Annotated in this window: 59 protein-coding genes and 2 pseudogenes (2 of these 61 only partly in view); 36 read left to right on the forward strand and 25 right to left on the reverse strand. The window is 57.7% G+C overall.

Annotated elements, in window-relative coordinates; translation table 11 throughout:
- A protein-coding gene (locus QOL81_RS10695) for a trans-sulfuration enzyme family protein (RefSeq protein ID WP_197766512.1) crosses the window boundary here: on the reverse strand, positions 1 to 461 show its beginning. The gene continues 685 nt to the left of window position 1, outside the view; the window shows 461 of its 1146 coding nt (coding positions 1-461); the start codon lies at positions 459 to 461; its stop codon lies beyond the left edge, outside the window.
- Between the two features lie 12 nt (positions 462 to 473).
- Entirely contained in the window at positions 474 to 1841 is a 1368-nt protein-coding gene (locus QOL81_RS10700) for a pyridoxal-phosphate dependent enzyme (RefSeq protein WP_060421572.1), read from the reverse strand.
- A gap of 466 nt (positions 1842 to 2307) precedes the next feature.
- Here QOL81_RS10700 and QOL81_RS10705 point away from each other — a divergent pair, with 466 nt between their 5' ends.
- The gene (locus QOL81_RS10705) at positions 2308 to 3513 is read left to right on the forward strand and encodes a serine hydrolase (RefSeq protein WP_038881127.1); all 1206 of its coding nucleotides are present in this window, start codon (positions 2308 to 2310) and stop codon (positions 3511 to 3513) included.
- Positions 3514 to 3614: 101 nt separating this feature from the next.
- Here QOL81_RS10705 and QOL81_RS10710 read toward each other — a convergent pair whose 3' ends face one another.
- From QOL81_RS10710 to QOL81_RS10720, 3 genes are all read right to left on the reverse strand, one after another.
- Positions 3615 to 4106: a fimbrial protein gene (locus QOL81_RS10710; protein WP_225528983.1), complete on the reverse strand. Its 492-nt coding sequence runs from the start codon at positions 4104 to 4106 to the stop codon at positions 3615 to 3617.
- Between the two features lie 19 nt (positions 4107 to 4125).
- The gene (locus tag QOL81_RS10715) at positions 4126 to 5043 is read right to left on the reverse strand and encodes a fimbrial protein (protein ID WP_072265445.1); all 918 of its coding nucleotides are present in this window, start codon (positions 5041 to 5043) and stop codon (positions 4126 to 4128) included.
- A gap of 141 nt (positions 5044 to 5184) precedes the next feature.
- A complete protein-coding gene (locus tag QOL81_RS10720; RefSeq protein WP_047728024.1) occupies positions 5185 to 5505 on the reverse strand; it encodes a hypothetical protein in 321 nt (106 codons plus the stop codon).
- 665 nt (positions 5506 to 6170) lie between these two features.
- Here QOL81_RS10720 and QOL81_RS10725 point away from each other — a divergent pair.
- The 9 genes from QOL81_RS10725 to QOL81_RS10765 all read left to right on the forward strand — a co-directional run bounded on the left by QOL81_RS10725 (position 6171) and on the right by QOL81_RS10765 (position 14543).
- Complete coding sequence (locus QOL81_RS10725) at positions 6171 to 6692, forward strand: fimbrial protein (RefSeq protein ID WP_025302212.1); 522 nt, start codon at positions 6171 to 6173, stop codon at positions 6690 to 6692.
- Between the two features lie 78 nt (positions 6693 to 6770).
- A complete protein-coding gene (locus tag QOL81_RS10730; RefSeq protein WP_060421578.1) occupies positions 6771 to 7307 on the forward strand; it encodes a fimbrial protein in 537 nt (178 codons plus the stop codon).
- Positions 7308 to 7353: 46 nt separating this feature from the next.
- Positions 7354 to 9888 carry an outer membrane usher protein gene (locus QOL81_RS10735; protein ID WP_072265443.1) on the forward strand — a complete coding sequence of 845 codons (2535 nt, stop codon included), beginning with the start codon at positions 7354 to 7356 and terminating at the stop codon, positions 9886 to 9888.
- An 81-nt stretch (positions 9889 to 9969) separates the two neighbouring features.
- Entirely contained in the window at positions 9970 to 10734 is a 765-nt protein-coding gene (locus QOL81_RS10740; RefSeq protein WP_048321394.1) for a fimbria/pilus periplasmic chaperone, read from the forward strand.
- A gap of 71 nt (positions 10735 to 10805) precedes the next feature.
- The gene (locus tag QOL81_RS10745; RefSeq protein WP_063989367.1) at positions 10806 to 11444 is read left to right on the forward strand and encodes a fimbrial protein; all 639 of its coding nucleotides are present in this window, start codon (positions 10806 to 10808) and stop codon (positions 11442 to 11444) included.
- A gap of 50 nt (positions 11445 to 11494) precedes the next feature.
- A complete protein-coding gene (locus tag QOL81_RS10750) occupies positions 11495 to 12049 on the forward strand; it encodes a fimbrial protein (RefSeq protein WP_060421587.1) in 555 nt (184 codons plus the stop codon).
- A 24-nt stretch (positions 12050 to 12073) separates the two neighbouring features.
- Positions 12074 to 12496, forward strand: a complete 423-nt coding sequence (locus QOL81_RS10755; RefSeq protein ID WP_060421591.1) for a YuaE family lipoprotein — start codon at positions 12074 to 12076, stop codon at positions 12494 to 12496.
- Complete coding sequence (locus QOL81_RS10760; protein ID WP_060421594.1) at positions 12493 to 13881, forward strand: FKBP-type peptidyl-prolyl cis-trans isomerase N-terminal domain-containing protein; 1389 nt, start codon at positions 12493 to 12495, stop codon at positions 13879 to 13881. Before QOL81_RS10755 ends, QOL81_RS10760 begins: the two co-directional genes overlap by 4 nt.
- Complete coding sequence (locus tag QOL81_RS10765; RefSeq protein WP_060421597.1) at positions 13878 to 14543, forward strand: response regulator transcription factor; 666 nt, start codon at positions 13878 to 13880, stop codon at positions 14541 to 14543. Before QOL81_RS10760 ends, QOL81_RS10765 begins: the two co-directional genes overlap by 4 nt.
- Positions 14544 to 14597: 54 nt before the next feature.
- Here QOL81_RS10765 and QOL81_RS10770 read toward each other — a convergent pair whose 3' ends face one another.
- From QOL81_RS10770 to deoC, 4 genes are all read right to left on the reverse strand, one after another.
- Positions 14598 to 15965, reverse strand: coding sequence for an L-serine ammonia-lyase (locus tag QOL81_RS10770; protein ID WP_025302221.1), 1368 nt, complete (start codon positions 15963 to 15965; stop codon positions 14598 to 14600).
- 92 nt (positions 15966 to 16057) lie between these two features.
- Positions 16058 to 17356, reverse strand: a complete 1299-nt coding sequence (locus QOL81_RS10775; RefSeq protein ID WP_038881129.1) for an HAAAP family serine/threonine permease — start codon at positions 17354 to 17356, stop codon at positions 16058 to 16060.
- 979 nt (positions 17357 to 18335) lie between these two features.
- Positions 18336 to 19100 carry a DNA-binding transcriptional repressor DeoR gene (deoR, locus tag QOL81_RS10780; RefSeq protein WP_060421601.1) on the reverse strand — a complete coding sequence of 255 codons (765 nt, stop codon included), beginning with the start codon at positions 19098 to 19100 and terminating at the stop codon, positions 18336 to 18338.
- A 153-nt stretch (positions 19101 to 19253) separates the two neighbouring features.
- A complete protein-coding gene (deoC, locus tag QOL81_RS10785; RefSeq protein ID WP_038881133.1) occupies positions 19254 to 19934 on the reverse strand; it encodes a deoxyribose-phosphate aldolase in 681 nt (226 codons plus the stop codon).
- 213 nt (positions 19935 to 20147) lie between these two features.
- Between deoC and QOL81_RS10790 the strand changes: the two genes are divergently transcribed.
- The gene (locus QOL81_RS10790) at positions 20148 to 20984 is read left to right on the forward strand and encodes an aldose epimerase family protein (RefSeq protein ID WP_283439816.1); all 837 of its coding nucleotides are present in this window, start codon (positions 20148 to 20150) and stop codon (positions 20982 to 20984) included.
- 37 nt (positions 20985 to 21021) lie between these two features.
- On the opposite strand, the gene ybjG is transcribed toward QOL81_RS10790, so the two are convergent.
- Positions 21022 to 21627: an undecaprenyl-diphosphate phosphatase gene (gene ybjG / locus QOL81_RS10795; protein ID WP_060421609.1), complete on the reverse strand. Its 606-nt coding sequence runs from the start codon at positions 21625 to 21627 to the stop codon at positions 21022 to 21024.
- Between the two features lie 5 nt (positions 21628 to 21632).
- Positions 21633 to 22367, reverse strand: a complete 735-nt coding sequence (locus QOL81_RS10800) for a phosphatase PAP2 family protein (protein WP_060421613.1) — start codon at positions 22365 to 22367, stop codon at positions 21633 to 21635.
- 147 nt (positions 22368 to 22514) lie between these two features.
- On the opposite strand from QOL81_RS10800, the gene QOL81_RS10805 reads away from it, so the two are divergent.
- Complete coding sequence (locus QOL81_RS10805) at positions 22515 to 23360, forward strand: 5'-methylthioadenosine/S-adenosylhomocysteine nucleosidase (RefSeq protein ID WP_283439833.1); 846 nt, start codon at positions 22515 to 22517, stop codon at positions 23358 to 23360.
- 140 nt (positions 23361 to 23500) lie between these two features.
- Entirely contained in the window at positions 23501 to 24013 is a 513-nt protein-coding gene (eco, locus tag QOL81_RS10810; RefSeq protein WP_049202226.1) for a serine protease inhibitor ecotin, read from the forward strand.
- Between the two features lie 55 nt (positions 24014 to 24068).
- Here the strand turns inward: eco and QOL81_RS10815 are convergent, their stop codons facing one another.
- On the reverse strand, positions 24069 to 24974 hold the full coding sequence (locus tag QOL81_RS10815) for a LysR family transcriptional regulator (RefSeq protein WP_060421622.1): 906 nt from the start codon (positions 24972 to 24974) through the stop codon (positions 24069 to 24071).
- Positions 24975 to 25032: 58 nt separating this feature from the next.
- Between QOL81_RS10815 and QOL81_RS10820 the strand changes: the two genes are divergently transcribed.
- The 10 genes and pseudogenes from QOL81_RS10820 to QOL81_RS10865 all read left to right on the forward strand — a co-directional run bounded on the left by QOL81_RS10820 (position 25033) and on the right by QOL81_RS10865 (position 33577).
- A complete protein-coding gene (locus QOL81_RS10820) occupies positions 25033 to 26202 on the forward strand; it encodes a four-carbon acid sugar kinase family protein (RefSeq protein WP_139159302.1) in 1170 nt (389 codons plus the stop codon).
- Positions 26199 to 27200 (forward strand): 4-hydroxythreonine-4-phosphate dehydrogenase PdxA, encoded by a 1002-nt coding sequence (gene pdxA / locus QOL81_RS10825; RefSeq protein WP_060421630.1) that lies wholly within the window; start codon positions 26199 to 26201, stop codon positions 27198 to 27200. The genes QOL81_RS10820 and pdxA overlap by 4 nt, the downstream gene beginning before the upstream one ends.
- A gap of 32 nt (positions 27201 to 27232) precedes the next feature.
- A complete protein-coding gene (locus QOL81_RS10830; RefSeq protein ID WP_063989382.1) occupies positions 27233 to 27925 on the forward strand; it encodes a beta/alpha barrel domain-containing protein in 693 nt (230 codons plus the stop codon).
- A 183-nt stretch (positions 27926 to 28108) separates the two neighbouring features.
- Entirely contained in the window at positions 28109 to 28459 is a 351-nt protein-coding gene (locus tag QOL81_RS10835; protein ID WP_197757539.1) for a hypothetical protein, read from the forward strand.
- A gap of 381 nt (positions 28460 to 28840) precedes the next feature.
- Positions 28841 to 30322 carry a Tle-like phospholipase domain-containing protein gene (locus QOL81_RS10840; protein WP_149572169.1) on the forward strand — a complete coding sequence of 494 codons (1482 nt, stop codon included), beginning with the start codon at positions 28841 to 28843 and terminating at the stop codon, positions 30320 to 30322.
- A complete protein-coding gene (locus QOL81_RS10845) occupies positions 30319 to 31092 on the forward strand; it encodes an ankyrin repeat domain-containing protein (RefSeq protein ID WP_197757537.1) in 774 nt (257 codons plus the stop codon). The genes QOL81_RS10840 and QOL81_RS10845 overlap by 4 nt, the downstream gene beginning before the upstream one ends.
- A gap of 89 nt (positions 31093 to 31181) precedes the next feature.
- A complete protein-coding gene (locus QOL81_RS10850) occupies positions 31182 to 31925 on the forward strand; it encodes an ankyrin repeat domain-containing protein (RefSeq protein ID WP_283439817.1) in 744 nt (247 codons plus the stop codon).
- Between the two features lie 169 nt (positions 31926 to 32094).
- Positions 32095 to 33069 (forward strand): annotated as a pseudogene (locus QOL81_RS10855) (replication endonuclease); the annotation flags it as partial.
- An 80-nt stretch (positions 33070 to 33149) separates the two neighbouring features.
- Positions 33150 to 33332, forward strand: a complete 183-nt coding sequence (locus QOL81_RS10860; RefSeq protein WP_283439818.1) for a hypothetical protein — start codon at positions 33150 to 33152, stop codon at positions 33330 to 33332.
- A 47-nt stretch (positions 33333 to 33379) separates the two neighbouring features.
- Positions 33380 to 33577, forward strand: a complete 198-nt coding sequence (locus tag QOL81_RS10865; RefSeq protein ID WP_283439819.1) for a hypothetical protein — start codon at positions 33380 to 33382, stop codon at positions 33575 to 33577.
- Between the two features lie 167 nt (positions 33578 to 33744).
- Here QOL81_RS10865 and QOL81_RS10870 read toward each other — a convergent pair whose 3' ends face one another.
- A complete protein-coding gene (locus QOL81_RS10870) occupies positions 33745 to 34299 on the reverse strand; it encodes an FMN-dependent NADH-azoreductase (protein WP_283439820.1) in 555 nt (184 codons plus the stop codon).
- Positions 34300 to 34440: 141 nt separating this feature from the next.
- Positions 34441 to 35349, reverse strand: coding sequence for a LysR family transcriptional regulator (locus QOL81_RS10875; RefSeq protein WP_283439821.1), 909 nt, complete (start codon positions 35347 to 35349; stop codon positions 34441 to 34443).
- Positions 35350 to 35485: 136 nt separating this feature from the next.
- Between QOL81_RS10875 and gstA the strand changes: the two genes are divergently transcribed.
- Positions 35486 to 36091: a glutathione transferase GstA gene (gene gstA, locus QOL81_RS10880; protein WP_283439822.1), complete on the forward strand. Its 606-nt coding sequence runs from the start codon at positions 35486 to 35488 to the stop codon at positions 36089 to 36091.
- A gap of 42 nt (positions 36092 to 36133) precedes the next feature.
- On the opposite strand, the gene QOL81_RS10885 is transcribed toward gstA, so the two are convergent.
- Positions 36134 to 37168 (reverse strand): phage portal protein, encoded by a 1035-nt coding sequence (locus QOL81_RS10885; RefSeq protein WP_283439823.1) that lies wholly within the window; start codon positions 37166 to 37168, stop codon positions 36134 to 36136.
- Positions 37168 to 38277: pseudogene (locus tag QOL81_RS10890) on the reverse strand (phage terminase large subunit family protein); the annotation flags it as partial. The gene QOL81_RS10885 and the pseudogene QOL81_RS10890, both read right to left, overlap by 1 nt.
- On the opposite strand from QOL81_RS10890, the gene QOL81_RS10895 reads away from it, so the two are divergent.
- Entirely contained in the window at positions 38228 to 38443 is a 216-nt protein-coding gene (locus tag QOL81_RS10895; protein WP_089187588.1) for an ogr/Delta-like zinc finger family protein, read from the forward strand. The pseudogene QOL81_RS10890 and the gene QOL81_RS10895 overlap by 50 nt on opposite strands.
- A 293-nt stretch (positions 38444 to 38736) precedes the next feature.
- Here QOL81_RS10895 and QOL81_RS10900 read toward each other — a convergent pair whose 3' ends face one another.
- The gene (locus QOL81_RS10900) at positions 38737 to 40425 is read right to left on the reverse strand and encodes an aspartate:alanine antiporter (protein ID WP_047728000.1); all 1689 of its coding nucleotides are present in this window, start codon (positions 40423 to 40425) and stop codon (positions 38737 to 38739) included.
- A 293-nt stretch (positions 40426 to 40718) separates the two neighbouring features.
- On the opposite strand from QOL81_RS10900, the gene QOL81_RS10905 reads away from it, so the two are divergent.
- Positions 40719 to 41108, forward strand: a complete 390-nt coding sequence (locus tag QOL81_RS10905) for an inner membrane protein YbjM (RefSeq protein ID WP_033637808.1) — start codon at positions 40719 to 40721, stop codon at positions 41106 to 41108.
- 45 nt (positions 41109 to 41153) lie between these two features.
- Here QOL81_RS10905 and QOL81_RS10910 read toward each other — a convergent pair whose 3' ends face one another.
- The gene (locus QOL81_RS10910; protein WP_004938676.1) at positions 41154 to 41417 is read right to left on the reverse strand and encodes a GrxA family glutaredoxin; all 264 of its coding nucleotides are present in this window, start codon (positions 41415 to 41417) and stop codon (positions 41154 to 41156) included.
- Positions 41418 to 41647: 230 nt separating this feature from the next.
- On the opposite strand from QOL81_RS10910, the gene QOL81_RS10915 reads away from it, so the two are divergent.
- The 9 genes from QOL81_RS10915 (at position 41648) to rlmC (ending at position 49910) form a co-directional block, all read left to right on the forward strand.
- Positions 41648 to 41950 carry a YbjC family protein gene (locus QOL81_RS10915; protein ID WP_033646672.1) on the forward strand — a complete coding sequence of 101 codons (303 nt, stop codon included), beginning with the start codon at positions 41648 to 41650 and terminating at the stop codon, positions 41948 to 41950.
- 56 nt (positions 41951 to 42006) lie between these two features.
- Complete coding sequence (gene rimK, locus QOL81_RS10920; RefSeq protein WP_038880682.1) at positions 42007 to 42909, forward strand: 30S ribosomal protein S6--L-glutamate ligase; 903 nt, start codon at positions 42007 to 42009, stop codon at positions 42907 to 42909.
- Between the two features lie 136 nt (positions 42910 to 43045).
- Positions 43046 to 43525: a type III secretion system chaperone family protein gene (locus QOL81_RS10925; protein ID WP_060421651.1), complete on the forward strand. Its 480-nt coding sequence runs from the start codon at positions 43046 to 43048 to the stop codon at positions 43523 to 43525.
- A 406-nt stretch (positions 43526 to 43931) separates the two neighbouring features.
- Positions 43932 to 45041 (forward strand): spermidine/putrescine ABC transporter substrate-binding protein PotF, encoded by a 1110-nt coding sequence (potF, locus tag QOL81_RS10930; protein ID WP_049202215.1) that lies wholly within the window; start codon positions 43932 to 43934, stop codon positions 45039 to 45041.
- 122 nt (positions 45042 to 45163) lie between these two features.
- A complete protein-coding gene (gene potG, locus QOL81_RS10935; RefSeq protein WP_049202214.1) occupies positions 45164 to 46297 on the forward strand; it encodes a putrescine ABC transporter ATP-binding subunit PotG in 1134 nt (377 codons plus the stop codon).
- A gap of 24 nt (positions 46298 to 46321) precedes the next feature.
- The gene (potH, locus tag QOL81_RS10940) at positions 46322 to 47284 is read left to right on the forward strand and encodes a putrescine ABC transporter permease PotH (RefSeq protein WP_049202213.1); all 963 of its coding nucleotides are present in this window, start codon (positions 46322 to 46324) and stop codon (positions 47282 to 47284) included.
- Positions 47281 to 48126, forward strand: a complete 846-nt coding sequence (potI, locus tag QOL81_RS10945) for a putrescine ABC transporter permease PotI (protein WP_025302238.1) — start codon at positions 47281 to 47283, stop codon at positions 48124 to 48126. The genes potH and potI overlap by 4 nt, the downstream gene beginning before the upstream one ends.
- Before the next feature lie 104 nt (positions 48127 to 48230).
- Positions 48231 to 48710, forward strand: coding sequence for a YbjO family protein (locus QOL81_RS10950; protein ID WP_197757535.1), 480 nt, complete (start codon positions 48231 to 48233; stop codon positions 48708 to 48710).
- Positions 48711 to 48779: 69 nt separating this feature from the next.
- Complete coding sequence (gene rlmC, locus QOL81_RS10955; RefSeq protein WP_060440304.1) at positions 48780 to 49910, forward strand: 23S rRNA (uracil(747)-C(5))-methyltransferase RlmC; 1131 nt, start codon at positions 48780 to 48782, stop codon at positions 49908 to 49910.
- A gap of 32 nt (positions 49911 to 49942) precedes the next feature.
- Here the strand turns inward: rlmC and artJ (QOL81_RS10960) are convergent, their stop codons facing one another.
- The 6 genes from artJ (QOL81_RS10960) to QOL81_RS10985 all read right to left on the reverse strand — a co-directional run bounded on the left by artJ (QOL81_RS10960) (position 49943) and on the right by QOL81_RS10985 (position 54570).
- Positions 49943 to 50677: an arginine ABC transporter substrate-binding protein gene (artJ, locus tag QOL81_RS10960; RefSeq protein WP_033637816.1), complete on the reverse strand. Its 735-nt coding sequence runs from the start codon at positions 50675 to 50677 to the stop codon at positions 49943 to 49945.
- 199 nt (positions 50678 to 50876) lie between these two features.
- Entirely contained in the window at positions 50877 to 51545 is a 669-nt protein-coding gene (gene artM, locus QOL81_RS10965) for an arginine ABC transporter permease ArtM (protein WP_197816472.1), read from the reverse strand.
- Positions 51545 to 52261: an arginine ABC transporter permease ArtQ gene (gene artQ / locus QOL81_RS10970; RefSeq protein ID WP_025159684.1), complete on the reverse strand. Its 717-nt coding sequence runs from the start codon at positions 52259 to 52261 to the stop codon at positions 51545 to 51547. Before artQ ends, artM begins: the two co-directional genes overlap by 1 nt.
- 9 nt (positions 52262 to 52270) lie before the next feature.
- A complete protein-coding gene (gene artJ / locus QOL81_RS10975) occupies positions 52271 to 53002 on the reverse strand; it encodes an arginine ABC transporter substrate-binding protein (protein WP_004928409.1) in 732 nt (243 codons plus the stop codon).
- Between the two features lie 32 nt (positions 53003 to 53034).
- On the reverse strand, positions 53035 to 53763 hold the full coding sequence (gene artP / locus QOL81_RS10980) for an arginine ABC transporter ATP-binding protein ArtP (RefSeq protein ID WP_038884338.1): 729 nt from the start codon (positions 53761 to 53763) through the stop codon (positions 53035 to 53037).
- 264 nt (positions 53764 to 54027) lie between these two features.
- On the reverse strand, positions 54028 to 54570 hold the full coding sequence (locus QOL81_RS10985; RefSeq protein ID WP_049202208.1) for a lipoprotein: 543 nt from the start codon (positions 54568 to 54570) through the stop codon (positions 54028 to 54030).
- 159 nt (positions 54571 to 54729) lie between these two features.
- Between QOL81_RS10985 and QOL81_RS10990 the strand changes: the two genes are divergently transcribed.
- On the forward strand, positions 54730 to 55053 hold the full coding sequence (locus tag QOL81_RS10990; protein ID WP_004928400.1) for a heavy metal-binding domain-containing protein: 324 nt from the start codon (positions 54730 to 54732) through the stop codon (positions 55051 to 55053).
- A 49-nt stretch (positions 55054 to 55102) separates the two neighbouring features.
- On the opposite strand, the gene QOL81_RS10995 is transcribed toward QOL81_RS10990, so the two are convergent.
- A protein-coding gene (locus QOL81_RS10995; protein WP_283439824.1) for a DUF3300 domain-containing protein crosses the window boundary here: on the reverse strand, positions 55103 to 55828 show its 3' end. The gene runs 801 nt beyond the window's last position; the window shows 726 of its 1527 coding nt (coding positions 802-1527); its start codon lies off the right edge, out of view; the stop codon is at positions 55103 to 55105.

The raw sequence follows: 55828 nt of genomic DNA on the forward strand, positions 1-55828 counted from the left end.
AGATCCGCCAGCTTCAGCAAGGGGTTGGTCGGGGTTTCCACCCAGATCATTTTGGTATCCGGCTCGATAGCCTGTTCCAGCCCGGCGAGATCCGCCGGTGACACGTAGGTGACGCGCAGGCCGGCGGTGCGGCTGCGCACCTTTTCCAGCAGGCGATAGGTGCCGCCGTACAGATCGTCTACCGCTACCAGGTGGCTGTCCTTATCGAGCAGCTCCAGCACCGTGGAGCAGGCCGCCAGGCCGGAGGCGAAGGCGTAGCCGCGGCTACCGCCTTCCAGTTCGGCGATGGCACTTTCCAGCGCGGTGCGCGTCGGGTTGGCGCTGCGGGAGTATTCGTAGCCGGTATGCTCGCCCGGCGCCGGTTGGGCGTAGGTGGAGGTGGCGTAAATCGCCGGCATCACGGCGCCGGTGGCGTCCGGGGTGTAACCGGCGTGAACGGTCAACGTATCAAACTTGGCCATAATGGGTCCTTATTAACGTAATTTTTGGCGCCAGGCGTTAAGCACGTCTGTGCGGGTAATCAGGCCGAGGAAGCGCTCGCCGTCGAGCACCACCGCGACGTGGCCATGGTTGAAGGTGGCCTGCAATTCTTCGTAGCCGGCTTCTTTTTGCAGCGTATGGACCCGCTTGGTCATTGCGCTACTGGCCGGCAGGCTGAAGTGGGCGGCGTCGGCCTGGACGGCGTTCAGCAGATCCCACTCATCGATCAGGCCGACCACCCGATCGCCTTCCAGCACCGGCAGCTGCGAGATGTCGTACAGCCGCATGCGGGCGTGCACAATCGCCAACGTGTCGTCCGGCGCGGCAGAAACGGCCGCGCCTTCGTCGTGGCGGTAGGCGATCAGATCGCGCAGATCGCCGTGCTGCGGTTTGCTCAGCAGGCCCTGTTCCAGCATCCAGTGGTCGTTATACATTTTAGACAGGTATTTGTTGCCGCTGTCGCAGACAAAGGTCACTACCCGCTTGGGTTCGGTCTGTGCGCGGCAGTAACGCAGCGCGGCGGCCAGCAGGGTGCCGGTGGACGATCCCGCCAGCACGCCTTCCTTGCGCAGCAGATCGCGCGCGGTGGTGAAGGCTTCGGCGTCGCCGATGCGGTAAGCGTGGCGGACCTGGTCAAAGTCGCTGAGCGGCGGGACGAAGTCTTCACCGATGCCTTCCACCAGCCAACTGCCCGCTTCGCCGATGCGGCCGTTGTCGAGATAGTCCGCCAGTATTGAACCCGCAGGGTCGGCCAGCACGAATTCCGTCTGCGGCGAAACGTCGGCGAAATAGCGGCTCAGCCCGCCCAGCGTGCCGCCGGAGCCGACGCCAACCACGATAGCGTCCACGTCATGCTCCATTTGCCGCCACAGTTCGGGGGCGGTGGTGGTGGTATGGGCCGCCGGGTTGGCCGGGTTGTTGAACTGATCGATATAAAAGGCGCCGGGGATCTCCCCGGCCAGGCGTTTGGCGTAATCCTGATAGTAGGCCGGATGCCCCTTGCCGACGTCCGAGCGGGTCAGCTGCACTTCCACGCCCAGCGCGCGTAGGTGGAAGATCTTCTCGCGGCTCATCTTGTCCGGCACCACCAGCAGCAGCTTATAGCCTTTCAGCGCCGCCACCAGCGCCAGTCCCAGGCCGGTATTGCCGGCGGTGGCTTCGATGATGGTGCCGCCCGGCTGCAGCTTGCCGTCGCGCTCGGCCTGCTCGATCATCGACAGCGCCACGCGGTCTTTGATCGAACCGCCGGGGTTTTGATTCTCCAGTTTGACGAACAGCCGGCACGGGCCGGTATCGAACTGGGTCAGTTCCAGCATCGGGGTATTGCCAATCATCTCGATGACGGAATGGGGGATCGCCATGACTCATCTCCAGGATTATTCGGTATAAAAGTCGTTATATGGATGATAGCGCTGAGGATAAGCGCTTTAAAAAGAACAAATAACGGTTCTATATGCCATTATGGAATATATTAATCTTTTTTAGACGTATAGAAGCGCAGATGTTTAGCGGTGCAGATGCTTGGCCGTGTAGCCGTGGATGGATGCAAAAATGCGCGCCGCGATGTTTTTTTGAACGATAAGCGGGGGCCTGCGTACAGTTATGTAAAAATGCTGAAAATTCACGCTAAACCCTGCAAAAATAAGATAAATCACATAAACTCACAGCAAGGGCATTTTCGGTGCGTTGCGTTACCCGCTATGGGCGCCGCAGGGGGTTGCGGCCGGCACGCGCGCACCGGGCCACTCTCGCTGGTTGGCTTAAAACGTGAACATGTTTGAAAGTTAACGCTATTTCAATGGTTTGAATGGACACTCTGGCGACGTCATGATGAAAAAAAACTTATCCACTTCCCTGAAAAAACTGACCTTCAGCGTAGGCATCCTGTTGCTGGCCGCCCCGGCCGTGCACGCGGCCGAGCCGCCGGCGCCGCCGCAGGTAGACGCCAAGGCCTACATTCTGATGGATTACAACAGCGGCAAGGTGCTGACCGAAGGCAATGCCGACACCCGTCTCGATCCCGCCAGCCTAACCAAGATCATGTCCAGCTACGTGATCGGCCAGGCGATCAAGGCCGGCAAGATCAAGCCGGAAGACCTGGTCACCGTCGGCAAAGACGCCTGGGCTCCCGGTAACCCGGCGCTGCGCGGTTCTTCGCTGATGTTCATCAAGCCGGGCGATCAGGTGCCGGTACTGGAGCTGAATAAGGGCATCGTGATCCAGTCGGGCAACGACGCCAGCATCGCGCTGGCGGACTACGTGGCGGGCAGCCAGGATTCGTTCGTCGGCCTGATGAACAACTACGCCAAATCCCTGGGGCTGCAGAATACCCACTTCCTGACGGTGCACGGTCTGGATGCGGAAGGGCAGTACAGCACGGCGCGCGACATGGCGCTGCTGAGCCAGGCGCTGATCCGCGACGTGCCGGACGAATACGCGCTGCATAAAGAAAAAGAGTTCACCTTTAACAAGATCCGCCAGATTAACCGCAACCGCCTGCTGTGGAGCAGCAACCTGAACGTCGACGGCATCAAAACCGGTTACACCAGCGGCGCCGGCCATAACCTGGTGGCGTCGGCCACCGACGGCCCGATGCGTCTGATCTCGGTGGTGCTGGGCGCGCCGAGCGATCGCGTGCGCTTTAGCGAAAGCGAAAAGCTGCTGACCTGGGGATTCCGCTTCTATGAAACCGCGACGCCGATCAAGGCCGATAAGCCGTTCGTCACCCAGAAAGTGTGGTTCGGCGACGTCAGCGAAGTGCCGCTCGGCGTAGCGAAAGACGCCTCGGTCACCATTCCGAAAGGGCAGATGAAAAACCTGAAGGCCAGCTACAAGCTGACCCAGCCGACGCTGGAAGCACCGCTGGCGAAAAACCAGGTGGTCGGCACCATCGATTTCCAGCTGGACGGCAAGACCATCGAACAGCATCCGCTGGTGGTGATGCAAGAGGTGAAAGAGGGCAACTTCTTCAGCCGCATCTGGGATATGGTGATGATGAAGCTGAGCCAGTGGTTCGGCGGGATCTTCGGCTAAATACCCTGATGTGGGGCGCGCGCCCCGGGCGCAAGATTCTCGACCAAGCCGCAACGGAGACGTTGCGGCTTTTTTTTTCGCGAGTTCCTGGGTCGCGGTGATTAAAAGTAGTCCACCAGCATGGTGGCGCCGCTGGTGAAATCGCCTTCCGCCAGGGTGACGGCGCTGTTTTTCACCGGCACTGCATCAAGCGTCGGCGGATTGGCGTAATCGATGTTCAGCGGCGTATTGATGGCGAAGGCCTTACCGTTGGCCAACAGCTTGATGCCCAATCCATTGACGCTGCTGGTTAACACGCTGCCGTCGAAGGCCGCCGCGCCGCCCATGATCTTCATTTTCAGCTGGCGGCTGTTATCCAGAAACTCGCATTTGATGCTGTAATCGATGCGTTGCATATAGCGATTGCCGTCGATGCGCTTGATGCCGACCTTGCCGAAGTCGATATCGATGGTGCGCCCGTCATTGATCACGCAAGGCGGAGGCGCCACCACGGTGGCGGTGATGTTGACCTTGGTGCCCTGGTCGGCGGCCTGGGTGGTGGCGCTGATCAGGCTCAGCGACCACAGCAGAGCGCAGCGCGTTTTTTTCGTCATGTTCATTCTGGCTCCCGTTTCAAGGTGCGCTGAAGATCAGCGTGGCCGAGCCTGACAGCGGGCCGGTGGCGATGCTGGTGTAAGGCACATTGTTCTTCACCGGCACAAAGGTTACGGTGTCGTTGCCCAGCCCGTTGACGATGCGCGTTCTGAAGGCATTGTTGGGCTTTACCACCGCGCCGTTGTACACCATGGCCACGCCGACGTTAGGGTTGCTGGTTTTGATAAAATCGCTGGAGAAGCCACTGGCGTCGCTGACCATGCGGATCAGAATATCCTGCGTCGCGCTCTGGTCGTCACACTGGTAGCTGAGCGCCTTGTCCTGTTTGATTTGGGCGTCGCTGGCGCTTTGAGTCAGAAAGTCCTGGCGGATCTGGCCAAAGTCGACATTGATTTGCTGGCCGTTGTTGATGGTGCAACTGGTGGTGACGAAGTAGGCGTCGTTGTCGGCGATCAGGCGCCAGCGATAAACGCCGCACTGCGGGCAACCCGGCTGATCGTTGGTCTGAATAAAGTTTATTTGGCCGATGACGTCGCCCTTGTTCACCTTGATGTCCGGCGTTGGGAAACGGTTCAACACGATATAGACCCGGATGGCGACCGACTGGGTCTGTAACCCGGTAAGGCTGAGTACGCTGATACCTGATGGCACCGGAGAGTTGTAATCGCTGCCGTTGATGGTGGTACCGCTGCCGATGGTGCCAAAAATCGCACTGTTCATCGACAGCGCCGGGCTGTCGGTTTTGAGATAGTCATACCAGCTCGCGACGTCGTTTTTACAGGTGACCTGGCTGACGTTGACGATTTCGTTTTTGCCATAAGAAAGCTGTGGCCCGATGCGTACCCGGACGTCAACCGGCGTGGTCGAGCCCCCGGGTGGAATCAGTCCGCCATCGGACGTGCGGCAGGTAAATGCGTTGGCATTGCCAAGCAGCATGAAGAAAGATAATGCCAGGCAGCAACGTAAAAATAGCAGGGCTGTTTTTCTCACGATAATATCCCAATATATATAAATAGTGTGCGGCATTACTCCGCAATGAAATATCGCCAATCAGGCCGGTTGGCCATATTTATTCCGTTAAAGGGGAGTGAGGGCATCTCTGTTGGGGATGCCGTCGTTATCACCGTTCAGCAACGCGGTGGGATACCACCTCAACGAGTTGTTGATAGAGCCGTCCGTCACAATCACTTTTTGCCGGGCGACAAGATCCAACAACAGCCGCCGAGCCCGGTAAACACCGACGTTGACGGCATTGGCCAGTTGCCGCGTCGATAGCCATTGCTGCGGCGGCGGCAGACCGGCGACGGGGCACTTGCGGGGTGACTGCGCAAATAATGTTTGCAGCAGATCGTGCTGCAATTGCCGTATTTCCTTTTGTTTCGGAGATAACGCTTCCATAGCACTTCCTCTGTATTCCGATTGCCGTATTCCTAAGAAAAAACAAACTTTCGCTGCCTACCAACAACGAGGTAAAACGCGAACAAAGAAAAATCCTATCTATTTATCAGGATTGAAAAAAAAGGCGTTGCCCGCCCCGTTTTTACCTATACCAAGGCAGGGGTGGCGTCACGCTGAAACCTAAAATTTTGGTTTATTATATTCACAAAGTGCCACTTTGCGATCTGATTACTTGGGAATCACAGAAAAACAGGATATTGCTCTATAAAAGCATCTTTTACGATCTATGAGCCTAAAAATAACAGTAAATTAACTTCAATTAGGAAATAAATTGCGAATGTTCGCCTTGATCAAAAAAAGCCTTTTTTTGCTTGGAGGCATTTGCCAGAATATTCATCGCCGAACAAGAAGGGCGGATTAGAAAGTATTGGTCTCTGCTTGTTGTGATTTTGTTTATTTTTATATGACGAATTCATTAATGGGTGGGCCGCTGCGAACTTGCCGTAATCGACATGTTTATTGTCGGTGCCTTTGGGTTTTGGCAGTTAACCAACCAGCAAGATGCTAAAGAATCAGGGCTGCGCATATATAAGCGCGAGCGGGTTTCCTGTTGCTCTTTTTCTTGATTGGAATATGCATTTTTTCTTATAAGGAATATAGGTTCTATGAAACTTAACAAAATCATGATGGCTGCAGTGATTGCATTTGGCGCAAGTTCTTTTGCACAGGCAGCCGATCAGGGACACGGTAAGGTCACCTTCACGGGCTCTATTATTGATGCGCCATGCTCTATTGCACCCGAGTCGATCGATCAGACCGTAGATCTGGGCCAGGTTTCCAACGTGGCGTTGAAAAACGGCGGCAAATCCAACCCGCGTCCGTTTGAAATCAAACTGGAGCAGTGTGATATCACCACGCTGAAAACCGTTAAAACCACCTTCAGCGGCGTAGCGTCGTCCACCGACAAGGATCTGTTGGGTATCGCGGGTACCGCCAGCGGCGCCGGCGTAGCCATCTCTTACAATGGTCAGCCGATCAAACTGGGTGAAGCGACTACCGCGCAGACCCTGAACACCGGCAACAACACTCTGCATTTCGCCGCCTACCTGCAGGGTGAAGGCGCTTCCGCCGCCATCGTTCCGGGCGATTTCACTGCCGTAGCCGATTTCACCCTGGCTTATCAGTAAGTGAGTCCGAAGGCTTAATCAACCAGGCATGGGGTTCGCCGCATGCCTGGTGAATCTCCCTGTCAAAGGAATGTCGCGATGTTTTTACCAAGGAATCGAGCGGGTGCCGTTCTTTTGGCGTCGTTGGCGTTTGCGCCCGGCTATGCAATTTCCGCCGCGCAGGGGTGGGGCAAAGTCAACATGCACGGCGCCATTATCGACACCGCCTGCGCCATTGCTGCCGGCAGCCGCGATCAGACGATCGATATGGACACTATTCCTCTCGGACAGATCATTCGTGACGGCCAGGGGATGACCAAACCTTTCAGTATCGAATTGGTCAATTGCATTTTGGAACGGCCGGAAAACAAGCCTGACTGGAAATTCTTTCAGGTCACGTTTGATGGTTATGCGGAAGGTGCTCTGTTTGGCGTACAGGGCGATGCGCGCGGCGTTGCCTTGGAGATAAAAGACAGCAGCGGCACGGCGGTTATTCCAGGGAAACCTTTGCCGATGGAGGGAATAATACCGGGAAACCGAGTGCTGAATTATTCCATGACGTTGATGCCGAATCACCAGCCGTTGAAGGTGGGAGCGTATTTTTCCACAGTGCGTTTTAAGCTGGATTATTTTTGATTTTTTCTCGTACTGACGGTTAATTCGTTATTGAAAGGACTTTATTATGCTTTCACCGGCAGGGAAGTTATTTCGTCTTCAGGCCTTGGGGCTTTGCGTTGCCCTTTCTCTGGGAAATCCAATCGCGTTGGTCTATGCCGCCGACGTGATTCAATTCAATACCGACGTATTGGACATCAACGATCGTAAAAATATCGATCTGAGCCAATTTACGCGCAGCGGCTACATCATGCCGGGCGTTTATACCATGGTGGTGCACGTCAATAAGAACGATCTGCCGGAACAGCCGGTAACGTTTATGGCGCCCGAGAACGATCCAAAAGGCAGCGAAGCCTGTCTTTCGCCGGAATTGGTCAACCAACTGGGGCTGAAAGAAAAACTGTTAAGCACGCTGAATTGGACGCACGGCGGCCGTTGCCTTGACGCTTCCAGTCTGGCGGGGATGGAAGCCCGCGGCGATCTTGCCAGCTCCTCACTGTATCTGAACATTCCTCAGGCCTATCTGGAATACAGCTCGGAAAACTGGGACCCGCCTTCGCGCTGGGATGACGGTATTCCCGGGCTGCTGTTTGACTATAACGTCAACGCCCAAACGCAAAAGCATCAGAAAGGCGGCAGCAGTTACAGCCTGAGCGGCAACGGTACCGGTGGCGCCAACCTGGGCGCCTGGCGTCTGCGCGCCGACTGGCAGGCCAACCTCAACCATCAGACCGGTTCTTCTCAGTCGACCGATAAACAGTTCGACTGGAGCCGCTATTACGCCTACCGGGCGATCCCGGCGCTGCGTTCGCGGCTGACGATGGGTGAGGATTACCTGAACTCCGACATTTTCGACAGCCTGCGCTTTACCGGCGTCAGTCTGCGATCCGACGACAGCATGTTGCCGCCCAACCTGCGCGGCTATGCGCCGGAAGTGACCGGCGTGGCGAAAACCAACGCCAAGGTGGTGGTCAGCCAGCAGGGGCGCGTGCTGTATGAAACGCAGGTAGCGGCGGGGCCGTTCCGCATTCAGGACATCAACGATGCGGTTTCCGGCGAGCTGGACGTGCGCGTCGAAGAGCAAGACGGCAGCGTGCAGGAGTTCAAGATGAACACCGCCAACATTCCTTATCTGACGCGGCCGGGTACGGTGCGTTACAAGCTGGCGACGGGCAAACCGTCAGAGTGGGGGCACCATCTGCGCGGGCCGATGTTCGGCACCGGCGAGTTCTCCTGGGGGATCAGCAACGGCTGGTCGCTGTACGGCGGGGGCATCGCCGGCGGCGATTACAACGCGCTGTCGCTGGGGATCGGGCGCGATCTGATGGCGCTGGGGGCGCTGTCGTTCGATGCCACGCAGTCGCGTGCGCGTTTGCCGCAGGATGGCACGCTGACCGGCGGTTCGTACCGGCTGAGCTATTCGAAGAACTTCGATGAATACGACAGCCAGGTCACCTTTGCCGGTTACCGCTTCTCCCAGGAAGATTTCATGAGCATGGGGGACTACCTGGATGCGCGTTACGAAGGGGGGCGCAGCGGCAAGAGCAAGGAGATGTACACCATCACCTTCAACAAGCAGTTCCGCGAACTGGGGCTGAGCACCTATCTCAACTACAGCCACCAAACCTACTGGGATCGGGCGCCGAACGATCGTTACAACCTGATGGTATCGCGCTACTTCGACATCGGCGATTTCAAGAACGTCAGCGTGTCGCTGTCGGCCTATCGCAACCGTTATAACGAGCGCAACGACGACGGGATGTATCTGTCGCTGTCGCTGCCCTGGGGCAGTGCAGGCACGCTCAGTTACAACATGACGCTCGATCGCGAAGAGAACGCTCACCGGGTCGGGTACTACAACCGGGTCGATGAACACAACAACTATCAGATCAGCGCCGGCGCCGCACGCAGCGGAGCGACGGCCAGCGGTTATTACAGCCATCAGGGCGACATGGCGCAGATCAACGCCAACGCCAGCTACCAGGCCGGCCGCTACAGCGCCGTCGGCATCGGTGCGCAGGGCGGCCTGACGATGGCGGCGGAAGGGGCGGTGCTGCACCGCGTCAACACGCCGGGCGGGACGCGCTTGCTGCTCGATACCGAAGGCGTCGCCGGTGTGCCGGTGCGCGGCTACGGCAGTACGGTGCTGACCAACCGTTACGGCAAGGCGGTGGTGGCGGATGTAAACAGCTACTACCGCAACAAGGCCAGCATCGATCTCAACAGCCTGAGCGACAACGTCGAGGCGACGCGTTCCGTGGTGCAGGCCACGTTGACCGAGGGGGCCATCGGCTACCGCAAGTTTGAAGTGATTGCCGGTGAGAAGGCGATGGCGATCGTCAAGCTGGCGGACGGCAGCGAGCCGCCGTTTGGCGCCACGGTGCTGAATGCCCGCAAACAGGAGACCGGCATCATCAATGACGGCGGCAGCGTTTACCTGTCCGGCCTTAACCCCGGCGAGCGCATGAGCGTGCACTGGAACGGCGCGGCGCAGTGTGAAATCCAGCTGCCGTCGCCGCTGCCGGCCGAAATGTTGATGAATACGTTGCTGCTGCCTTGCCGTCCTCTTGCCGGCAACAAGCCGGCGGCTGACGCCAACTGACATACACCCGGCGGAGCCCGCTCCGCCGCTAAACCGCCGGGGCGGGCTCGTCCGCTTCCGGCCGACTGGAACCGTGAAGACATGATGAATCTGACTATGACCAGAAAGACCGTTTTCCTTGTGGGCCCGCTCGCCGCCGCGTTGACGATCGGCGCGGTCAGCCTGCCCGCTCATGCGGCCATCGCGCTGGATCGCACGCGCGTGATTTTCGACGGCGACCTGAAAACGGTCAGTCTTAACATCAGTAACCAGAACAAACAGTTGCCGTATCTGGCACAGGGATGGATCGAAGACGATCGCGGCAACAAGATCCAAAGCCCTTTCACCGTGCTGCCGCCGGTGCAGCGGGTGGAACCGGGCAAACCGAGCCAGGTGAAGATCCAGTCGCTGCCGGCGGCGCGTCAGCTGCCGCAGGATCGGGAGACGCTGTATTACTTCAACCTGCGCGAGATCCCGCCGCGCAGCAATAAGCCGAACACGCTGCAGATAGCGCTGCAGACGCGCATCAAAATGTTTTATCGCCCGGCGGCGCTCGCCCCGAAGAAGAACGCGGCGCCGTGGCAGGAGCAGCTGACGCTGACCCGGCAGGGCGACAAGTACGTGGTGAACAACCCGACCCCGTATTACGTGACGATCGTTGAGGCGAGCGCCGGTAAGGGCGGGAAAGGGGCGGCGGGCTTCGAACCGTTGATGGTGGCGCCGAAGGCCAGCGCCCCGCTGAACGTCTCCGCCGCGAGCCTCGGCAACGGTCCGTCGCTGGCATACATCAACGATTACGGTGGGCGGCCGCAGTTGAACTTCCGCTGCGCCGGCAATGCCTGCCAGGTCGTGCCGGTCGCCAAATGACGAGCCGCGCGCAGGCAGGGAAGACAGAGTGAACACAGCGGAGTGAACGAATCATGCAACGAAAGATCCCCATGCTGTTGGGAAAGGCCTATGAACGTCATCAGCGACGCACTATCGGCCTGACGGTGTTGGCCGCGCTGATGGTACCGCTGACGGCGGGCACGATGCTGATGCTGATGCCGCCGGCCCGCGCGGTGGACAACTGGGACGTGGAGGGGGCGAACGGCACGCTCCACGTCTACGGCGCGTTGACGGAAAGCGCCTGCAGTCTGGAAATGACCACCGCTCGTCAGGAGGTGTGGCTGGGGGAGACAGGAACGGCGCACTTCCAGCGCCCGGGCGATCGCGGCACGCCGGTGGCGTTTGAGCTGACGCTGAAAGACTGTCTGCGGGCACCGGCGAGCAACCGCGACGCCTGGACCGGGGTTCTGGCCTGGAGCGGCAGCCAGCCCGCGGTGTCCGTGGCGTTTGCCGCGCCGGCGGATGACGACGCGCCGGGTTTGGTCAGGGTGGCAGGCGTCACTGGCTTGGGGCTGCAGTTGGCGGATGCCAGCGGCCTGCCGGTGCGCCTCGGCGCGCGTAACAAACCGATCTTGCTGACGCCGGGGCAAAACACCCTGACGTATACGGTGACGCCGGTGCGAACCCCGGCGACGCTGAGCGCCGGCGCCTACCGTGCGGCGATCGATTTCCGCCTTTATTACGACTAATACGCCGCTTGCGTCGGACCGGCGCAAGCACAACCAAAGGGAGTGGCGACATGCGCGCGACAGAGACGAACCGGCGCCGGAGCGCGCTGTTGGGGGCAGGCATGGTCATGGCGGCCGGCATGATGGCGCCGCCGGCGACTGCGGCGGAAAACATGCGCTTTCACGGTACGCTGGTAGCCGAGCCGTGCGTCATTCAGCCGGGAGATGAGGATATCCAACTGGATTTCGGCACCATCGTCGACAAATACCTGTATCTGAACACCCGTACCCATAGCCAAAGCTTCGCGTTGCACCTGACCGAGTGCGATCTCAGCCTGGGCAATACGGTGGCCATCACGTTTACCGGCACCGAGGACGCTAAGCTGCCCGGCCTGTTGGCGCTGGATGCCGGCAGCCTGGCCTCGGGGATCGGCATCGGGCTGGAGGACAGCACCGGCAAGGCGCTGCCGCTCAATCGCGCCAGCGATAAATTCCGCCTGAATGCCGGTAACACCACGCTCACGCTGCAGGCCTATGTGCAGGGGGAGCCGGAGGCCATCCAAACGAAGTCCATCGGCCGCGGCACCTTCAGCGCGGTGGCCACTTTTACGTTGGAATATGAATAAGCGTCTACAAGGACAAAAAACGCAATGATGATAAAGCCCCTCAATCGCGCCCTGCGCATGGGTCTGCTGTGCCTGTTGGCGTTGAGCGCCGCCGCCTGTCAAAACCAAAAGTCGGGCAAGCCGGCTGTGAACACCAAAAATCAGGCTGTGCAAGCTCCGTCAGAAGAGGCTTTGCGCAAGCAGCGTGAGGCTGAGCAGCTGCAGCAGTGCCAGGAGCAACTGGGTGCATTGCACACGATCGACGAGAAACAATATCAGCGCTATAAACAGGCCTTCGACAGCCTGATGAGCGGCGCTTCGCAGTACGCCAACTTGCGCGCACGGGTAAACGGCGACACGCAGGAGACGGTGGATGCGCTGTATCGCTACAAGGTCAACTATCTGTGCGCCGGGGTGAATCAGGCGGTGTTGACCGGCTTGGCGGATCGCGGGGAGCAGGTTAAATGAGGCTGCGCCTGCTGGGCTGTGCGGCTCTGCTGTTCACCGGCGTCGCGCAGGCGGACGACGGCGTGCCGGCGCTGCTGCAGTTTGCCGAGCAGTATCAACGGCAGAACACCGGGCCGGCGAGCGAAAACGCGGCGCCCGCCGACCGCGGGGCGGGGCAAAAAAAGCGTGAGCCGGCAAAGCGTCCGTCGGATACCCACCAGCCTGGTTCCCCGGCCAAAGCTTTTACGCTGAGCCAGGAATTATTGGCGCGTGACCAACAGCTGGCGCGCCAGCGAATGGAACTGACGGTGTTGCGCCAGGAACTCGCCGCGCTGCGGGCGGAGAAAGCGGCACCACCCGTCGCGACGTTGCCCGATTCGTCAACGCTGCAGCAGTGGATCGCCGGGCTGGGCGCCGCCTGGCGCGGCTCGCCCGATGCGCAGCGCGCCGAGGCGCTGCTGCGGCAGGCGACGCAGGAAACCGCCAAAACCAAAGCGACGGCGATGCAGGCCGAACGGCGCGTCACCGAGCTGGAGTCCGCTGCGCAGGCATCGGCACAGACGCTTGCACAACGCCAGCGCGAGCACCAGGAGGAACTGCACACTCTGCGTACCGCGCTGGAGGCGAGTGAGCAGAAGCGGGCCGATGAGCAGAAAGTGACCCAGCAGGCGCGCGAAGCGCTGTTGGCGCTGCATAAGCGGCTGCAATGGGAGGTGACGCCGGAGCAGTTGAAGGATGAACGCAAGCGTTTGTCCTATGCGGCGGGCAGTGCGCTGGGGCGGGATATTCAGGGGGTAGTGACGGAGCGTCAAAGCTGGGGCGTACCGGTGGACCGCGACAGCCTGTTGGCGGGCGTCATCGATAGCGTGTCGGGGCGTTTGCAGCTGCCGCCGGATGAACTGAATACGCTGACGGCGCAGGCGGATGCCGCCGCCATGGCCGCGCGTGAGAAACGCGTTAACGAACAGCGGCGGCGTGATGAAGATTATCTGGCGCAGTTCAGTCAACAAAAGGGCGTAAAGCAGTCGGCGATGGGCTTTTGGTATCGGGTGGATTACGCCGGGGAGGGCGTGCTGGTGCCAACGGCGGTGGTCGATGTGGTCGTGAAGGAGAAATTGACCGACGGCACGGTGATCCAGGATATGGAGCTGAGCGGCAAGGTGCTGTCGCAACCGCTGTCCGAGTATCCGCCGCTGTTCAGGGAGGCGATAAGCCATCTGCATAACCACGGTTCGCTGACGATGGTCGTGCCGCCGGCGCTGGCCTACGGCGAAACCGGCTACCCGCCGAAAGTGCCACCTAACGCCACCATGATTTATGAATTACGCATCGACAACAGTCAGGCTCCGACAAAGGGGGCCCAGGCGGTTAAACGGGAAGCCGGAACGGCGGGAGGGCAGGGATGAACACCATGATAAAAATCGCGCTATTTGATGAAAACCGTTACTTCAGCGCCGGTTGGCAGGAGGCCCTGGCGCTGCATTTCAGCACTTACGGCAAGCGCACGCTGTTACTGGATACGCAGCAGGTTCACGAAGCCGATCTGGTGTTCTGCTATTTTCCTCCTGGCGTGCAAAGCTGCTTTTGTCACTTCTTTGAGGCGCAGGCCGCAGGGCGCAAAACGCTGTATTTCTCGTTGCGAACGCCGGAGGGGCGGCATAAACGCACCGTCGGCACCCGATGCTCGCTGGAGGCCGGCGTCATTTACCACGATACGCCGCTGGTATCGGCATTGTATCAGGTGAGCGCCGAACTGGAGCGGCGCAGCAAATGGCCGGGTAGGCCGGGTTGTGGCATGAACTGCGTATGTCAGCACCGAGGCCTGACGCTGCGGGAACAGGAGATCATGCGCTGCATGACGCGGGAGATGGGGGTGACGCAAATTGCGCGGATGCTGGACATCAGCGTGAAAACCGTCAGCAATCACAAGATGAGCGTTATGCGCAAGATGGGATTCCGGCGTAATGCCGAACTTTACGGTTGGCTGCGGCACAGCGCCCGTCCCGGCGCCGTGGGGGCTCGAGCCGGCATTCAGCCGGGCGTTGCGGCAGGGAAAGAGCGGCATTGAAACGGCGCCGGCCAGATCGGAACGGCCGGCGCCTTTAGTGATTCGCCGTGGCGGTCAATTGCAGGCCACGACCTTGATCGCCAGCCCGCCCTGGGAGGTTTCGCGGTATTTGGCGTTCATGTCTTTGCCGGTTTCGTACATGGTTTCGATCACCTTATCCAGACAAACTCGCGGTTCGCTGGTGCGGCGCATCGCCATGCGCGCGGCGTTGACCGCCTTGACGGCGGAAATGGCGTTGCGTTCGATGCAGGGCACCTGAACCTGGCCGGCGAGCGGATCGCAGGTCAGCCCCAAATGGTGCTCCATGGCGATCTCCGCCGCGATGCACACCTGCGCCGGGCTGCCGCCCAGCAGCTCGGTCAACCCGGCCGCCGCCATCGAGCAGGCTACGCCCACTTCCCCCTGACAACCCACTTCGGCGCCGGAGATCGAGGCGTTCATCTTGTACAGCGCGCCAATCACCCCGGACGCCAGGAAGTAGCGGGTGTAGGAATTGGCGTTTACCGGACGGATGAACTTGTCGTAGTAAGCCAGCACCGCAGGGATGATGCCGCAGGCGCCGTTGGTCGGCGCGGTGACCACGCGGCCACCGGCGGCGTTCTCTTCGTTGACCGCCAGTGCGAACATGTTGATCCAATCGACCACGTTCATCGGGTCGATATTGTTCTTGTCGCCGGTCACCAGAATGCGGCGCAGCGCGGCGGCGCGGCGCGGCACTTTCATCGGGCCGGGCAGCAAGCCTTCGGTGTTGATGCCGCGTTCGATACCGGCGCTCATCACCTGCCAGACATCGGCAAAATGCGCGTCGATATCCGCCTTGCTGCGCAGCGCCAGCTCGTTCTGCATCACCAGGCCGGACAACGATAGCCCGGTATCTTTGCAATGCTGCTGCAGATCGTGCGCCGATTTGAACGGGTAGGGCACCGGCGTGGCGCCCTCGGCGGACTGACCGAAGTGCTCTTCGTCGACGATGAAACCGCCACCGATCGAGTAATAGGTTTTGCTGTGCAGCAGGCGTTCACCGGCGAAGGCGCGGATGCGCATGCCGTTTTCGTGCAGCGGCAGGTTGTCGCTGTGGAAGTTCATGCCGCCGTGCAGCGGGAAATCCACCTCGTGATGGCCGTTGGCCAGCGGCAGGCGGCCGCGCTGTTCGACGTCGCGGATAAAGCCCGGAATGCTGTCGATGTCCACGTCGTGCGGCAGGTTGCCGGCCAGGCCCATGATGATGGCGATATCGGTGTGGTGGCCTTTACCGGTCAACGACAGCGAACCGTACACGTCGACCACCACGCGGGTAGTGTCCTGCAGCTGCTGGTGGGCGATCAGATCGTCGACGAACTGTTTGCCGGCTTTCATCGGGCCAACGGTGTGGGAACTGGATGGGCCGATGCCAATTTTGAAAATATCGAAAACGCTGACCATGGTCTCGCCTCCTTCTTCAGGTTTCAGGCGGTGAATACGGGAAATGGGGGAGTGCGGGAGGGCCGGCGCGCAGCGGCGCCGGCCGGACGTGATTAGCCGAGCAGGCTGAACACGATTGCAGAGATGGCGATCAGACCCATCACAACCACGAACACGTTGCTGATGTGGCCGCTGTACTTGCGCATGGCAGGCACTTTACGGATGGCATACATCGGCATCAGGAACAGCAGCATGGCGATGATTGGGCCGCCCAGGGTTTCGATCATGCCCAGGATGCTTGGGTTCAGGGTGGCGACGATCCAGGTGGTCACCAGCATGAAGATTGCGGTCATGCGGTTCAGCTTGGCGGTGCTGACGGTTTTGCCGCGGCTCTTCATCGACTTGGCAACCAGGCCGTTGAAGCCTTCACGGGCGCCCAGGTAGTGGCCCAGGAACGATTTGGTGATGGCGACGAAGGCGATAACCGGCGCGATGTACGCGATCATCGGGTTGTTAAAGTGGTTAGCCAGGTAAGACAGAATCGAGATGTTCTGCGCCTTGGCTTCCGCCAGGTTTTCCGGCGTCAGGCTCAGCACGCAGCTGAACACGAAGAACATCACGGTCAGCACCATCATGATGTGTGCATAAGCCAGAATGCGGGAGCATTTTTTCTCGGCGTCTGCGCCGTACTCTTCGCGTTTGGCGACGGCGAAGGCGGAGATGATCGGCGAGTGGTTGAAGGAGAACACCATTACCGGGATCGCCAGCCACAGGGTCATGATCAGGCCGTGGCCCATGCCGGTACCGCTGCCGGACAGCGACACGTTTTCGAAGATGGCGCCGGTCCAGTTAGGGATCAGATACACCGCCAGCAGCATCAGCACCGCGACGAACGGGAAGACCAGGATGCTCATGGTTTTCACGATGGCCTGCTCGCCGAAGCGCACGATGGTCATCAGGCCGACGATCAGGATCAGCGACAGGATGGCGCGCGGTGGCGATGTCATGCCCAACTGGTGGGTGATGAAGCTGTCGACGGTGTTGGTGATCGCCACGCTGTAAACCAGCAGAATCGGGTAGATGGCGAAGAAGTACAGCAGGGTAATCAGCTTACCGGCGGTGATGCCGAAGTGCTCTTCTACCACGGCGGTGATGTCTTCACCGGGATTTTTGCCGGACAGAACGAAACGGCACAGGCCGCGGTGGGCAAAGAAGGTCATCGGGAAAGCGATGATGGCCATGATGATCAGAGGAATCAAACCGCCGATACCGGCGTTGATTGGCAAGAACAGGACGCCTGCGCCGATGGCGGTGCCGTACAGGCCCAACATCCACATGGTATCCGTTTTACGCCAGGTACTGCTGGAGCCCGAGGCCGCAGAGGCAATTGTGCCGGTCTGTGTAGTGTCCATAAATATCTCCGAAGTGAACACGAATTTAAAATTAAAAGGCAAAACTTAAGGTTAAACCGTCAAACGTCCTATTCAGGCAACGCTTGCGGTAAGAATCAGGTGTTGCTTGCGGGGATGTTTTGGCGTCCCCCTGGTTGTTTATTGCGTTCATTACCAAGGCACAGCGCCGGGTAATTCACTAAAGACTTTTCACCGTCACGGGCGATAAAAGTCGTTACCGCTGCCGACAGGTCTTTGCCTGTCGATTTTTGTTGGCGGCAAGATAACGATTTACAGTAGAAACAACCGTGATCCTGCTCTCAAATGCGCAATATGTGCAGTTATCCGCTTTTTTATCGATTTTTCGCGCATTTGTTGCACATTTGTGTAAGATTTTGTGCTGAGAACGCTCTCATAAAGATTTCTGCGATTATGCGGTTTGTACAATAATTAGCCGGATAAAGCGCTGTGCTCAGCAGCAAGCCGAGCAATATATTTTATGCGTGGTTTTGGATCTAGCGAAAAACCCGGATTAAGCAGTTTTAGTGACGTAGATCACATTGTATTTTTAAGTAAAATTCAATTCATCTATTTGTTTTTAATGGTTTTCTATTAAAAATCACCGCTAATAACGAAGGGAAATTACTTACGTGGTTAGCGGATAAAAATGCGTAACCATTCATCATATAAATAACAGATACCTAACAGGTATTGGCGAGATTTGCTGCAATCGCTTAAACCGCCGTTTATTTAAACATCCCGGCCTTTGGCGCGATTTATCATATAAAAGCCATAAATAGTCGTTAATTCACGCAGCCGACAGCCGGTTTAGCCTGCGAGAAAATAATCACCCGGGTGACCTGTTGCATTTTATTAACCTGATGTTGCGTGCGGATAAGCGAAAAACGCGAATCGATTGCGCATTATTTGTTCATTTTCGGGCGGGGAAAGAAGGGGATTGCAGCGGTGCGCCGTCGGTTTCGACGGCGCAGAAGGCGGACTAATAGCGGGTAGCGATGGCGTTGTCGTTGAAGAACGCCATGAAGTCGGCGTCCGGCTGGCGGTCGCTGATCACCCGATCGAACTGCGTCAGGGGGCCGATGCAGGCCGGTTTGGTTTTGCCGAACTTGCTGTGGTCTGCCACCAGGATCTTTTGCTGCGCCATCGCCATGGCGCGATGCTTCATCTCCAGCTCGTCGAAGTTGAAGCAGGTGGCGCCGTGCTGCAGGCTGAGGCCGGCGGCGGAGATAAAGGCGATGTTCGGGCAGATGTGATCGAGCTCGTTACGGCCGCTGACGCTGGAAAAGATGTAGTTGTTCGGCTTGAACTCACCGCCGCACAGGACCACCTTGCAGTTCGGTTTGTCCTGCAGCGCCAGGAAGGTGTTCAGCGAATGACAGACGGCGGTGAAGGTCAGCTCGTCGGCGATGGCGTCGATGATCGCCGGGGTAGTGGTGCCGCAGTCGAAAAACACCGTGTCGTTTTCATTGATTAAGGGGGCCGCCAGCAGGCCGATGCGCCGTTTCTCCGTCACCTGCTTGGCTTTTTGATCGGAAACGAAGTAGTTGGTCACGCCGTTGCTGCGCGGATCGGTCACCACATAGCCGCCGAGCAGCACCACCGCCGCCGGTTCGGCGCTCAGATCGCGGCGAATGGTCATCTCCGAGACCCCCAGCAGCACGGCGGCTTCTTTCAGGTGGATCTTGTCAGCGCGTTTTAACGCCTGAACTAGCCGGTTGATACGTTCTTCGCGCCGCGTTTCCATAGGTCCGTCTTCCCACAGGTAGTAGAGGTAAAAGGGCGTGCCGGCGTGTCCGGCGCTAAACACAACAATGCGGGGCAATATCGGGCCGCCTTGGCCGCCCGTATTGTCCCGCATCGGAGTGTATTGGCAGTGCCCGTCAGGGCATGCCGACGATCAGTAGCTGCCCGCCGCCGGCTGCGCGCCGGAAACGATGGCGACGCCGGAGCTGGTGCCGATACGCGTGGCGCCGGCGTTGATCATCTTCTCGGCGGTGGCGCGATCGCGCACGGCGCCGGAAGCTTTCACGCCCATTTCGCTGCCCACGGTCTCGCGCATCAGTTTGACGTGCTCTTCCCGAGCGCCGCCGGTGCTGAAGCCGGTGGAGGTTTTCACGAAGGCCACATCGAGTTCGCGACACATTTCACAAACCTGGACGATCTGCGCATCGCTGAGCAGGCAGGTTTCCAATATTACCTTCAACGGGATCGCCGCGCAAACCTCGCGCACGGCGGCGATGTCGGCTTTCACTTCGTCCAACAGGCCGCTTTTCAACCAGCCGACGTTGATCACCATATCGATCTCTTGTGCGCCGGCGGCGATTGCCGCTTTGGCTTCAAAGGCTTTGGCGACGGTCAGGCCGGCACCCAGCGGGAAACCGATCACCGAGCAGACTTTTACGGTGCTTTCTTGCAGCAGCTGGGCTGCCAGCGGCACGTAGCCTGAGTTGACGCATACCGCATAGAAGTTGTGCTGCTGCGCTTCTTCGCACAGTTTGGCGATCTGCAGTTCGGTGGCGTCCATCGCCAGCAGGGTGTGGTCAACATAGCTGGCGTAATCGATGGTTTCGGTGGTCATCGCGATTCCTTAGTGAGGTTAAGACAGTAAGCGGGATGGGTAATGTGAAAATAATAACATTCAGATGCCGATAAACCTAGTGATGTTTAAAAAATGTCGATCCGATCGTCGCTATCAGGCTGTTATAGGTATAACTTAAAGGCGTTTCATTTGTTATTTAAATAACATTTAAGGGCTCGCGGCCTGCGCGGGCGCAACGTCGAGGGAAAAAAGATGAAGATCAACATCGATCTGGCTCCTGAAGCTTTCGGGGCGCATCGGCAGGAACTGTTCCGCAATGCGGATTTTGCGGTGAGCACGCATCGTTGTACAGAACGCGGGCCGATGCTGACGTTGGCGAATCATCGTGGCGCACTGACGGTTTTACCGTATCAGGGCCTCGCGATCTGGGACGCCGAGTTTGACGGTTATTCGCTGAAGTCGGGCCGCCGCAGCGTAAAGGGCGCCGGAAGAAAGCGCGCTGACGATGCCGCGTTCTGCCCTGCCTGGCCGAATCAGGACGGTGAGCCGCTGCAGATGCAACGCGTGTGGCTCCAACTGGCGGGCGATGAGCTGACGTTGCACGGCGAGGGGGAGCGGGCGGGTGGGCGTTGGCGCATCGGCCCGGCGCTGCGTCTGGCGGCGCAGAGCGCACAGTTCGCCATTGAGATGACGGTCACCAACCTGGCCGAGCGGCCGCAGCCGCTGCGCTATGTGTGTCGCCTCAACTACGGCTGCATTCCCGACGCGGTATTCCGTCAGAACCTGCCGGCGCCGGCGCTGTTGGGGGATGCGCTCGGGCAGGAACTGCTGTGCTCCGACGATCTGTCGCGCTATGTGGATCAGGCCGAGTTCTTTATGCTGGCACCGCAAGGCCGGCGCTATGTGACGCGCTTCGCTACCGGGCAATTCAACTATGGCCTGCGGCGCATCGCCGTTCAGGGCAACCGGCGGCTGCTGGCTTTTATCCAGCCGGCGAACTGTCGCCCGAATGCGCTGGAGGAAGAGGCGGGAATGATGCTTGAGGCGGGAAAAACGCGGGCGTTTTGCGTGACCACCGGCGTGGTGTGAAATAACGGGGCGGTAACGCCCCGGTCATGTTGTGCAGTTACTCTTTCACCCAGCCACGGCGAATGGCGAAGGCGAACAGGAAACGATACAGGCGCGACAGCTTGTCGGCGATGACATCGCCGAACAGATTCCACACCAGCTGGGCGAACAGACAGCCGACCAGGCCGAGCAGGAAACCGCCGACCATATCCAGCGGCCAGTGCACGCCGAGGTAAACGCGTGACCAGGCGATGCCGACGGCGACGATCATCAGCAGCACGCCGGACCAGACCCGGTGCCAGAACAGAAACGCCAGCGCAAAGGTAAAGATGGCGGTGCCGTGATCGCTCGGGAACGAGCTGTCCGGCGCATGTGCCAGGAAGGTATAGCCAACGCCGGCGACGAACGGGCGCTCATGCGGCAGCAGCGCGCCGATGGTGGCGGCGGCGAGCATGGCGAACAGCAGCGCGATAGTGGTTTTCGCCACCACCTGGCGCTGCGAAACCAGCTGGCTTTGCGGCCCCCACAGCCACAGGCCGACGATCAGCAGCGGCACGATGATGATCAGATCGCGCGCCAAAAAGGTGGCGAAATCGATCATCCACTCGGGAGACGCCGGGGTCGCATTGATCCAGGCGAAAAGAAAATGGTTCAACTGTTCCATAACCGTTACCTCGTCTTGCGGCGCCAATAGCCGCTAACCGTCCAATAAATAGCCAACTGGCTTAACCAAACCCACCAACCCGCCCACAGGTTATGGGTAAGAAAATGGGCGCCGCGCATGATCTGGCCAAAGCCCATCAGCATACCGAGCGCAATGCCGCCGCACCAGCACCACCAGGCCAGGCGCGGACGCTGCGGATAAAACAGGAAAAACAACGCCATGACCGCGAAACCGCTTGAGGCGTGCCCGCCGGGGAAGCAGCGGCCGGGGCCCGGCAGCGGCGGTACCGCGCCGAACAGCGGGAAGGACATCGCCTTGCCGCCGTACTCGATCAGATCCCACGGGCAGGAGTGCGCGCTGGTGGCCTTGAGAATGCCCACCACCAACGGGCCGATCCCGATCAACAGCATGGTCACGATCAGGCGCGCGCTGCGGCGATAGATGCCCCAAAACAGCGTCAGCACCGCCCCGACGATCACTATTTGCTTCAGCAGGCGGTGGTTGATCAGATCCAGCCAATAATTGTTTTGCCACGGGAAATGCCCGCTGGCGGGATCGTACCAAAAGTTGCTGATCGCCCAGTCCAGCTGTTCGTTGCGGGAGAGCCACAGGAACAGCAGGCCGCTGATCAGCAGGCCAAAAACCTGCCAACGGTAAAAGGATGCCGGCAGGGAGTAAAGGGCGGTTGTCTTAATTTGCGGTGCCGTTGAGGATTGATTTAATGACGATTCTGGATTCACGCGCAGGCTCGGTGGCAGGATTGAATAACGCCACTGTAATAATTCTGTCTTAAGAAAACCTTAGTCCACCGGTAAGAAAACCCTATCCGAGACCACCGCCTTCGGCTAAGGTAATCGTTTGCTTTTTTTCGGGATGAGAGTGTGGTGATGCAGAATAAAGCGCGTGTCTTACTGTTGGCGGCTGCCGGTGCGGCCTTTTCTCCGCTGAGCTTTGGCCAACCTGCGGCCGCCGGGCCGATCGTGGTGCAGGGCGCCATGCCGGTGGAGGCGGAACGTTTTGCCCAGCGGTTGGAAAACCCGCGCGAGGAGCAGATCGGCGGCTGGCGCTTTTGGCACGGCACCGTAGACGGCTACCCGGTGGTGGTGTCGGAGACGCTGAAGGGCATGTCCAACGCCGCGGCGGCCACGGCGATCGCCGCCACGCAGTTTCACCCGGTGGCGATCATCAACCAGGGTACCGCCGGCGGCCATGATCCGGCACTGAAAGTATATGACATCGTGCTGGGCAAATATTCGGTCAATCTCGGGGCGTTCAAAACGCCGGTCAAGGCGTTGGGGGAAGGCAGCGACTCGCGGCAGTGGCAGCCGATGGATCTGTTGGCTTCCAAAGGCAGCGCCGGCGAGGACAAAAAGGCGCACAGCCTGCGTCAGTTTCCCGCCGACCCCAACCTGCTGGCGATTGCGCAAAGCGTTAAGGGCGATTACCGACAGGGCAAGGTCGTGGAAGGGGTGATCGGCTCGGCCGACGTATGGAACAGCGAGCTGGATCGCATTCGCTATTTCCACGACAGCTACCTGACGTCGGTCGAAGAGATGGAGACCGCCTCCGCCGCGCAGATCGCCGCCGAGTTCAAGGTGCCGTTCGTCGGCATTCGCGTGTTGTCCAACAACATCACCAATCAGGGCAAGTACGATCCGCAAACCGGGCTGGCATGCCAGGATTATGTCTATCAGGTGGTGAAGGCCTATGTTGCCAACCTGAAGAAACGCTGAGTCATTGCTCCGGTTAATCGGCGATATCAGGCGATTGTCACTATTGATCGCCTATTGTAAAGAAGATTAAACCTGTGGCGGGCTTGGCTGTAGTGTATTAGTTTATAGGCGGATTATTTGACAACGTGTAGGGATAAAACATGAACAAGGCATCCGTTGTATTTTCTGGCCTGCTGATGGCCGTTTCCGCCGGCGCCATGGCGGCGACCTCTGGTGATGATGCGGATATCAGCAAACAGCCGCTGGAAAAAATCGCGCCTTACCCGAAAGCCGAGAAGGGCATGAACCGCCAGGTGATCTACCTGCCGAAGCAAGAGCACGAAGAGAACTACAAGGTGGAACTGCTGATCGGCAAGACGCTGGAAGTGGACTGCAACCGCCACATGATTGGCGGCACGCTGGAGACCAAAACCCTCTCCGGCTGGGGCTATGACTACCTGGTGCTGGAGAAGCTGTCCGATCCGGCCTCCACGCTGATGGGCTGCCCGGACAACACCAAGACCAAGCAATTCATCGCCGCCAACCTGGGTGATGCCGCGATGCAGCGCTACAACAGCCGTCTGCCGATCGTGGTGTACGCGCCGAAAGACGCGGAAGTGAAATATCGCATCTGGAAAGCCGAAGATACCGTAAGCCAGGCCGAACAGAAGTAATCGCCGCCTGACGCCACTCCGCTTGCCGTGCGCGGCAGGCGGAGACTTTTCCCCGTTATGCTTTCCCTTCGCTCGCCAACACCGCCCGTTCGGTTTCTTCCCCCATGGCGATCAGCCAATCCAACACCGTTGAGAAGATCGCATCCTCCTGGCCGTCGGCCTGGGTCATCAGCACGTAATCCGTCCCGTCAGGCGCAAAGCCATATGGCGCCACCAGCGCGCCGTTGACGATATCATCCGCCACCAGCGCCAATGGGCCGATGCCGATACCGGCACCGGCGACCGCCGCCTGCAGGCTGAGATAGAAATGTTCGAAACGCAGCTCGTTGCCCGGCCGGATCTCGATGCCGCTGTGGGCACACCAGTCGCGCCAGGCATACGGGCGCGTCTCGGTGTGGAGCAGGGTACCGCGCAGTTCATGCCCCGCCGCGGCATGCTCCCGGCGGCATACCGGGCCGACCCGTTCTTTGAGGAACGGGCGGGCGACCACGTCGTCGGCGATCGGGAAATCGTTGCGGCGGATCGCCAGATCGATGCCTTCACGCGAGAAGGCGACGGCGCCGCCGGCGGAGACCAGCTGCAGATCGCGTTCTTTCCCCACCGCCTGCTGCAAACCGGCCAGACGCGGGATCAGCCAGCGGATCAGAAAGGTCGGCTCGCAGGAGATCACCAACGGGCGATTCTGATGATGCCGACAGGCGCGGTCGATCGCCGACTGCAGGTTGTCCAGCCCCCGGCCGATCTCGCTCGCCAGCTCTTGCGCCTGCGGCGTCGGGTGCACCATGCGGCTGGTGCGTTGAAACAGCGCGAATCCCAGGGTCTGCTCGAATTCGCGCACCGCGCGGCTGACGGCGCCGTCGGTGACGTTGAGAGATTTGGCGGCTTTCGACACGCTGCCGTACCGCACCGTAGCTTCGAAAGCCCGCAATACCGCCAGGTTAGGCAATCTTCGTTGACGCACTGCGCCCCCTTTTGATTGAGTTTTTGTCAATCATCGATACTACGCAAATCGTTTTTTATTGCCAGCCAAATCCGCCAAAGTGTGCATCACTTTCCACTTACGGGTAACTGCGATGATTGCCATTCTCGCCGATGATCTTACCAGCGCGCTCGACGGCGCGGCCCCGTTCGCCGCACGCGGACTGAATGCCTGCGTCATGCTGCGCCTGCCCGATGCCGCGTTGCAGGACGCGGAGATCGTCGCCTTCGATTTAGATTCCCGCTTCGTTTCGCCGGAGCAGGCGGAGCGGCGTTTTCGCCATGCCGCCGCCTGCGTGAAACCGGCGCGCCTCATCTACAAAACGGTGGATTCCACGCTGCGCGGCAATCTGGGGCCGGAAACGCGCGGGGCGCTGACGGGCAGCGGGCGCCGTCTCGCCATCGTCGCGCCGGCCTTCCCGGATGCCGGCCGCACCACGGTGGGCGGCCGGCAATACGTCGACGGCGTCGCGCTGGAGCAGACCGCCTTTGCGCGCGATCCGAAGAACCCGATCGTCACCGGCTACGTCATGGAGCGCATGGCGGGGCTGGAGCCGACGCGCTTTCAGGTATTCGACGCCGCAGACAACGGCGAGCTGGATGAGGTCGTGAGGCGGATCGGCATTGCCGAACCGGTGGTGTGGGTGGGATCGCCGGGCCTGGCGGCGGCGCTGTCGCGCGCGTTGTCCTCGGAGGAGAACGCGCCGCCCGCTCAACCGCCGCTGCGAGCCCGCAAGGTGCTGGTGGCGATTGGCAGCCTGCATCCGGCGAATGACGCCCAGCTGGCAAGCCTGCGGCAGGCGGGCGCGGTGCTTGTCACGCTGCCGGAAGCGGCCGATCTCGAGGCGATAGCGCAAGAGGTGCGAGCGGCGTTTGCGCGTGCCGATGTGGTTTGCCTGATGTCGCCCCGGTCGCGAGCGGCCGCGGCGGATCATGCCGCTGCGCTGGGCGCGGTCGTCAGCCGTTGCACGCCCGCCTTCGACGGGCTGGTGGCGACCGGCGGCGATACCGCGCGGCGCATCGTCGACGCCATGGCGGCCGGCTCATTGACGTTGTTCGGTGAGGTGGAACCCGGCGTGCCTTTCGGGTTGTTAAATCTGCCGGGCCGCAGGCTGCCGTTCGCCACCAAGGCGGGCGGTTTTGGCCGGGCCGGTACGTTGTTGAACTGCGTAACCCGGTTGCGCGCTGACCGAGAAGGAGAAAAACGATGACCCTTTCCACCTTGCCGCTGGCGATAACCATGGGCGATCCCGCCGGCATCGGGCCGGAGATCATCGCCAAACTGGCGGCCAAAGAGCGGTTGAGCACGCCTTATGTGGTGATTGGCGATGCCGGTGCCCTGGCGCGCGCGGCGGCCAGTCTGGGGCTGACGCTGCACCTCCGCGAGCTGCCCGCCTCGCTGGCGGGATGGGACGAAGCCTGGATGCGGGGAGAAACCGCCGTCTATTCCGCCGGCGTTGCGCTGCCGGCGGACTTGCCCCTCGGCAGGCTCGATAAGCGCGCGGGCGCGGCGTCTTATGCCTGGGTGGTTGCCGCCATCGATCTGGCGTTGGCGGGGCGTATCGCCGGCATCGTCACCGCGCCGCTGAACAAGGAGGCTATGCGCCTGGCGGGGATCGATTATCCGGGGCACACCGAGATCCTGGCGGCGCGCTCGGGCACCCCGGACTTCGCCATGATGCTGGCCAACGACGAGCTGCGGGTGATCCTGGTTTCCATTCACGTTTCGCTACGGGACGCCATCGACGCGGCGACCGTGGAAAACGAACTGCGCGCGTTTCATCTGGCGCAAACGGCCTGTCGGGCGCTGGGCATTGCGAAACCGCGCATTGCGGTGGCCGGCCTGAATCCGCATGCCGGGGAGAATGGCCTGTTCGGCCGCGAAGATCTTGACGTCATCGTGCCTGCCATCGCCCTGGCGCGGGAACAGGGGTTGGACGTCAGCGGCCCCTGGCCCGGCGATACCGTTTTCATGCGCGCCCGGCGCGGGGAGTTCGACATCGTGGTCGCCCAATATCACGACCAGGGCCTGATCCCGGTGAAATATCTCGGGGTGGATCACGGCGTTAACGTCACCGTCGGCCTGCCGTTTATCCGCACCTCGGTCGACCACGGTACGGCGTTCGATATCGCGGGCAGCGGACGGGCGGAACACGCCAGCCTGCTGTACGCCTTCCGGCAGGCGGAAAAAATGTTGCACGCCCAATAACTCATATCACCTGAAGACAATAAGGAAACACCATGCACACACCCGAGTTTATTTTCATGCTGACGCGCAACGACAGCACGGTGCCCGATGCGCAAGCGCGGCTACCAGAGGTGCTGGCTGCCGGCGTGAAGCATATCGGCTTTAAGGATATCGGCCTGCCGCTGGATCAACTTAAACAGTTGGCGCAGGCGATCCACGCCGGTGGCGCCACCGCTTATCTGGAAGTGGTCAGCCTGGATGAGGAAAGCGAGATGAATTCGGCGCGCGCGGCGCTGGCGTTGGGCGTTGATGTATTGATGGGGGGAACGCGGCCGGAAAGCGTGCTGCCGATCATTCGTCAGTCTGGCCTGCGCTACTATCCGTTTGCCGGCCGCATCAGCGGCCATCCCAGCGTGCTGGAAGGTGACATCGAAGACATTGTCGCCAGCGCCCGCCAGCGCGCCGCTTTACCGGGCGTGACAGGGCTGGATCTGCTGGCCTACCGCTTTGCCGGCGACGTGCCGACGTTGATTCGGCGGGTGTGCGATGCGGTCGACAAACCGGTTTATATCGCCGGGTCTATCGACCGCGAAGATCGCATCGCCGCCGTGGTGACGGGCAATGCGGTTGGCTTCACCGTCGGTACCGCGGCGCTGGACGGCGTGTTTCCCGCCGACAAGCCGGGGCTGACGGCGCAAGTCAACGCCGTGAAATGCCTGATTGGCAATGTGATCCGCAAACTGTAACGCGTCTCCATTCGGTTCTTTCCACGGCGATGGGGCGGTTATCTCATTCGTTGAATCATTAATTTGTATGGCTTCTCTTTTTAATGCTCTAGCGAGCAGGCACGCCCTTGGGCGCTCGCCGACGTTTACCCGGCAAAACAGCCTAATTGCCGCCAGGTTCAATATATATAGAGGGAGTGAAAAATGAATAAAGGGTTAGGGAGTGCCGTTGTGGCGGTGAGCCTGTTGTTAACCGGCTGCGATACCTTCAGCCTGCTGCGCGATCAAAAGATCGCCGAGGCCTTTTACGTCGGCGCCGACAAGCGCTCGATAAGCCGGGATTTCGGCGCGCCGATCGCCACCCGGCCGACGCTGAACGGCCAGGGCGTGTGCCACGACTATAACCACCGCTTGCCGAACGGCACCGTGACGCCGTTCTACGTCGGCTTCAGAAACAGCGACGGCAAAGTGGTGGCCTTTGGCCCCACCACCTGCGGGGAAGCGCAGGCCAACGGTAATCTGAACAGTGATGAACCTATCAAACAGCGGTTCTAAACGGGCATTGCTGCGCCGGCCTGGGGCCGGCGCAGCAAAAGCAGCCCAGCAACGTCGGGTGTGCCATTTTTCTTTTTCTCTATATCCCTTCTGATTTTCCGCCAGGCTTTTATCTGAGATTTATTTTCCTATGGCGTATGCCAGATGCCGCTGCCGAAAAACGCCATTGCATGGATTTCCTCCACCGGGTGTTACGGTGTGAACAGCAAGACAACAAAGCAATCTTTGCTGAATTGTGCTAGTTTTTCGAACATTCACGGACATGCAGTGACCTGCAAGATAAGGATATCCAATGCGTTATCGTTCGCTAAATCTCGGCGAGGTGACAAGGAAAGGGGCCGGAACGCCGCCTCAGGGAAGCGACGTACGGACTGGTGCCGTATGAAGCTGCTCTCTCTCTTTTCTGAACACACGGCGCCGGAAAGTTTCTCCCGGATACTCACCCCGACACAAGCGTGCCATGAGCTGGAACGGCATTATCTGTTCGGCGGCGCAGCCGGCATATCGATAAGCAGCCGGTATTCCATAACCCGCAATACTCAATCCGGTATTGGCGTCACCGGTTATCGTGAGGACGCGATTGTGAAGCGCAGCGTGTTCGATGATCTCAATCGGGGCGGTTTGCTGGCGATTGATGAGGAAATAGGTGCCTGGACGCCGACCAAATACGCGTTTTACGTCGACGCGGAAGGCCGATTACAGCGCTATCCCGGCAGCTCTCTTCCTGCCTTTTATCCTACAGGGCGCGTGATCGCCCGCTATGAAGAAATGGTCAGCCGCTATGGCCGGCGGGCAAAACCGACGGTGCTGCCGGCGAGGCAGAATACGACCCTGAATCCCCCTCTGCAGCAAGCTATCGCTACCGCAGTGGCAACCGTTGCCGCCACGGTACAGGCCATCCGTCCGATGACCAAGGCAGAGCGCTGGCAAGAACGCCAATACCTGATAGGGCGAGGCAACCGCAGCATTTACCCGGATGCGCGCATGGCGGCACAGCGATTGGCGGAGAACAACGTCGCGGTCGAAAAAGCGAAGCTGGCTGAGAATGTTTACAAGACCACTAACCCACTCAAGGACACGATAGACATCCCTGAGGGCTGGAAGGACATCAGTAACAATGATGGGGTGCTGGGCCGGCTTGGTTTGAGCAGTAACATGCTTTATGACAAACCAATGAATCCTGACTTTTTAGCCCGAGTTTATCAGCCAGACGAAAGTGTCTTTGGCAAGGCGATGAACCCGACGGTGGTATTCCGCGGATCGCGGGCACCAGAATTCCCGGAGGGAATAAGCCGCGCAACCCAAAAAGCCTTAATAAGGGGTGACTTATCAGGCATTAAAAATCTCAGTGACTGGAAAAACAACGGTGCTCAGGGAATAGGGCTTAATTCTGAATACTACAAAAAAGCGGTTGGTATTGGCGATAAAATTTCAAAGGTATCCAATATCGACGTTGCAGGTCACTCATTAGGTGGTGGCATGGCGTCTGCTGCCTCCATGGCCAGCGGCAAGCCAGCTTGGACGTTTAATGCCGCTGGATTGCATGCGGGAACCGTAGAAAAATACGGCGGCTCTATAATAGGTAGTGTCGATAATATTCAGGCGTATCGCGTGAAAGGGGAGCTGTTGACCAAGCTGCAGGAGGTTGATTTGTGGGAGGATGCCAAAGACCTCAAATTTTATCCGCCGGCGGTGATGGCGAAAGAACGGTTGTCCATGTTGGCGCCTGACGCCGTGGGAGTAAAACACACGCTTTCCGGTGGAACAGGCTCACTGCTGGATAAGCACGGTATAGACCAGGCGATACAATGCATTGAAAATGAAAAAGACGATGACATTGCCACAATCAAGGGAAGAATATGAAAAAACTTATTCTCATTATCACGATGGTAGTGTCTACGCTCATCATGCAGGGGTGCGAAAAAGGTATGGATTTACAACCGCAGGATTATTTTGACGGTCAGCAATTGGACATTGCCAAAGCCATTTATGATGGTGACAGGCCGCAGTTGGATAAACAGTTATCATCAGTAAACAAAGAGATCTTAAATCGTCCAGCTAAGGAAGAAATGACCTTATTGTTCTGGGCAATAAACAATGCCATCTATGATAAAACCACACCTGAAAGGCTGAAAATTATCACTGACTTGGTAAAAGCCGGCGCAGATCCTTTACAGCCTCAACCCAACACGCCAGGTAGCCCAGCTGAATTTGTTATGAAAGCGGATAAAGGTATCTGGATACAGGCTATGTTAGAGGGCGGGCTTTCTCCAAATGCTAGGGATAAGGTTCATAATCAACCCATTATATTTAATAGCATCTTTGCAAAAAACACAGAAACATTAGAGGTCATGTTGGAGCATGGTGCTGATATAAATATAAGAAATTCACTGGGTGATACGCTGCTCATCGATGCTTTAGACTATCACTCCTATGACCACGTCATTCTTCTTTTAGAAAAAGGTGCCGATAGCGATATAAGAGGCAACTCGGGTTGGACGATGGGTAATCAACTGCAACGGCTGATTGATAGGAGTCAGGACGGCAGTGAGGCGAAAGCGTCTCTTGAGCGCATCAAAGACGAGCTAATTAAGCGTGGCGGGAAATGGCCGCCTGCTCCTGTCAGTAAATAAGCTGTTCTCAGTATCCCAAGGGTGTAGAGGGATACTGATACGGTAATAAAGCAAAGTTGGGCCGTGGTTATGTTAAAAATGGAGATGGCATGAGGCACAGCACTCTTATCATTATCATGTTGCTGTCGATGCTCATGATGCAGGGATGCGAACAAGGTAGGGATCTACAACCACAGGATTACTTTGAAGGTAAGCAGCTGGACATCGCCAAGATCATCTACGAGGGTGACAGGCAAAAGCTGGATAAGGTTTTACCGACGGTAAGCAAAGAAACGTTAAATCGGCCGGCCAAGGCGGAGATGCCGTTATTATTCTGGGCGATAAATAACGCTATCTTTGACAAGAACACGCCAGAGCGGCTCAAGATCATTACGGCTCTGGTCAAGGCGGGAGCAGACCCACTGCAGCCAAGAGCTGAGGGGGGGAGTAGCCCAGCTGAATTTGTTATGAAGGCGAATAAAGGCGTATGGATACAAGCTATGTTAGAGGGCGGGCTCTCTCCAAATGCCAGAGATAAGGTTCATAATCAACCCATTATATTTGAAAGTTTTGATGCGGCGAACACCGAAACATTAAAGATATTAATTGCATACAAAGCTGATGTTAATATCAAAGGCGCTATGAGCCGAATGCCATTAATTAATGCGCTGTATAACAGCTGCCCTGAGCACATTGAGGTTCTTTTGGCTCATGGCGCTAACCCCTTAGCCAAAGATGACTTTAATGACAGCTTCCTTTCTCTGATTTCTGCGGAAATAGCCAAAGGTGATAAGAGCAATGCGTACATAAAAAAACTAATTAAAATTAAAGAAAAAATAAAACAGGTGAATTAGATGGTCTCGACTCTCATGGGGGACAATGCCGGCACTTCCCCCAGTGCAGTACCATGACATGATGACATACAGGAAGATGATGGGATGTGCCATCAAAGAGCACCCAGCCGGTGGTGACGAGAGTGGGGTGCTGTTAAGTATCGTTTGTGACGCCATCTCTTTGAACAGCGGCGCCGCCAAAAACCGTTTTGACTGCAAGCACCTGAACAAAGGCGGTGCGGCGGGCTATCTCGCTAAATATATTGCAAAAAACATCGACGGCTACGCGCTGGACGGTGAACGCGATCATGAAACCGGCGAGCTGTTGACTGATACTGCCGCCGCCGTCACCGCGTGGGCGTCAACGTGGCGTATCCCTCAATTTCACTTTATCGGCCTGCCGTCGCGCGGGGCATGGCGTGAGTGTCGCAAGATCCGCTTTGTCAGTCTGGCCGAGGAGTTTGACGAAAGGGTGGAAGCGGTGCGTGCTGCCGCCGACGCCGGTCTTTTTGCCGATTATATTTTGGCGCAGGGTGGCCCCAACGTTGCCCACGACGATCAGACAGTGCGTGTGGCCCGCCGGGTTGCCGACGAGCGCAACGCCTATGATGAAGAGGTGCAGAAAATCGCGGGGATTTTTGCCCCGCATATCGGCGCCGATCATGTTTATGAAACCCGCACCACGCAATGGCGCATCGTCGCGAAAGCTGTCGCCGTTGAGCCTTTGACTTTGAAAAGCGCCTCCGGCGCGCCTCGGAGTCCTGTCAATAACTGTGGGTTGGTCGGCAGCGATGGCGCCGAAAATACGCAGGATGGGGAGCCTGTAGAGTCCGTGGTGGTGATGGAACACCATCCAGACACCCCAATTGACTGGGATGACATGACCGTTGCACGGTCTGTTATGGCGCGTTTACGGGCAGATGCCCCGCAGATAAACAGGCAACAGAGAAGCATTGACCCATATAGCAGGCCGGAGCCAGCTCCTTCAGCAAGATTAACCACTGCTGAACGCGATCGCGTTCCCAGAATTTACTCAGAGCTGGCACTACACGGCATCGAGCCAACACGCTCGGAACTGGAAGCACTGGCACGCGGCGCTAAAGTCAAATTTGGTGATATTTCAATGCACTATCCAGCGGTTAGCGATTGGGCGGCCTTCCAATAATTTGTTGCGCAATTAAATCCGATAGGCATATACTGTATGTATGTACAGTAATTAAGCATCGGAGGGAAAGGGTGCAAGCAGTGGACGAAGTTGTTGTTTTAGAAAGAATTGAACTCATCGCCCGTCTGGGGATTTGTTATGAGAGCCAAGCGAAAGACAAAGACATTGCACTGATATGGATTTCAGAATTGGCGGGGGAGATGAAAAGCAGCATTGCCCCTGAAAAAGCAGAAGTGATCAGGCAGCTTGCCGCGATCTCTTAATCCATAGGTGACGTATGAGACGAGATTTAAACTTAGCCGGGGCGTTTATGGTGGCGCTGAACTTCAACGAGAACGGCAAGGGCCGCCGCATAAAGACCGTTGATTTCATTCACGCCGCAAACCAGCTCGGCACACACCTAACGCCTGAAGAGGCGAATTACTACATCAAGCACCAGTCCAGCCATGTTTTCAGGCTGATTGACGAGGGGCGTTATCAGCACAATACATACCTTTTTCTCTGCTGATAGCCCATGCATGCATAGAGTGCATGAAATCGCATGATGATCCGGTGTTATTTTTACCCCCGCAGCGCCAGCACTGGCGCGGATCGCGCCGGATCATGCAGCTGCATTAAAAGCGACACATAAAGCGCGCAGGCGAGGCGGGGATAGCATTGCGCGTAAGGAAAAAATCAGGTTATTTTGTTGATCTCTTCAAGCGCTTCCTTAATTGAATCATGGCGATAATCAGGAATCGACATTCCATCAGCACGGATTATACTAATGTCACTAATTCCTAGGAAAGAGAACAATGACTTGAGATAGCTTTCTTGGTGTTCGTGTTTATCATTGTCGCCGTAGATACCCCCGCTAGATAAAGCAAGGTACATTTTTTTGTTTTTAATCAAACCAACAGGGACATTATTTTCATGATGAAATGTAACACCGGGAACAACAATCCTATCAATCCATGCCTTTAGTGATGACGGTATTCCTAAATTGTACATTGGAACACCCAATACTATAGTATCGCTATCTAAAAATTGGTTTAGGATTTTTTCATCCAGGCTAGTGTTTTTATTGTCTTCTTTGTTTAATCTTAAGTGAGGTATTGTTTCTTTATCAAGGTCAATATACAAAATTGTATATTCTCCATTCTTATTCAGCTTTTTTACAATTTCATCAGATAGTTTCCTGGTTACTGATGCTTGAATGGCAGAGCTAGAGTCTATATGTAGTAGTTTCATGTCGTTTCATCGGATAAGTGAGTGAGGGAGGTACTATCCTCACATTCATTTTCTTCAATGTAAATATCCAAGTTATGATTACAGAATTCATAAATCAAGAACAATTCTTTTAGTGCTGAAAAAATATTTATAATCGGTTTTTTATATAAGAGGGATTGCATTTTTTTCGAAAATGCTTGCAACCCACTCGGTAAATATTTTAATTTTAGGACTGAGGTGGTGTCTTTGTGGATACAAAATTGAGATCGGCAGTTTCGGGCTTTTGAGTTCAGGTAAAACTTGAGTTAGCCTGTTTGAGGCAATATGGTGTTGCGCCATGAATCGTGCCGGCATAATCAGACCAAGCCCTTGCAAGCCACATTCAAGATATGAGTCTGCATCATTGACGGAGAAACTGGAATTAACATCAAGTTGAGTGTTTTCGCCATTGATGTTTATTATCCAGTCAAGAGGCCTGCCGTTTTGACGTGAGATGTAACGGACAGCGGAGTGTTCTTTTAGGTCAAGGACGTTGTGGGGTATTTTGTGGTTTTGAAAATAAGATGGTGAACCACAAATAATGAAGTCCAATGTGCCAACTTTCTTAACAATTAATGAGGAGTCTTGTAAGGTTCCTACTCGTATAGCACAGTCAACTCCATTTTTTACTAAATCCACAATGTCATCGCCAGTACTAATAGCCATCGTTATGTTCGGATTGATGGTGTTGAATTCTACTAGCTTGGGAATTATTATATTTCTTGCTATAGCATTCGATACTTCTATACGTATATGCCCTTTGGGATTTTTCGCTCCATGTTGGAAGGCTTGTTCAGTATCCTCTAAATCATCTAGTACACGCAGGCATGCTGCGTAGTAGTGAGTTCCTTCCGCTGTTAAACTTAGGTTGCGAGTATTCCTATGTAAGAGACGTACATCAAGAGAGCTTTCTAAGCTTTGAATTGCTACAGTTACTGTGGTCCTAGGTAAGCTCAAACTTTCTGCAGCCTTTGTAAAGCTTAGCGTTTCCACTACACGCGTGAAAATTTTCATTGCTTTTAACTTGTCCATAACCCTCTCCTGATTGTTCCGATTTTTTGAACAAAGAAGCCATAAAATAGCAGATTATTCAAGTGAGAAATTAGGCTACTATCTCAAATACACAGCCTCAATCATAGATTCTTTCTCAACCTGAAGTAGGAAAAAAATGAAACTTTACTATCATCCTCATGCCTGTTCAATGGCTACACATATTGCATTACGGGAATCTGGTCTTTCTTTTGACATAGAACCTGTTGATTTCTCGACAAAGAAAACAGGGACTGGTTTAGACTTTATGAAAGTGAATCCAAAAGGAATGGTACCAGCTTTGGTTTTAGATAATGGTGAGGTGTTAACTGAAGTTACAACCATTCTAAGCTATATTGCAGACTTGGTGCCAAATAAAAATCTGGTACCTAAAGCGGGAACTATTTCTAGATACAAGCTAACTAGTTTTTTATCATGTATCAGTATGGATCTGCATAAGAACTTTTCGGCTTTTTTCTTTCCAACAGCTATAGAACCATGGAAAGAAGTTTCGAAAATTAAGCTTGATAATGCGTTTGAATATTTCAATTCTGTTCTAAGTGATAATGAATACCTCATGGGGGATAACTATTCTATCGCAGATATGTATCTTTTTGTTATGCTTCACTGGTGTGATTATTTTTCCATGTCGATAGATAGATGGCCGAATTTGGCAAGGCTGAAGGGTGCTGTTAGTAGCAGACCTGCGGTACAGTCAACTTTTAAAGTCGAGTTGGGTAGTTAATTTGAAAGCACAGCTACGATATAACGTAGCTGTGCTTTTTTATCATTCCAGAGGGAGTTCATAGCTGAGAAAGTTGATTATGTTTTCTCCTGCCCATTTATTTATCTCCTTCATTCTTGCTTGTAGCGGTGTCAACTCATTACGAACAAATACCTGCGCTGCTTTTTTTACGTCTCCGAAACCACCAGTATTATTGGGTATAATCCCCATCATCTGAGGTGGTACTCTGTGAGCACTAAGTAAATCATCTCGGGTAGCATTTTTGATATTGAAGAAGTCATCTTTGGTAGCTACTTCACTTAAAGGCAAGATTTTGATGCCGTCCGCTTTACCGTTAGGCGCGTACATAAACAGATTGCGGAAGTTCCCCAGCCCCTTTGTATCTCGCATCGCTTGGCGCATTCTGTCAACGTCGCTGGTACTTTGCGCTGCATCGGTCATATACAGGATGTACCCGGCATGCGCGCCGTTTTGATAGTATTTTCGGCGGAATAGTGTTGCCGCTTCATTCAGCCACGCAGAATTCAACGCGCTGAGATATTCCGGCAGACCGTACAGCTCTTGGTTAATATCCGGTTCAATCATGTGAAAAACGCTCCCCGGCGTAAACCGGTGCGGCTCTTTCCAGTCCTGCACAAACCAATACATATCAGGTTCAACACCCCGGCGGGTGTATTTTGCCGGTGAACACTGCAGGCGCAGTGGTTCTCCGAGTCGATTTTTCCTGACCTCAAAAAAGGCGTTACCAAATACCAGATAATCCAGCACGTAACGGCTAAACTCCTGCTGGCTTAATAGGGGGTGCGGGATGAATGTTGACGCCAAAATGTTACGCTTAACATATATCGGCGAGCTGTGATGCACGGCGGCGCGCAAGCTGCGTGCCAGCCCATCGAAGCTGATCGGCGGTTCGTACCATTTGCCGTTCCCTGTGCATTCGATGTAATCCAGAATTTCCCGCTTATCCAGTACAGCCGACGGTTCGCCAAAGGTAAACGCCTCGAAATCCTGCTTCTGCTTTGCTGCCGGGGTTGGCGCCGGGGGGGTAAATACCTTGCGGCCTTTGCGTTTGCTCATCAGTAAAACTCCAAAATGTTTGGGCTGCTGTGGCCGCTGCCTGCGGTCAGTGGTTCGTTTAAGAGGGCGTGCATGATTGCCCACGCGACATCGGCGTGGCTGGCTTCTTCGCTGCGGCTGGCGGTGTAGGTGGAGCGCGCGCCGCTGGCGGTCATGGTTTTGCGGATCGCCATAAAGGCGGCGGTGATGTCGGTGTGGCTGGTGTCGTACTCCAGACAGCCGCGCCCGATGGTGTCTTTTGCCTTCAGCACCATGGCGGTTTTGATTTCCGGGGTGTATTTGATTTCCCGCGCGGCCGGGAAGAACTCGCGGACCAGCTGGAAAACGCCTTGGCCGACGGTGGTCGCATCGATGCCGATGTACTCCACGCAATATTTTTCGGTCAGGTCTTTAATCTTCTGGGCCTGCGCGGCAAAGTTCATGCCCTGCCACTGGTGGCGCTCAAGAACGCGGAACTTGCCCCCGGCCACCATTGGCGGCGCGATAACCGCGCACCCGGCGCTGTCGCCGCCGTTGGCTTCCGATGGGTCGTAGCCGATCCACACCGGGCGATAGCCGAACGGCCGCACGGCGTAAGGGTTGAAGTCTTCCCACTCTTCCAGCGTATCGACCATGCAGCCTTGCAGCTCGGCGAACGGGAATACCGACGCGGTATCGTCCACAAACTCACACATCAGCAGGTTCTGATACTCTGCCGGGCTGTATTCGAGCGACAGCTGATCGAGGTCGAACAGGTTACAGCCGCCGGTCAGCGCATCCTCAACCGTGACAATCTGGCGCCATTGCCCATCACCGCACAGCACGCCTTTTGACAGGTGGCTGTGGCTGAGGTCGAGTTGAACGTGATCGGCTTTACTGCGGCGGCCTTTGTTAAAGAGTTCCCCCGACCAGAACGGATAAGCGGAGTGCGCCAGACTCGACGGAGTGGAAAAGTAGGTGGTGCGCCACCGCTTGTGCAGCGACATCCCGCTGGCGACTTTGCGCAGCTCCTGAAACTTCGGTATCCAGAAATACTCATCAAGATACAGATTGCCGGTGTAGCTCTGCGCAGTGCGCACGTTGGTGCCGAGGAACATCAGGCGGGCGCCGTTCGGCAGCACCATCGGATCTCTTAGTGAGAACACTAAGGAGCGTTATCATCAATGCCAAAACATAAACTGCAGTTGTACTTTTGTGACGCTGGAATCTATTCAGCGGCAGATCGTATCACCGGGCAAAGTTGATATCGCTCCGCCGCACCCAACGCGAAGCAATCAGGGAACACTTTGGATTTAACAAGAAGCCTGCGAAAGCAGGTTTTTTTATGTCCGTAAAATGGCTGTCGCCACTTTGTCGCCACAGGGTAATTATGTGTTTTTCGAAGCATTGTTTTATAAGGATATTTTTTCAAGGCAACAAAAAACCCGATAATCTTGAACCTAAAAGGCGGGATTATCGGGCTCCACAAAATGGGGACATCAAAGAAAAGCAGTGGCACTAATTCAGACTGCGGCCCCCAACGAAAGTTCTGGCCGGCGACAAAAAAATCAAAATATTTTTATCGCCGATCCATCTCTCCCGCTAATCGATCAGCCGAGTATCCCCGGCCATAGCACCACGATGAGTGAACCCGCCAGCGTTAACAGCACGTTAGCGATGGCGTAGGTGCCGGCGTAGCCTAATGCCGGGATGTTGCTGCGTGCGGTGTCGCTGATGATCTCCATCGCCGGTGCGCAGGTGCGGGCGCCCATAATGGCGCCGAACAGCAGGGCGCGGTTCATGCGCAGCACGTAGGCGCCGAACAGGAAGCAGATAACCACCGGCACCAGGCTGACGATCAGCCCGGCAATCAGCATCTGGCCGCCGACCGCGCCCAGGCTATGGCCGATGCCGGCGCCGGCGCTCAGGCCCACGCCCGCCATAAACACCATCAGGCCGAATTCTTTCACCATGTTCAGCGCGCCCTGCGGAATGTAGCCGAAGGTCGGGTGGTTGGCGCGCAGGAAGCCGAGCATGATGCCGGACATCAGCAGGCCGGCGGCGTTGCCGATGCCAAACGAGAAGTTACTGAACTGAATGGTGATCTGGCCGATCAGCAGGCCGATGATGAAGAAGGCGCAGAACGCCAGCAGGTCGGTCACCTGGCTGTGGATCGAGATAAAGCCAATCTTCTCCGCCACGCTCTTCACCCGGCGCGCGTCGCCGCTCACCTGCAGCACGTCGCCTTTGTTGAGCACGATGCTGTCGTCGATCGGCATTTCGATCTGGCTGCGGATCACGCGGTTGAGGAAGCAGCCGTGGTCGGTCAGCTTCAGCTGGCTCAGGCGCTTGTTCACCGCGTTGCTGTTCTTCACCACGATCTCTTCGGTCACGATGCGCATGTCGAGCAGATCTCGATCGAACACTTCCTTGCCGTTGCGGAAGCTCGGATCCAGCCGCGCGTGGGCGTCCGGGTAGCCGACCAGCGAGATCTCGTCGCCCACCTGCAGCACCGCATCACCGTCCGGGTTGGCCAGAATGCCGTTGCGGCGGATGCGTTCGATGTAACAGCCGGTCTGGCGGTAGATGCCCAGTTCGCGCAGGTTCTTGCCGTCGGCCCAGGCCACCAGCTCGGGGCCGACTCGGTAGGCGCGGATCACCGGCAGGTAGACCTTGCGCTGGCTGTCGGTGTCCAGGCCACGTTCGCGGGCGATCTGCTGGGCAGAGGTGGACAGGTCCTGGTGCTGTAGCTTCGGCAGGTAGCGCGCGCCGAAGATCAGGCTGACCAGACCGATCAGGTAGGTGAGGGCGTAGCCGAGGCTCAGATGATCCTGCGCCGCCAGCAGCGCCGGGCCGTTGACGATGGTGTTGCGCAGCGTGTCGCCGGCGCCCACCAGCACCGGCGTCGAAGTCATCGAGCCGGCCAGCATGCCGGCGGTCAGGCCGATGTCCCAGTGGAACAGCTTGCCGAGACCGATGGCGAGCACCATCGCCGAGCCGACCATCACCAGCGCCAGCATCAGGTAGTTTTTGCCGTCGCGGAAGAAAATCGAGAAAAAGTTGGGCCCGGCTTCCACGCCGACGCAGAAAATAAACAGCATAAAGCCGAGATTCAGCGCCTCGGTGTTAATGGCGAAGTGTTGCTGGCCGAGCAGCAGCGAAACCACCAAAACGCCAATGGAATTACCGAGTTGGACGGAGCCCAGACGGAGTTTACCGAGGCACAGCCCCAGTGCGAGTACCACGAACAGTAACAGAATGTAGTTACCGTTTAACAAACTAGCGACGTTTATGTTCACGGAGGATAACTTATTGTTTACCAGTAAGTGCTTGATATAGATAACTATAAGAGATAAATTCAGCCTTAAAACGACGTCATAAATCACCACCAGCGTAAGGCGAAGCGAACCATCGTTCGGCGGCGTTCATTCTAGACGCTATGACCGATGACAGCCAGCACAGAAAGCTGATTTCCTGCGCCGCCGTGCGCATTTAACTCTCTTTTGACCAAGGAAAAAATTCGGTTCAGCGTCTCCGCGCGGGGGCCAGGCCGATTTCTATTGATGCAGTAATTGGGCGGGGGAGAATTCGCATGACGAGTTATAGATATTGGCTGGGCATTCTCAGCTGTTTTCTGTTGTTCAGCCTGGTGTTTCTCGGCCAGCAAACCGGCCTGTTCGGCAGCACGGATCATGAGCACCACGGCGAAACCGGCCTGCTGCTGTTTGTGATCCCCGGTGCGATCGCCAGCTATCTGTCGAGCCGCAAGCGGCTGCTTTGCCCGCTGCTCGGCGCGCTGTATGCGCTGCCGCTGTGCCTGTTGATCCGCCACTTCTGGCTGACGCCGTCCTCTTCGTTCTGGCAGGAGCTGGCGTACGCCACCAGCGCGGTGTTCTGGTGCGTGTTCGGTGCGATGCTGATGCTGTTCGCCCTCGGCCTGTTGCAGACGCTGCAGCAACTGCACCGGCGGCAGCGGCAATAAAAAAAGGCGCGTTAAGCGCCTTTTTTGTCTTTTTCGTTCAAAAACTTACTGGAACAGGTTCAGGTGTTCTTTGGCGTAAGCTTCGAAATCGGTGCAACCGCCGATGTGCTTCTCATCCAGGAAGATCTGCGGCACGGTTTCAACCGGTTTGCCGACGGTTTTTTCCAGATCGGCCTTGGTGATGCCTTCCGCGTGGATGTCAACGTAACGGAAGTTGAAATCGTCGCGTTCTTCAGTCAGTTTTTCCGCCAGTTCTTTAGCGCGGACACAATAAGGACAGCCAGGACGCCCGAAGATTACTGCAAACATGCAACGCTCCTTAATTGGATTTTCAATAAATTGTTCGCTACCGCAACGACATCCCGTCACCGAAAAAGTCATTACCTGCGTCAGATGGCGCCTACTATGCCCGTTGAGGCGGTGAAAAAAAAGCAGGAATTACCTGTTAATCTGATTCATGTAACCAATTAGTCGGCCGGGGCTGTCGCCGCCGACGGGAATTCACTACACTGGGGGCAGACCTTCTGGAGAAGAAAAATATGCGTTCATTCGGTGACTTACCGCGCCCGGTGCTGGTGTTGGAAGGGCTGGGCATCGTGATGCTGGTGTTGGCCTACCTCAGCATTCACGGCCACCTGCAGCTGCCGGGCTGGCTGGCGTCGCAGCAGGCGGCGGTCGGCATGATTTTCCTCGGCGTGGCGCTGATGGTGCCGGCGGCGGCGTTTCTGGTGTGGCGCGTGGTGCAGGGCTTCGGGCCGCTGATGCGCGGCGGCCTGCCGCCGGAAAACGATCGCCGCAAGCCGCAATCGAAAGATAATCAGGACAGCGATCCGCGCGCCTGAGCGCCGCGGCCGCTAACCCGCCTGCCGGGCAGGCGTTGGTCTTTTTGGGGTGACGAGTGAAAATTGCCATTCTTTCTCGCGACGGAACGCTCTACTCATGCAAGCGGCTGCGTGAAGCGGCAGAAGATCGCGGGCACAGCATCGATATTATCGATCCGCTCTCCTGCTATATGAACATCAATCCGGCGGCGCCGACCATTCATTATCGCGGCCGCCAACTGGAGCGTTACGATGCGGTGATCCCGCGCATCGGCTCCGCCATCACCTTTTACGGCACGGCGGTGCTGCGTCAGTTCGAGCTGCTCGGCAGCTACCCGCTAAACGAATCCGTGGCCATTACCCGCGCCCGCGACAAGCTGCGTTCGCTGCAGCTGTTGGCGCGGCAGGGCATCGATCTGCCGATCACCGGTTTTGCCCATTCGCCCGACGACACCGGCGATCTGATCGAGCTGGTCGGCGGCGCGCCGCTGGTGGTCAAGCTGGTGGAAGGCACGCAGGGCATCGGCGTGGTGCTGGCGGAAACCCGCCAGGCGGCGGAAAGCGTGATCGATGCCTTTCGCGGCCTGAACGCGCATATCCTGGTGCAAGAATACGTGCGCGAAGCGCAGGGCAGCGATGTGCGCTGCCTGGTGGTGGGCGGCCGGGTGGTGGCCGCCATCGAGCGGCAGGCCAAGCCCGGCGAATTTCGCTCCAACCTGCACCGCGGCGGCACCGCCCGCAAGGTGACCATCACCGCCAGAGAACGGGCGATTGCGGTGAAAGCGGCGAGCACGCTGGGGCTGGACGTCGCCGGGGTGGATATCCTGCGCGCCGAGCGCGGCCCGCTGGTGATGGAGGTCAACGCGTCGCCGGGGCTCGAAGGCGTGGAAACCACCACCGGGCTGGACATCGCCGGTATGATGATCGAATACATCGAGCAGCGCGGCCGGCCTGGCTTTCGCCTGAAATCCGGCGGGTGACGGGGCGGGCGGCGCGCTTTTCTCGCCGAGCAATATCTTAATTAGTGAATTAAGCCGCATTGATCGTGGCGTATCGGGTGAATATTCCGTAAGCTATGCGCCTTTTCGCGTATTGAATATTGTGAGGCTGGTTATTATGGATTCACTCATTGTCCCCGATTTGGCGCTGTTGCGGCGCTGGCTGGATCAGTCGGGCATTTCTTTCTTTGAGTGCGATTCCTGCCAGGCGCTGCACCTGCCGCACATGCAGAACTTCGACGGCGTGTTCGATGCCAAGATAGATCTGGTGGACAACGTCATTCTGTTCTCCGCGCTGGCCGAGGTGAAGCCGACCGCGCTGATCCCGCTGGTGGCCGACCTGAGCCAAATCAACGCCAGTTCGCTGACCATCAAAGCCTTTGTCGACATTCAGGACGACAACCTGCCGAAGCTGATCGTCTGCCAGTCGCTGAGTGTGGCGGTCGGCATCACCTATGAGCAGTTCACCCACTTTATGCAGCAGGGTGAAGAGCAGGTCTCGATGGTGATCCTCGAAGCGCGGGCGAACGATCTGCTGTTTATGGGGGATGAAGAAGAGATCCCCGCTGGCGCTGCGCGTCAGCCGATGCTGCACTGATCCTCGCCGTACCTTAAGCATGCCGTCGTTCCGGCGGCATGCAGCCGTTATTCCCCTCCGCAATAAAATATTCTGCACTTTGGCCTTTGCCGCCCGATCTTTCTCGCCTTTTGTGCCGTTAATGGCGTATCACATAGAGAAAAACTGCATAAAAAATCGATAAAAGGCGTTTTTTACCCTGGGGGCTGGCGGGTTGCGGTAGCAGCGGCTATGCTGCTGATTCTGCAAAGGGCTTGCGATTTCCCTTGTGACCACGCGAGCAGGGCAGTGAAAAAAGGCGCATGCAATCATATGCATAGCCATTCAGTTCGCGGTTGCAACGATTGCGCTCAATCAGGAAAGGTTTTGTATCGCTGCAGATACAAGTTCAATTCTATGATTCACCCTGTTTTGGAGGAAGTTACGGATGGTCACCCAACGTAAAAAGTGGTTATCGGGTGTGGTTGCCGGCCTGTTGATGGCCGCGTCCGTCACGGCGTCAGCCGAAGAGAAAACGCTGCACGTGTATAACTGGTCCGACTATATCGCGCCGGATACCCTGGCCAAATTCCAGAAAGAAACCGGTATCAAGGTGGTGTACGACGTCTTTGACTCCAACGAAGTGTTGGAAGGCAAACTGATGGCGGGCAGCACCGGCTACGATTTGGTGGTTCCTTCGTCCAACTTCCTCGAGCGTCAGTCGCAGGCCGGCATTTTCGAGCCGCTCGACAAGAGCAAAATCCCCAACTACAAAAATCTCGATCCCGAGATGCTGAAGCTGGTGGCGCACAACGACAAGGACAACAAATACGGCATCCCTTACATGATGGTGACCACCGGCATCGGCTATAACGTCGACAAGGTGAAGGCGGCGTTGGGGAAAGACGCGCCGGTCAATAGCTGGGATCTGATCTTCAAGCCGGAAAACCTCGAGAAGCTGAAAAGCTGCGGCGTTTCCTTCCTCGATGCGCCGAGCGAAGTCTACGCCACCGTGCTGCACTACCTGGGTAAAGATCCCAACAGCACCAACGCGGCGGACTATACCGGCGCGGCCAACGATCTGCTGCTGAAGCTGCGGCCGAATATCCGCTATTTCCACTCTTCCCAGTACATCAACGATCTGGCGAACGGCGATATCTGCGTGGCGATCGGCTGGTCCGGCGACGTGATGCAGGCGGCCAACCGCGCCAAAGAGGCGAAGAACGGCGTCAACGTGGCCTATGCGATCCCGAAAGAGGGGGCGCTGACCTACTTCGACATGTTCGCCATGCCGGCGGACGCCAAGAACAAGGATGCCGCCTACCAGTTCCTGAACTTCTTGCTGAAGCCGGACGTGATGGCGGACATCAGTAATCACGTTTACTACGCCAATGCGGTGAAGGATTCCACGCCGCTGGTGAATGCCGAAGTGCGCGATAACCCGAACGTCTATCCGCCGGCCGATGTTCGCGCCAAGCTGTTCACGCTCAACGTGCAGTCGCCGAAGCTGGACCGTGTCATTACCCGCGCATGGACTAAAGTTAAAAGCGGGAAGTGATGATAGGGGGATAGCCCCCTATCGTCGGTAAACCGGCAGGCGGGTGCCCCCGCCTGCATTGCCGTTTTGGGCCACGGCGCTCGCCGTGGTTTTGTGCCGCTTTACGCCGGAGAGCACCCCGATTGAACGACGCCATCCCTCGTCCTCAAGCCAAGTCGCAGAAGGTTTTCACCCCTCTGCTGGAAATCCGTAACCTCACCAAAACCTTCGACGGGCAGAACGCGGTCGAAGACGTCAGCCTTACCATCTACAAGGGCGAAATCTTTGCGCTGCTCGGCCCGTCCGGCTGCGGCAAATCCACCTTGCTGCGCATGCTGGCCGGCTTCGAACAGCCCTCGGAAGGGCAGATCGTGCTCGATGGGCAGGATATGTCGCACGTGCCGCCGTACCAGCGGCCGATCAACATGATGTTTCAGTCTTACGCGCTGTTCCCGCACATGACGGTAGAGCAGAACATCGCCTTCGGCCTGAAGCAGGACAAAATGCCGCGGGCAGAAATCGCCGAACGGGTGGCGGAAATGCTGGCGCTGGTGCACATGCAGGAGTTCGCCAGGCGCAAGCCGCACCAGCTTTCCGGCGGCCAGCGGCAGCGGGTGGCGCTGGCGCGCAGCCTGGCCAAGCGGCCGAAGCTGCTGCTGTTGGATGAGCCGATGGGCGCGCTGGACAAGAAGCTGCGCGATCGCATGCAGCTGGAAGTGACCGACATTCTCGAGCGCGTCGGCGTGACCTGCGTGATGGTGACGCACGATCAGGAGGAGGCGATGACCATGGCGGGGCGCATCGCCATCATGAACCGCGGCAAGTTCGTGCAGATCGGCGAGCCGGAAGAGATCTACGAGCATCCGAACAGCCGCTTCAGCGCCGAATTTATCGGCTCGGTCAACGTCTTCGACTGCGTATTGCAGGAGCGGCACGACGACGCGCTGATCTTGCAAAGCCCCGGATTGCGCCATGCGATCAAGGTGGATCCGGACGCCTCGGTGGTGGACGGCGTGCCGATCCAGGTGGCGCTGCGGCCGGAGAAGATCCTGCTGTGCGAACAGGTGCCGGCAGACGGCTGCAACTTCGCGGTGGGGGAAGTGGCGCACATTGCCTACCTGGGCGATCTGTCCATCTATCACGTGAAGCTGCACAGCGGGCAGATTATCAGCGCCCAGCTGCAAAACGGCCACCGTTTCCGCAAGGGGATGCCGACCTGGGGCGATGAAGTGCGTCTGTGCTGGGAAACCGACAGCTGCGTAGTGTTGACAGTGTAGTGGAGCCGGTGAGGAGTAACCCGTATGACCCTGCTTTCTGAACGCACGCCGGAACCGCCGGCCAAAACGCCCGGCACCTTCAAGGCGCTGTTCCACCGCCTGCTGATGGCTCACGGCCGCAAGCTGGTGATCGCGCTGCCGTATTTATGGCTGACGCTGCTGTTCATGCTGCCGTTCCTGATCGTGTTCAAGATCAGCCTGGCGGAGCTGGCGCTGGCGGTGCCGCCCTACACCGAGCTGCTGAGCTGGGCGGACGGCAAGCTGAACATCGCGCTCAACTTCGCCAACTACCTGCAGCTGACCGACGATCCGCTGTATATCGACGCCTATCTGCAGTCGCTGCGCGTGGCGGCGGTCTCGACGCTGTGCTGCCTGATCATCGGCTATCCGCTGGCCTGGGCAGTGGCCCACAGCAAGGCGTCAACCCGCAACATTCTGCTGCTGCTGGTGATCCTGCCTTCCTGGACCTCGTTCCTGATCCGCGTCTATGCCTGGATGGGCATTCTGAAAAACAACGGCATTCTGAATAACTTTCTGATGTGGCTAGGGGTGATCGACCAGCCGCTGGTGATCCTGCACACCAACCTGGCGGTGTATATCGGCATCGTTTATTCCTATCTGCCGTTTATGGTGTTGCCAATTTACACGGCGCTGATCCGGCTGGATTACTCGCTGGTGGAGGCGTCGCTGGATCTGGGGGCCCGGCCGCTGAAAACCTTCTTCAGCGTGATCGTGCCGCTGACGCGCGGCGGCATCATCGCCGGTTCGATGCTGGTGTTCATTCCAGCGGTGGGCGAGTTCGTGATCCCGGAACTGCTCGGTGGGCCGGACAGCATCATGATCGGCCGCGTGCTGTGGCAGGAGTTCTTCAATAACCGCGACTGGCCGGTGGCCTCGGCGGTCGCTACCATCATGCTGCTGCTGTTGATCGTGCCAATTTTGTGGTTCCACAAACACCAGAACAAGGAAATGGGGGGGCAGGAATGAACAACTTGCCGGTAGTACGCTCACCGTGGCGCATCGCCATCCTGACGGTCGGCTTTACCTTCCTGTATGCGCCGATGCTGATGCTGGTGATCTACTCCTTCAACAGCTCCAAGCTGGTGACGGTGTGGGCCGGTTGGTCCACGCGCTGGTATACCGAACTGTTTCACGACTCGGCGATGATCAGCGCGGTAGGGCTCAGCCTGACCATCGCCGCCGCCTCCGCCACCGCCGCGGTGGTACTGGGCGCCATCGCCGCCGTGGTGATGGTGCGCTTCGGCCGCTTTCGCGGTTCGACCGGTTTTGCGTTTATGTTGACCGCACCGCTGGTGATGCCGGACGTGATCACCGGCCTGTCGCTGCTGCTGCTGTTCGTGGCGATGGGGCACGCCTTCGGCTGGCCGTCGGAACGCGGCATGTTCACCATCTGGCTGGCGCATGTCACCTTCTGTACCGCTTACGTGGCGGTGGTGATCAGCTCGCGCCTGCGCGAGGTGGATCGCTCAATTGAAGAGGCGGCGATGGATTTGGGGGCGCCGCCGCTGAAGGTGTTCTTCGTCATCACCTTGCCGATGATCGCGCCGGCGCTGATCTCCGGCTGGATGCTGGCGTTCACCCTGTCGCTGGACGATCTGGTGATCGCCAGCTTCGTCTCCGGCCCGGGCGCCACCACGCTGCCGATGCTGGTATTCTCCAGCGTGCGCATGGGGGTGAATCCGGAAATTAACGCGTTGGCCAGCCTGATCCTGCTGGTGGTGGGCATTCTCGGCCTGATCGCCTGGTGGTTTATGGCGCGCTCGGAAAAACAACGATCGCGTGAATTACAGCGGGCGGCCCGTAGCTGAATCGTAACAAACCTGCTATTTTTGCAATCAATAAGTATTGCAACTAACTACCTGACTTTACATGCGCCATCTGTATTGGTGGCGCGTCGTAGCGGAACACGGATATGTCAGACATGCTGAAAAGCGGGCAGGGAATGGGATCGACTTCGGATGCGCCGGTGCCGGTGATGGTGGCGGGTACCGCCATGGTCGCGATCAAGTGTATCAGCGTGGTGCTGCTGTTGGGCGAACTGGGCGTCGACGGTGCGCAGGAGTTCGTCAACACCAGCGCGCAGGCGTGGGATTCTACCCTTATTTTTCTGGCCGGCCTGATGCTGCTGTGCCTGCAAATCAGCTGCGGCTTTGCGGTGATGCGCGGCCGCAACTGGGGGCGCTGGGGCTATGTGGCCTGCCAGTGCATTGTGGTGCTTTACCTGCTGTTGGCCACCATCGGCAGCGTTTTCCCCGAGGTGTTTACCGTGGAAGGGGAAACCAGCGGCCAAATCCTGCACGTTCTGATCCTGCAAAAGATCCCCGACGTGGTGATCCTGGCGTTGCTGTTCGTCCCTACCGCCAGCCGCCGCTTCTTCACCGCGCGCAAGTGAGATTTTAGGCGCGCGGAGTGGTAAACTCTGCGCCCTTAATTCGTCATCCTGAACTTCACGGTAATCTTCATGTATTGCGCTTTGTATACGGCGGGCACCTGCCGTTCCTGTCAGTGGCTGGAAAAGCCCTATCCGCAGCAACTGGCCGACAAACAGCATCACCTGCAATCGTTGTTGGCCGGGCGCGACGTCGCGCAGTGGCTGCAGCCGGTGGCGGGAGAGCTGAGCGCATTTCGCAATAAAGCCAAGATGGTGGTCAGCGGCAGCGTGGAGCGCCCGCTGCTCGGCATGCTGCACCGCGACGGCACGCCGGTCGATCTGAGCGGCTGCCCGCTGTATCCCGCCGCCTTTGCGCCGATGTTTGCGGTGCTGAAAAGCTTTATCGCCCGCGCGGGCCTGACGCCGTATAACGTGGCGCGCAAACGCGGCGAGCTGAAGTACCTGCTGCTGACCGAAAGCACGCTCGACGGCGGCGTGATGCTGCGCTTCGTGCTGCGTTCGGAAACCAAGCTGGCGCAGCTGCGCGCCGCGCTGCCGTGGCTGCAGCAGCAGCTGCCGCAGCTCAAGGTGATCTCCGCCAATATTCAGCCGGTGCACATGGCGATCATGGAAGGGGAGCGCGAGATTGCGCTGACCGAACAGCAGGCGCTGGAGGAGCGGTTCAATCAGGTGCCGCTGTTTATCCGCCCGCAAAGCTTCTTCCAGACCAACCCGCAGGTGGCCGCCGATCTGTATGCCACCGCCCGCGACTGGGTGCGCGCGCTGGGTATCGACAGCATGTGGGATCTGTTCTGCGGCGTCGGTGGTTTCGGCCTGCACTGCGCGCAACCGCAAACGCGGCTGACCGGCATCGAAATCAGCGCGGAAGCGATCGCCTGCGCCCGCCAGTCGGCGCAGCGGTTAGGGCTGCTGCACGTAGATTTTCAGGCGCTCGATTCCACCCGCTTCGCCACCGCCGAAGGTCAGGTGCCGCAGCTGGTGCTGGTCAACCCGCCGCGGCGTGGCATCGGCCAGGCGCTGTGCGACTACCTGAGCCGGATGGCGCCGGACTATATTCTCTATTCGAGCTGCAACGCCGAGAGCATGGCGAAAGATATCGAGATGTTGCCGGGGTACCGCATCGAACGGGTGCAGCTGTTCGACATGTTCCCGCATACCGCGCACTACGAAGTGCTGACGCTGTTGGTGCGGATTTTATAAAACATAAGGCCCGGATAACCGGGCCTTATTGCTTACTGCGGGAACCACTTGTCGTTGATGGCCTTGTAGGTGCCGTCGGCCTTGATGGCGTCCAGCGCGGCGTTCAGCTTGGCCAGCAGCGCCTGGTTGTCGGGGCGTACCGCGATGCCGAGGCCGGTGCCGAAGTATTGTGCATCGGTGATGTGCTCGCCCACCGGCGCCAGCTGCGGGTTGGTTTTCAGCCACTCGTTCACCACGGCGGTGTCGCCGAACACGCCGTCGATACGGCCGTTTTTCAGCTCCAGAATGGCGTTCTGGTAGCTGTCGTAAGAGACGGTGTTAATCTCCGGATGCTTGTCCTGCATGTATTTCTGGTGGGTGGTGCCATTTTCCATGCCGAGCTTTTTGCCTTTCAGATCCGCCAGCGAGCTGAACTTGCCTTTTTGCGCGATCACGATCGCCGAGTTGGCGTAGTAAGGCTGGGTGAAGGCGACCTGTTTGCTGCGCTCCGGCGTGATGTCCATACCGGAAATCACCGCATCGTATTTCTTGAATTTCAGCGCGGCGATCAGGCTGTCGAACGCCTGGTTGGTGAAGGTGCACTGCGCCTGCATCTGCTTGCACAGCGCGTTGGCCAGATCGATATCGAAGCCGACGATCTGGTTGTTGGCGTCCAGCGATTCGAACGGCGGGTAGGTGGCGGAAGCGGCGAAGCGGATGGTCTCGGCCGCGGTGGCGTTAAAGGTGATCCCGGCCAACATCGTCGCGGCAAGCAGCAGTTTTTTCATGCGTAGAGCTCCTGTCTGAATCCTGAAAGTGATTATTCGCTATCGTTTGTTTTTACTGGTAATCGCCAGAGGTTTTTACGTGTGCGCCTGCTGATAACCCTGCCACTGAGTGAATTAAAATGCAATATAAATGATTAAGTATTGCCATGGGGATAAAAAAAGCCCCGCGCAATGGCGGGGCTCATGGGGGGAGGCGGCCTCAGTTGCGGCGTTCAAACGCCAGCGCGCGGCGCTCCACCAAGCGCATCAGCAGCGTCAGCAGGCCGTTGACGCACAGGTACACCAGGCCTGCGGCACCGAATACCATGACGTCGTAGGTGCGGCCGTACATCAGCTGGCTGTAGCCCATCACCTCCATCAGCGTGATGGTGTAAGCCAGCGAGGTGCTTTTGAACACCAGCACCACTTCGTTGGAGTAAGACGACAGCGCGCGCTTGAAGGCGAACGGCAGCAGGATGCGCAGCGTCTGCCGGCGCGACATGCCCAGCGCTTCGCACGACTGCCACTGTCCGGTGGGAATGGCGCGCACCGCGCCGTAGAACAACTGCGTGGTGTAGGCCGCGCTGTTTAGCGCCAGCGCTATCATCGCGCACAGCCAGGGCTGCGACAGCAGGTTCCACAGCCACGGGTAGTCGCGGATCGCCGGGAACTGACCGGGGCCGTAGTAGATCAGGAAGATCTGCACCAGCAGCGGTGTGCCGGTGAACAGCGTCACGTAGATCTTGACCAGCGGCGTCAGGATTGGCGTTTTCAGCGTCAGTATCACCGTCAGCAGCAGCGACAGCACCAGCGCGACGATCAGCGCGGCGACGGTCAGCGTCAGGCTGGTGTGTAACCCTTTGAGGATCTCCGGTAAATACTCAATCATCAGACTGGCCCCCGCTCAAAGCGCGTGGCGCGCAGCTCAATGCGTTTGATGACGTATTGGCTGAACAGCGTCACCAGCAGGTATATGGCCGCGGCGATCACATACCAGGTAAAAGGTTCCTGGGTGCGGGTGGCGATGCTCTTGGTTTGCAGCATCAGATCGTTCACGCTGATCAGCGACACCAGCGCGGTGTCTTTCAGCAACACCAGCCACTGATTGCCGAGGCCGGGCAGGGCGTGGCGCCACATCTGCGGCATGATCAGGCGAAAGAAGATCGCCGCCTTGCCGAGCCCCAGCGCCTGGCCGGACTCCCACTGCCCCTGCGGCACCGCTTTGAGCGCGCCGCGCAGCGTCTGCGAAGCGTAGGCGGAATAGAGCAGGGCCAGAGCGATCACCCCGCACAGGAACGGGCTGACTTCGAAATTGTCGATCGCCAGCTGAATCGGCAGCTGGAACAGACCGAGGTTGAGGGTAAAGCCGTCGGAGAGCATCAGCAGCAGCTGCGACGAGCCGAAATAGATAAACAGCACCACCAGGATTTCCGGCAGGCCGCGCAGCACGGTCACCCAGGCGGTGCCGAGCCAGCTGACCGCTTTCCAGCGGGACGATTCCCATACGGCGAACAGCATCGCCAGAATCAGCCCGAGGATCAGGGCGCAAACGGCAAGGCCGACGGTCATGCCGGCGGCGCTTGCTAAAGGTTGTAATTCATTCATCGGGGCGTATTACTGCTGGAACCATTTTTTGTAGATGGTTTCATAGGTCCCATCCTGCTTGATCTTGTCCAGAGCGGCGTTGAACTTGCCCTGCAGATCGGTGTTCTTCTGGCGTACCGCGATGCCGAGGCCGGTGCCGAAGTAGTCTTTATCCGTCACTTTGGCGCCCACTGCCGCCAGCGCGTCATTCTGCTTCAGCCACTCGTTGACCACCGCGGTATCGCCGAACACCGCATCAACGCGGCCGTTCTTCAGATCCAAAATGGCGTTCTGGTAGCTGTCGTAAGGCACGGTGGTGATTTCCGGGTGCTTGTCGGTCAGGTATTTCTGGTGGGTGGTGCCGTTTTGCACGCCCACTTTCTTGCCTTTCAGCGCCGCCACGTCGGCGATTTTGCCTTTCTGCGCGATGAACAGCGCCGAGTTATCGTAGTACGGCTTGGTGAACAGCACCTGCTTTTCACGCTCCGGCGTGATGTCCATACCGGCCATGACCGCATCGAAACGCTTGAACTTCAGGCTCGGGATCAGGCTGTCGAACGCCTGGTTGGTGAAGGTGCACTCGGCCTGCATCTCTTTGCACAGGGCGTTGGCCAGATCGACATCAAAACCCTGAATCTTGTTGCCGGCGTCAATAAATTCAAATGGAGGATAGGAGGCTTCGGTAGCGAAACGGATCGTTTCGGCTGCGGAGGCGGAAACGCTGATGCCGGCCAGAACGGCGGCGATTATTAGTTTTTTCATCGCAAACTCCCCAAATTACAGCAAGTTAATTGTTAGTGTGATAAGTAGTTGGCAAACTCGGTGGTCCGCGGCTGCGTGAAGTGGCTGCTGTCGCCTTGCTCCACCACGTGGCCGTTTTCCATGTACACCACGCGGCTGGCGGTCTTGCGCGCCACTTCCACTTCGTGGGTGACGATCACCTGCGTGATGCCGGTGCCGGCCAGTTCGCGAATGATGCTGACGATCTGAGCGGTGATTTCCGGATCCAGCGCCGCGGTCGGTTCATCGAACAGCAGCACCTGCGGTTCCATCATCAGGGCACGGGCGATCGCCACGCGCTGCTGCTGGCCGCCGGAAAGGTGCAGCGGGAAGCGATCGGCGAAGTCGGTCAGGCGCAGACGCTTGAGCAGCTTGTCGGCACGCTCCATCGCCTGAGCCTTGGTCAGACCCAGCACGCGGCAAGGCGCTTCGATCAGGTTCTGAACCACGGTGAGGTGAGGCCACAGGTTGTATTGCTGGAAGACCATGCCGACATTTTGGCGCAGTTCGCGAATGGCTTTCTCGCCCGGCGCCTGCTTAAAGTCGAATTGGTTACCGGCGATCTGCAGTTGGCCCGAACGCGGCATTTCCAGCAGGTTCAGCACCCGCAGCAATGAACTTTTCCCGGCGCCGCTTGGGCCAAGCAGCACCAGGGTTTCCCCGGCTGGACAATCCAGCGTGATGTCAAACAGCGCCTGGTGAGCGCCGTAATAGCAATTGATACCGTTAAGTTGAATACTCATGCGCCAGAATTGAATAGACATTGATGCCGCAAATGTTAACTTCCACAGAATACTTATGCAATCTTTGTGCGTTAAAATTTATGAGTGTGCGGCGGGACAGTAAAAGATTAGCACAAGATACCGCGACTCAAGCCGAGGGAGGGGATTTGTGGCGCAGGCTGTGAGATCGGTAGCGAAATTTTTTCTATTGGACGAAATTCGAGCTGTGGGCGGACGGCGGGGATGACCGACGCGGCAAGCCCGCGTCGGCCGGGGTATTGCGGGTTACTGGTTTTCCAGCACCTGGCGCACGCTGCCGTTGGTGGCGTGCGCTGGAACATTCAGGTAGCGAATATCATCAACCACCCAGCAGGTGCCTTCGCGCACCATCAGCACTTCGTCCTGCCAGTTCACGGTGCTGTTGGCGTCTTTTTGGTAGCTCAAGTCAACGCGCAGCGGGATGTTTTTCGCATCGGTGTTAGGAATGGTCGAGGCGCTGGCGACGGACGCGCTGCTTGGCCCCTGCGCATTGCCGGAGAACAGATCGCCGGTTATCCGGTGCTTGCCCGGGTTCTGGCCGGCGCTGACCAGATCCTGATACAGCACTTTGCTCAGGTAAGGTTGCAGCTGCGCCAGGCGGTTACTGTCCGGCAGGCCGGCGCCCTGCTGGATGCGCAGGTCATAGAACTTTTGCGCGACCGTATCCGGGCCGCCTTCCACACAGCTGCCGCTGCGGGTGCCGATATCCTTGTATGCCGGTTCCACCGTGGTACAGGCACTCAGCAACAGCGCTAAGGGTAAAACAGCCGCAATCGTTTTTGTTTTCATCTTATTACCTTATGTGAAAGTCTCTACCATGAAGACCGATAGCTTACAGTATAAATGCGTTTTTTGGCCTTGCATTCGTACTGCGTGCCATTGATTAAGCGAACATAATGCCAATCCTCTGGTCATAGATACGTTGAATTAATCAAACAAGGAATTCTGATGCAGCTTTCAACTACCCCGACCCTGGAAGGGTTCACCATCACCGAATACTGCGGCGTCGTGACCGGCGAAGCGATCCTCGGCGCCAACATTTTTCGTGATTTCTTCGCCGGCGTGCGCGATATCGTCGGCGGCCGCTCGGGCGCTTATGAGAAAGAGCTGCGCAAGGCACGCTTGATCGCGTTCGAAGAGCTGGAAGATCAGGCGAAAGAGCTGGGCGCCAACGCGGTGGTCGGCATTGATATCGATTATGAAACCGTTGGCAAAGACGGCAGCATGCTGATGGTGACCGTCAGCGGCACCGCGGTGAAAGTCAGCCGCTAACGCTATTCTCCGCGCCCCGGCCATTCTGCCGGGGCGACGTTCTCTTGCTTTACCCCACCTTGTGCTGCTCGACGATCGGGCGGTGCTCCTGCGGTTTTACCGGCGCCGGCTCCTGGCGATGCTGTATCGGCTGAACGAACGACGGGCGGATCTGCGGCGCCGGGGCCGGATGCGGCATGACGCGTTCTTGCGGCATCGGCGTCGGGCGCACTACCGCCGGGTGCGGCGCTACGGCCGGTTCGCGTACCGCCGGCTGAGCGACGTGAGGTGCGACCTGAACCGGTGGCCGCACGGCGGATTGATGCACCGGCGCGACGGCCGGCATCGGATGCGTCTGTACCGGCGCTGAATGCACGGCCATCGGCTGCTGCGCGTGGGGCGCCGCAGGCTCGGTATGCGTGAACGTCGGCATGCTCATCGGTTGCTGCACATGGGACGCGTTGACCGATTGTTGCACGTGCGGCGCGGCCGCTACCGGCTGGGTATGCGCAAAGTTCGGCATGGTCATCGGCGCATGGGCTGCAGGCGCGACGCGCGGCTGTTGCGGCGCCGCGTTCGGCGTCGATGCGTTGAAGCGCGGCGTCGGCGCGGCGGGGGATGTATTGTAGTTGTTCACCGTGCTGGTGCTGCTGCGATTCACATTGTTGACGTTGTTATATTGGTTGATGTTGGTGACGCGATTTACCACGGTGGTGGAGTGCGATACGTAAGGCGCATTGCGGTAGACCACCGGTTGGCGTCGGTCGTCCCAGCGCATATCCCAGTTGTGCCAACC

The sequence above is a fragment of the Serratia sp. CC22-02 genome (assembly GCF_900182895.1).
Lineage (GTDB): Bacteria > Pseudomonadota > Gammaproteobacteria > Enterobacterales > Enterobacteriaceae > Serratia > Serratia nevei.

Bases quoted from the DNA above. Each gene is read 5' to 3' on its own strand.
- gstA (WP_283439822.1), top strand. From the start codon at position 35,486: ATGAAACTTTACTATCATCCTCATGCCTGTTCAATGGCTACACATATT.
- eco (WP_049202226.1), top strand. From the start codon at position 23,501: ATGAACAAGGCATCCGTTGTATTTTCTGGCCTGCTGATGGCCGTTTCC.
- QOL81_RS10720 (WP_047728024.1), bottom strand. From the start codon at position 5,505: ATGGAAGCGTTATCTCCGAAACAAAAGGAAATACGGCAATTGCAGCAC.
- QOL81_RS10745 (WP_063989367.1), top strand. From the start codon at position 10,806: ATGCTGTTGGGAAAGGCCTATGAACGTCATCAGCGACGCACTATCGGC.
- QOL81_RS10875 (WP_283439821.1), bottom strand. From the start codon at position 35,349: ATGGACAAGTTAAAAGCAATGAAAATTTTCACGCGTGTAGTGGAAACG.
- QOL81_RS10985 (WP_049202208.1), bottom strand. From the start codon at position 54,570: ATGAAAACAAAAACGATTGCGGCTGTTTTACCCTTAGCGCTGTTGCTG.
- QOL81_RS10950 (WP_197757535.1), top strand. From the start codon at position 48,231: ATGTCAGACATGCTGAAAAGCGGGCAGGGAATGGGATCGACTTCGGAT.
- QOL81_RS10715 (WP_072265445.1), bottom strand. From the start codon at position 5,043: ATGCTGCTTGGCAATGCCAACGCATTTACCTGCCGCACGTCCGATGGC.
- QOL81_RS10775 (WP_038881129.1), bottom strand. From the start codon at position 17,356: ATGGACACTACACAGACCGGCACAATTGCCTCTGCGGCCTCGGGCTCC.
- QOL81_RS10850 (WP_283439817.1), top strand. From the start codon at position 31,182: ATGAGGCACAGCACTCTTATCATTATCATGTTGCTGTCGATGCTCATG.
- QOL81_RS10835 (WP_197757539.1), top strand. From the start codon at position 28,109: ATGAATAAAGGGTTAGGGAGTGCCGTTGTGGCGGTGAGCCTGTTGTTA.
- QOL81_RS10790 (WP_283439816.1), top strand. From the start codon at position 20,148: ATGAAGATCAACATCGATCTGGCTCCTGAAGCTTTCGGGGCGCATCGG.
- potI (WP_025302238.1), top strand. From the start codon at position 47,281: ATGAACAACTTGCCGGTAGTACGCTCACCGTGGCGCATCGCCATCCTG.
- deoC (WP_038881133.1), bottom strand. From the start codon at position 19,934: ATGACCACCGAAACCATCGATTACGCCAGCTATGTTGACCACACCCTG.
- artJ (WP_033637816.1), bottom strand. From the start codon at position 50,677: ATGAAAAAACTGCTGCTTGCCGCGACGATGTTGGCCGGGATCACCTTT.
- artP (WP_038884338.1), bottom strand. From the start codon at position 53,763: ATGAGTATTCAACTTAACGGTATCAATTGCTATTACGGCGCTCACCAG.
- QOL81_RS10730 (WP_060421578.1), top strand. From the start codon at position 6,771: ATGTTTTTACCAAGGAATCGAGCGGGTGCCGTTCTTTTGGCGTCGTTG.
- artQ (WP_025159684.1), bottom strand. From the start codon at position 52,261: ATGAATGAATTACAACCTTTAGCAAGCGCCGCCGGCATGACCGTCGGC.
- rlmC (WP_060440304.1), top strand. From the start codon at position 48,780: ATGTATTGCGCTTTGTATACGGCGGGCACCTGCCGTTCCTGTCAGTGG.
- ybjG (WP_060421609.1), bottom strand. From the start codon at position 21,627: ATGGAACAGTTGAACCATTTTCTTTTCGCCTGGATCAATGCGACCCCG.
- QOL81_RS10750 (WP_060421587.1), top strand. From the start codon at position 11,495: ATGCGCGCGACAGAGACGAACCGGCGCCGGAGCGCGCTGTTGGGGGCA.
- QOL81_RS10910 (WP_004938676.1), bottom strand. From the start codon at position 41,417: ATGTTTGCAGTAATCTTCGGGCGTCCTGGCTGTCCTTATTGTGTCCGC.
- QOL81_RS10765 (WP_060421597.1), top strand. From the start codon at position 13,878: ATGAACACCATGATAAAAATCGCGCTATTTGATGAAAACCGTTACTTC.
- potF (WP_049202215.1), top strand. From the start codon at position 43,932: ATGGTCACCCAACGTAAAAAGTGGTTATCGGGTGTGGTTGCCGGCCTG.
- QOL81_RS10705 (WP_038881127.1), top strand. From the start codon at position 2,308: ATGATGAAAAAAAACTTATCCACTTCCCTGAAAAAACTGACCTTCAGC.
- potH (WP_049202213.1), top strand. From the start codon at position 46,322: ATGACCCTGCTTTCTGAACGCACGCCGGAACCGCCGGCCAAAACGCCC.
- QOL81_RS10755 (WP_060421591.1), top strand. From the start codon at position 12,074: ATGATGATAAAGCCCCTCAATCGCGCCCTGCGCATGGGTCTGCTGTGC.
- artJ (WP_004928409.1), bottom strand. From the start codon at position 53,002: ATGAAAAAACTAATAATCGCCGCCGTTCTGGCCGGCATCAGCGTTTCC.
- QOL81_RS10840 (WP_149572169.1), top strand. From the start codon at position 28,841: ATGAAGCTGCTCTCTCTCTTTTCTGAACACACGGCGCCGGAAAGTTTC.
- QOL81_RS10885 (WP_283439823.1), bottom strand. From the start codon at position 37,168: ATGAGCAAACGCAAAGGCCGCAAGGTATTTACCCCCCCGGCGCCAACC.
- QOL81_RS10830 (WP_063989382.1), top strand. From the start codon at position 27,233: ATGCACACACCCGAGTTTATTTTCATGCTGACGCGCAACGACAGCACG.
- artM (WP_197816472.1), bottom strand. From the start codon at position 51,545: ATGATTGAGTATTTACCGGAGATCCTCAAAGGGTTACACACCAGCCTG.
- QOL81_RS10770 (WP_025302221.1), bottom strand. From the start codon at position 15,965: ATGGTCAGCGTTTTCGATATTTTCAAAATTGGCATCGGCCCATCCAGT.
- deoR (WP_060421601.1), bottom strand. From the start codon at position 19,100: ATGGAAACGCGGCGCGAAGAACGTATCAACCGGCTAGTTCAGGCGTTA.
- QOL81_RS10805 (WP_283439833.1), top strand. From the start codon at position 22,515: ATGCAGAATAAAGCGCGTGTCTTACTGTTGGCGGCTGCCGGTGCGGCC.
- QOL81_RS10905 (WP_033637808.1), top strand. From the start codon at position 40,719: ATGACGAGTTATAGATATTGGCTGGGCATTCTCAGCTGTTTTCTGTTG.
- QOL81_RS10760 (WP_060421594.1), top strand. From the start codon at position 12,493: ATGAGGCTGCGCCTGCTGGGCTGTGCGGCTCTGCTGTTCACCGGCGTC.
- QOL81_RS10870 (WP_283439820.1), bottom strand. From the start codon at position 34,299: ATGAAACTACTACATATAGACTCTAGCTCTGCCATTCAAGCATCAGTA.
- pdxA (WP_060421630.1), top strand. From the start codon at position 26,199: ATGACCCTTTCCACCTTGCCGCTGGCGATAACCATGGGCGATCCCGCC.
- QOL81_RS10725 (WP_025302212.1), top strand. From the start codon at position 6,171: ATGAAACTTAACAAAATCATGATGGCTGCAGTGATTGCATTTGGCGCA.
- QOL81_RS10845 (WP_197757537.1), top strand. From the start codon at position 30,319: ATGAAAAAACTTATTCTCATTATCACGATGGTAGTGTCTACGCTCATC.
- QOL81_RS10915 (WP_033646672.1), top strand. From the start codon at position 41,648: ATGCGTTCATTCGGTGACTTACCGCGCCCGGTGCTGGTGTTGGAAGGG.
- QOL81_RS10925 (WP_060421651.1), top strand. From the start codon at position 43,046: ATGGATTCACTCATTGTCCCCGATTTGGCGCTGTTGCGGCGCTGGCTG.
- QOL81_RS10865 (WP_283439819.1), top strand. From the start codon at position 33,380: ATGGTGGCGCTGAACTTCAACGAGAACGGCAAGGGCCGCCGCATAAAG.
- QOL81_RS10710 (WP_225528983.1), bottom strand. From the start codon at position 4,106: ATGACGAAAAAAACGCGCTGCGCTCTGCTGTGGTCGCTGAGCCTGATC.
- QOL81_RS10990 (WP_004928400.1), top strand. From the start codon at position 54,730: ATGCAGCTTTCAACTACCCCGACCCTGGAAGGGTTCACCATCACCGAA.
- QOL81_RS10740 (WP_048321394.1), top strand. From the start codon at position 9,970: ATGATGAATCTGACTATGACCAGAAAGACCGTTTTCCTTGTGGGCCCG.
- QOL81_RS10700 (WP_060421572.1), bottom strand. From the start codon at position 1,841: ATGGCGATCCCCCATTCCGTCATCGAGATGATTGGCAATACCCCGATG.
- QOL81_RS10735 (WP_072265443.1), top strand. From the start codon at position 7,354: ATGCTTTCACCGGCAGGGAAGTTATTTCGTCTTCAGGCCTTGGGGCTT.